Raw genomic sequence first — 40613 nt, 5'->3', positions numbered from 1 at the left:
AAGTTTTGATCTGTTCATCGGAATTCAGCATGTTTATCGCTCACTTTTGTTTAATATAAGAGAGTGGAAGATCCTTGCAGGCTTTTCAGGTTTTTCTTTATCTCATCTTTCTCTTTATATAATCCCTCATGAAAGGTGTTACAGTATTTCGTCGAATTACTGAAGCACCTATTTGCTAATTCTTCCACTTTTTTTTCTAATAAAATATAATGTCTCATGTTTTGAGATATATTAGCGAAATCACATTGACGACTGAATTTTTCTTCTAACTCTTTGATTTCATTTTCTAATTTGGATTTTATCTGTAGCATTTTTTGTTTTTTATCTTGCATGTCAGCGATTTTGTCTTGCGTTTCTTTTTCTGAGAACATACCTACTCCTAAAGTTAATGATTATATAATCCCACCTTCAGTTTATCACGGTGGTAAATTGCCTTAACTTAATTGTTTATTAAGATGTTTTTAGTGATCTATAAAAATATAAATCTTTAATTCTCAGCTTGTTAATAAATATGAATAAATAGAAATAGGTATGAAGATTTATTTCTATTATTCATTCAGGAGATAAAGCCACATAGTGAAATGACAGGTAAGCGTTGTACGCAAAAAAAGCGAAGGGGGCCTGGAAACGATAACTCAACGTACTTGTTTTGTGAGTATCACATCTGCCTGAGATGTTCTATCCTATACCCGTCATACTTCAGATTGCAGGTGGCGGCTGCGCCAGAATGACTTACTTATGTAAGTTCATAGGGATTCGCGTGCTTGCTGCCTTCCCGCATCTGGAAGTATTTTGGGTTGATACCTGGCATGGAAAGCCGCATATCGGCAGGGAACTGGCCGGAAGAAGAACATTGAAATCAGGAGTCAGGACTCATGGCTGTAGGGATCAGAAGCGGTGTATTGTCTCGCTGGCTGGCGCCGATTATCGCACTGCTGGTGGTGTTTCAGCTCACTGCATGCGGCGATAAAGAACCGGAACAACGCAAAGCCTTTATCGATTATTTGCAAAATACCGTCATGCGCAGCGGGCAAAATCTGCCGTCGCTGAGTGAAGATCAGAAACAACGTTTTGGTAATTACGCGAATGACTACGGCATCATTCTGTCATTCTCCCGCCAGATGAAAGGTGCCGTTGAAGGTAGCCTGGTACCGGTGGTCAGCGCGATTGGTCAGGTGCGTACGCCGCAGGATTACATGACGCAGCGCAGCGCGTTGCAACAGGCGGAAAGTACGCTGAGCATGCTCAATGCCCAGTTGCGTGATTCGAAAGTCAAAGCCGATACCGCGATGGCTGCACTGAAACAGCCGGATGATCTGAAAGCCGTTTATAGCCAGGTATACAACAGTGTGGTGACCCAGCCTGCTAACGTGTTGACCCCGCTGGTGCCTGCGCTGCAAAGCTTCACGCAGGATATCGTGTCAGTGGGTGATTTCCTGCAACAGCAAGGCACTCAGGTCGCCTTTGCTAACGGCGGCGTGCAGTTCCCGACGCAGCAACAGGCTACGCAGTACAACACCATGATGTCTAATCTGGTGGGCAAACAGCAGACATTGCTTCAGGCGCAAAAAGTCGCGCAGGGCGATTTCAGCCACTAAGCCACACTAAAATCTGCAAAAAAGCCACGTCATCTTGTACGTGGCTTTTTTATTGCCCCGGACCCTGCCCATAGATTTATAAAAAATGACAATTTTTAGCCTGCAAATCCGGCTGAATTCCTCTACTTTTGAAGGCAACTGTCCGATTTTCCCCGTATTTCACTTTAAGGATTTTTGATGAAACGTCAGACGATGACTCTGTTGGCTTCTCTGGTGCTGGCGCCGACGCTGGCTTTTGCTGCCGACAGCGCAACCGCAGATTTCACCCCGGCGCAGCAGGAAGCCATTGGTAAAATTGCGGCGGATTACATGTTGCAGCACCCGGAAATTCTGGTGCAGGTCAGCCAGAAATTGCAGGCACAGCAGGCTGATCAGCAACAACAGCAAACCCTGAGCGCCGTGCTTGAAAACGCCAAAACGCTGGTAAACGACCCGGCGACCCCAAGCTATGGTCCGAAAGATGCCAAAGTCGCGTTCGTAGAATTCTTCGATTATCAGTGCCTGTATTGTAGCCACATGGCGCCGGTGGTTGAGCAGACCGTGAAAGCGAACCCGAACGTGCGCTTCGTCTTCAAAGAATGGCCAATCTTCGGTGATCGCTGGAAAGCCTCCATCACGGCTGCGGAAACCGGTATGGCCATCTGGAAAGAAAAAGGCAGCCAGGCGTATTTCGATTATCACAACAGCATTTACCGCACGGGTCATGATGAAGGTAAGCTTACAGATGCTGATATCGCCGGTGCAGTGAAAGCTGCCAAAGCGACAGCGCCAACCGATGCACAGCGCAAAGCCACACACGAAGCGATCGCCGCTAACGATGAGCTGGCACGTACGCTGGGCTTCAGCGGCACCCCGGGTTTCGTGGTGATGCCAACCAGCGGTGCAACTGCTGAAAACACCAGTGTGCTGCCTGGTGCCGTTTCTGCTGAAGAACTGCAGGCCGCCATTGTGAAGGCGCAGGGCGGGAAGTAATTTTCTCTGTAAAACACGATTTCATCACGGCGGGCTGTCTGACAGTTCGCCGTTTTGTTTTTCCGCCCCCGCCTGTAATTTTCTTTCAGCATTTCCTCTGTAAACTCAGTTTTCCTTTCCTAAGACACGTCTGAATTTTTTTTAAGCGAAATACACAAGTCCGCCCAAAAATACTTTGTGATGAATATCACGTTTTAATGATAAAGACTCGTTAACAAAAAGTGACTTAAGTCACATTATGAGGGGTGTTGCGCTTAAATAATCGCCAGTGTAGCTCGGTTACAGACTGTTTTTGTGATCGAAGTCACCAAAATGCAGGGGGTAAGGGTCCCGTATGTGTGATCTGCGTCACGAGCTGTGGGGTGGCTACGCGAGGCCTATAATCACATGGTAGAGTCCGCCTCGCAGACAGCAATTCGACGGACGGATTTTTAAAGCAGTGGCACAAAAACCGAAATAACCGTCACCGATAATTAACTGATATCACGCGCTCTATTGTCAGCGCGTATCAATAGGGGTGCGTTTTATGTTTTCACCAGACGTTAAGATCAAAGTTCAAAACTTTGGTCGCTTCCTGAGTAACATGGTAATGCCCAACATCGGCGCATTTATCGCCTGGGGTATCATTACTGCTCTGTTCATTCCTACCGGCTGGATCCCTAATGAAACATTAGCGAAACTGGTTGGCCCGATGATCACGTATCTTCTGCCATTGCTCATCGGTTTTACCGGTGGTCGTCTGGTTGGTGGTGATCGTGGTGGTGTGGTCGGCGCAATCACCGTAATGGGGGTTATCGTTGGTGCGGATATGCCAATGTTCCTCGGCGCAATGATTGCAGGCCCGTTAGGCGGCTGGTGCATCAAGCGTTTTGACCGCTGGGTTGACGGTAAAATCAAAAGCGGCTTCGAGATGCTGGTTAACAACTTCTCGGCCGGTATTATTGGTATGCTGCTGGCAATCCTGGCTTTCCTGGCCATCGGCCCGCTGGTTGAAGCCCTGTCTAAATTGCTGGCTGCAGGCGTGCACATCATGGTTATCCATAACCTGTTGCCGCTCGCCTCTATCTTTGTTGAACCGGCGAAAATCCTGTTCCTCAATAACGCCATCAACCACGGTATCTTCTCTCCGCTGGGTATCCAGCAGGCGACTGAAACCGGTAAATCTATCTTCTTCCTGATCGAAGCGAACCCAGGTCCGGGTATGGGCGTCCTGATGGCGTACATGTTCTTCGGTCGTGGCAGCGCTAAGCAATCTGCGGGCGGCGCGGCAATCATCCACTTCCTGGGTGGTATCCACGAAATTTATTTCCCATACGTTCTGATGAACCCACGTCTGTTGCTGGCGGTAATCCTGGGTGGTATGACCGGCGTGTTCACCCTGACGCTGCTCAACGGTGGCCTGGTATCCCCGGCTTCTCCAGGTTCCATTCTTGCGGTTCTTGCGATGACGCCAAAAGGCACGTACTTCGCTAACATTGCGGCGATTGTGGCAGCATTTGCGGTGTCCTTCGTGATCTCCGCATTCCTGTTGAAAACCACCAAAGCGAAAGATGGCGACGATCTGGACGAAGCAACACGTCGCATGCAGGATATGAAAGCCCAGTCTAAAGGCGGCAAACCGGCTGTTGCAGGCGTAGCGGGTGACCTGTCTACCGTACGTAAAATCATCGTTGCCTGTGACGCCGGTATGGGGTCAAGCGCCATGGGTGCCGGTGTGCTGCGCAAAAAAGTGCAGGATGCAGGTCTGACCAACATCAGCGTCACCAACAGTGCAATCAACAATCTGCCTGATGACGTGGATCTGGTGATTACTCACCGTGACCTGACCGAACGTGCCATGCGTCAGGTGCCACATGCACAGCACATTTCGCTGACTAACTTCCTCGACAGCGGCTTGTACACGGACCTGACTTCCCGTCTGGTAGAAGTGAACAAAGCCAGCCAGTACAAAGAGAAAGTGACCACTACGCTGGGCGACAGCCTTGTGGCTGACAATGAAAACGAAAACCTGTTCCGCATCAGCGAAAGCAACATTTTCCTCGGCCTGAATGCGGGCACCAAAGAAGACGCGATTCGTTTTGCCGGTGAACAACTGGTGAAAGGCGGTTATGTTCAGGCAGAATATGTGGAGGCGATGCTGGCACGTGAGCAACTGACCTCAACGTATCTGGGGGAATCCATTGCTGTGCCGCACGGTACCATTGAAGCGAAAGATCGCGTACTGAAAACCGGTATCGTGTTCTGCCAGTATCCGGCGGGTATCCGCTGGGGCGATGATGAAGATGACCGTGCACGCCTGGTCGTCGGTATTGCAGCGCGTAACAATGAGCACATCAACGTGATCACCAAACTGACCACGGCGCTGGATGAAGACGGGGTGATTGACCGTCTGGCGAACACCACCAGCGTTGAAGAAGTTCTGACCATCCTTCGCGGCTAACGTTGAGCGGTTAATCAGTAGAGCGTCACTAAGCGGGTCTTGATAAAAGACCCGCTTGTTGATTCGGAGCCGGGCGGCTCCCGGCTTTACCCAAAGCTTTTTACCATAAAGTATGGCCCCCGATTTGAAGGAAATATTATGAAAGCATTACATTTTGGTGCAGGTAACATCGGTCGCGGTTTTATTGGCAAATTACTTGCTGATGCCGGGGCTGAACTGACGTTTGCGGATGTCAGCCCTGCGTTGCTGGACGCGCTGAACAGCCGTAAAGGTTATGACGTGCACGTTGTCGGTGAGCAGGCCACCATTGAGCCTGTCACGAATGTGAATGCCGTGAACAGCGCCGGTCAGGAGGCCATCAACCTGATCGCTGAAGTCGATCTGGTGACCACCGCCGTCGGCCCGACCGTGCTGGAAAAAATCGCGCCAAACGTCGCCAAAGGTCTGGTGCTGCGTCATCAGCAGGGCAATGAAAAGCCACTGAACATTATTGCCTGTGAAAACATGGTGCGCGGCACCAGCCAGTTTAAACAGCACGTATTCAATGCGCTGCCGGAAGATGAAAAAGCCTGGGTTGAAGCGCATATCGGCTTTGTCGATTCTGCGGTTGACCGTATCGTTCCGCCTGCCGCTGCTGGCACCACCGATCCGCTGGAGGTTACCGTTGAAACCTTCAGTGAATGGATCGTCGACAAAACCCAGTTCAAAGGCGAATTGCCGGAAATCGCCGGCATGGAACTGACCGATAACCTGATGGCGTTTGTCGAACGTAAACTGTTCACCCTCAATACCGGCCATGCCATCACCGCCTATCTGGGTCAGCAGGCAGGCCATGCGACAATTCGTGATGCAATTCTTGATGAGAAAGTGCGTCTGGTGGTTCGTGGTGCGATGGAGGAGAGCGGTGAAGTGCTGATCCGCCGTTACGGTTTTGACCCGGAAAAACATTTCGCGTACATCGAAAAAATTCTGACCCGTTTCGAAAATCCGTACCTGCATGACGATGTTGAACGCGTTGGCCGTCAGCCACTGCGTAAACTGAGCGCAGGCGATCGTTTGATCAAACCTTTGCTGGGTACGCAGGAATATCGCCTGCCGAACGACAACCTGGTGAGAGGAATTGCGGCCGCGATGCATTATCGCAGCGAGCAGGATCCGCAAGCGAAAGAACTGGTAGAATTGCTGGAGAAAGTGGGGCCAAAAGCAGCCCTCGCCCAGATTTCAGGTCTGCCAGAAGATGGCGAAGTCGTGGCGAAAGCCGTCGCTCTCTACGAATCGATGCGCTGATACTGCGTTTATTTTGATTTCGCCAACACCAGGCAAAGAAAGCCCTGTCGGGCAGGATGTCTCTGTCCGACATGCGCGCATCATGGATGACGCCAGGGGCGCTGTCGGCACCGGCTCTTTAATGCAAGTAAGCCCTATGGAAAAAGCTCAGGCGTTTGAAAACCGTGTCCTTGAAAAGCTCAATGCGGGTAAAACCGTGCGCAGCTTTTTAATGACCGCTGTGGAGTTACTGGCGGAAGCGCTGGATATTCTGGTCGTGCAGGTTTTCCGCAAAGACGATTACGCGGTGAAATATGCAGTCGAACCTTTACTGACCGGCACCGGCCCGCTTGGTGATTTGTCTGTTCGCTTAAAACTGATTTATGCGCTGGGTGTAATCAGCCGTCACGAGTATGAAGATGCGGAATTACTGATGGCGTTGCGTGAAGAGCTGAATTACGACGGCGAAGAGTATCGTTTTACCGATGATGAAATTCTCGGCCCGTTCGGTGAATTGCATTGTGTGACAGAACTGCCGCCGGCACCGACCTTCCTGAAACCCGGGGAAGCCGACGAATCGCTGATCGCCATGCAACGCCAGCGTTATCAGCAAATCGTCCGCTCCACCATGGTGCTTTCCGTGACCGGGCTGATTGCCCATATCAGTAATCAGCAGCCTTCCAGGCTTTCTCCGGTGCAAAAGTGAATCCCCGTCATACTTCGGGCCGCAGATGCGTTAGCTGCGTTCAGTCACCCGAATCACTTACTTGAGTAAGCTCATCAGGATTCCATCACTTGCCGCCTTTCTGCAACCCGAACTATTTTGGGGATTCGTTTTAGTGAATCGCATGACGCACTTCGCCCACCAGTAGCCAAAGCGCGGTTAACGCCATCATGCCGCCCATGATCGTGTTGAACATTTTCAGCTTCCATTCTACCCGTAATGCCTGACGTAACCTGTCACCCATCACTACCCACACCAGAATGCAGGGCAGATTGATCAGCGCGAAGCCGATACAAATCAGCAGTGTATGATGCAGCATGTTGCCATCAGGCGGGGTGAATAAGATCGCCACATTAGTCGCCATCAGCCAGGCTTTTGGGTTCACAGCCTGAAATAATGCACCATTAACCATGTTCATCGGTTGCTGTTTGGTCCCTTCTTTTGGCGAACCGGAACGGTAAATTTTCCACGACAACCAGAACAGATAGGCGCAGCCCACTGCCGCCATCGGCAGACGCACCACCGTCATCCAGCTAAGCAGAATCGCCAGCATGGAAGTCATCAGCGCGCATTGCACCACGCAGCCAAGTGTAATGCCCAGCATCATCGGCACGCTGCGGCGCAGCCCGAAATTCACCCCGGAAGCCGCCAGCAACAGATTATTCGGGCCGGGCGTAATTGACATCACAGTGACGTAACTGACAAAAGCGGTATCGATCATGTTGTTTTCCTGCATCCCCTGTTTTCCAGATAGCCAGAGTAAACGCTGAACAGAGAAGGTAACAGAACCAGAAATACGCTATTGTTATGGTTACAGATTGCGTAACCCAAAACTGTACCCATCACTTTTTACGGAACTGACACCATGACTGACACCGCGGATTTCAGCGACACCCGATATAACCAGCTGGCAGAACAACTGGCGGACGCTATCCGCCGTGGCACACTCGCGCCGGGCAGCCGTTTGCCGTCCGTGCGGCGCAGCGCACAAACCTGGTCAGTCAGCATCAACACTGTGGTAGCGGCTTACCGGCGGCTGGAAGATCGCGGCTTTATCGAGGCACGCCCGCAGTCGGGTTTTTATGTCCGTGCCGCGTTGCCTGCGCTGAACCATCAGCCACAGGAACAACCACAAACGCCAGCCGCAAAACCCGCAGATGAAGTGCTGGATCTGATCGACACAGTATTCGCCTCACAAATTGACCCCACCTATACCAACTTATCGCTGGCCTGCCCGCAGTCGAACGATTTTTACCCGACCGGCAAGCTGGGGCGAATTATGGCATCATTGCTGCGTCGTCAGCCCAATCTGATCGGGCAATACGCGCTGCCGCCGGGCAGCCCGGCGTTACGCCAGCAAATTGCCCGCCGTGCACTGGCGCTCGGTATGATTTTAGAACCCGCAGATATCACGATTACGCACGGTTGCATGGAAGCGTTACAGCTGGCGTTGCGCGTCACCACCAAACCCGGTGACAGCGTCGGGCTGGAAACGCCGACCTATTTTTACCTGCTGCCGATGCTGGCAAGTCTCGGGCTGAAAGCGGTGGAAATCCCCACGGATCCGCAAACTGGCCTGTCGCTGGATGTGCTGGAAATGCTGCTGACCGAGAAACGTCTGAATGCGGTGATCGCCATGCCGACGGCGCAAAATCCGCTGGGCTTTACTATGCCGCTGGCGGCAAAAAAACGGCTGGCGCGGCTGATGAACGATCACCATGTCCCGCTGATTGAAGACGGGTTGTACGCGGAAATTCAATTTGGCGCGACATTGTCTCCGGCGGTAAAAGCCTTTGACCGCGACGGCTGGATCCTGTTTTGCACCAGCTTTACCAAAACGCTGGCCCCCGATTTTCGCATCGGCTGGGTGGAAGGCGGACGCTTTGCCGATAAGCTGCATAAACTGAAAGCTGTATCGTCAATGGCAGAGTCCGCTTTGCTTTCCCAAACGCTGACGCTGTTTCTGGAGTCAGGCGGTTACGATCATCATCTGCGGGCTTTACGCAAGCGCTACGCGTCGCAGGTTGAGCAGGCACGCGCGCTAATCGCCCGCCACTTTCCACAAGGCACCCGTGCCACACAGCCGGCAGGCGGATTTGTGATTTGGGTGGATTTCCCGCCGGGTGTCGACTGCGTCACGCTGTTCCGCCAGTTGCTGAAAGATAAAATTTGTATGACGCCGGGAAAACTGTATTCACCCAGCGGCCGCTACACCAATGGCCTGCGTTTGTCGTGCTGCTATGTTTTTGATACACGCTATATTTCAGCAATGATCCGCATTGGTGAGCGGGCCTGTGAGATGTGCGGTTTGCCTCCGGGGCTGGCAGAAACGCAGGAGCAAGCTGAAGAATCCCGCACTTCCTGATACACTGACGGTTATTATTCCCCATTTACAATCGTGCCCGCTGCGGCATGAACGGATCTGAAATCATGAAAGAAGTTGAAAAAGCCGAGATCAAACGTCTCAGCGATATGCTGGATGCACTGAATCACAAAGATGCGACCGTGATTCAGGCGGGTAACGCCGAGTTAATCGCTAAGCACGAAGAAGAAAAAGAAAAGCTCGCGGCAGAAATCGCGCGTCTGAAAGCCGTGCGTGAGAAAAAACTCAGCACCGAAGCGCAGAAGCTGGAAAAGCTGTTCAGCCGTGAAATCACCAAGAAAGAACAGGCTGATATGGGCACGCTGAAGAAAACCGTACGCGGTATCGTGGTGGTTCACCCGATGACGGCGCTGGGCCGCGAAATGGGCCTGAAAGCGGTGACCGGTTTTTCTAAGAAAGAATTCTAAACTAATACTCCGGGGGTGAAGTTTTGCCCTGCTCCTCCCCCTGCGAAGGGGAGGGCGTTAACATTACTTCCCAAACAATCGTCGTCCAAAATCTTCGATCTTGCGGTTTACCAGCCGCATTTGCATGGTTTTACTCCAGCTGGCGGAGATCCCTGCGGCAGACATCAGACGGCGATACTGTTCCTCATCAAATGGCATGTTGAAGGCGATAGAAATCGCTTCTGCAACAGACACCTCGCTGTTGCGCGTCAGTAATTCCAGCGGCCGGTCGCCGCTGACATTTCCGGTACTGACGACCCGATATAACCAGCCACAACGTCCGCTTTGTTGTAACAACGGCGACAGGTTTTTGCAGTCGAGAAAATGATTCAGCTTGTAGCAGGGCGCGCGCGGCTGGGTGACCTGAATCAGCGCGTCGCCCCAGCGGAAAATATCGCCGATAAACACGTTATCTTCGGTCATGCCCAGCGTTGAAAGATTTTCGCCAAACGCAGGGGGATGAAAGCGGTCTTCTTCTTCGGGAAATTGCTGGCGCAGCCAGGCGTAATGTTCGCGGGGGAAATGGCACAGCGCGCGGTCAGCGCCACCGTGATAAGACTTTTCGGCTTGCTGATCATTTTCCAGCCCGAGCGGCGTTAAAGCGATGCTGCCATCAACCTGACGTTTGGCAATCGCACTGGATGAAAAATCGGGATAATGTTCGATGGTACCGATATATACGTCGGGATAATGCATAAGCTCTCCGCTGCTGAAAGGTCACTTGCTCAAGCATAACCTGCATTCGACAGCGGGAGTAGAAGGAATACCTGCACACAAACGGGTGCGCAGGTTAAATCGTTAATCAGAACGTTTCCCAGTTATCCTGACTGGTTTTGCTTTGTGCCGGCAGTGCCAGAGTCGGACGGCGCAGCGCGGCGGATGCTGGCGCATCCAGTCTGTCGCCATTATCAGCCAGACGGAATACCGAGACTGCCTGGGTCAGCGTCGCGGCCTGATCTTCGAGTGAATCAGCGGCGGCGGAAGACTGCTCAACCAGCGCGGCATTCTGCTGTGTCGTGCTGTCCATTTCGACAATCGCCTGCGAAATCTGACTGATGCCACGGCTTTGTTCGTCAGAAGCAGAGGCGATTTCACCCATAATATCGCGCACATGCGAGACCGATTTTACGATGTCCTGCATGGTTCGTCCGGTGTTTTCCACCAGCTTCGCACCGGTATTCACCCGCTCAACGGATTCGGCAATCAGTCCTTCAATTTCTTTCGCTGCCTGCGCACTGCGCTGTGCCAATGTGCGGACTTCCGAGGCGACGACGGAGAATCCGCGCCCCTGTTCACCGGCCCGGGCGGCTTCAACGGCGGCGTTCAGCGCCAGAATATTGGTCTGGAACGCGATGCCGTTGATGACGGAGGTAATTTCAGCAATACGTTTTGAGCTGCCGGAAATCTGCTGCATGGTGTCGACCACCTGGCCGACCTGTTTGCCACCGAGCGTCGCGGTACCTGAAGCTTCGCTGGCCAGTTTGCTGGCGTGATGGGCATTATCAGCGTTCTGTTTCACCGTTGCGCTCAGTTCTTCCATGCTGGCGGCGGTTTCTTCGACGGCCGCAGCCTGCTGTTCGGTGCGTGAGGAAAGATCGGTATTCCCGGCAGCGATTTCCGCCGCCGCGTGAGATACCTGTGAAACACCGGAGCGGATTTCATAAATCATGGTGCTGAGGTTCTGGCTCATTGCGGATACCGCGTTCATCAGCATGCCCAGTTCATCGCGACGTGTGGTCGGATGCGCCACAGTCAGGTCACCCTGCGCAATCGCCTCTGCTGTTTTCAGCGTATCACGCAGCGGCTGGGCAATCTGGCGGGTGATTCGCCATGCAATGATAATCCCGACCAGCAGTACGATCAGCGTAATCACCATCATGATGTTCTGCGCATCACGTATGTCTTTATGCGTGTTAATCAGTTCATTTTTAAAGATTTTCGCTACCAGAGCGTTCATCTCTGCGGCTTTTACTGACAGCAATTGTGAATTTCTTTGTTCATCTTCATAAGCCGGCATGAACGCCTGAACGTGATTTTTATAGGTTGCCAGTGCACTCATCAGCGGGGCAAGTGTGGCCTGCTGATCCGGCAACAATAATGCGTTGAGTTTTTTAGCATTCGCTTGCGTATCATCAATTGACTTCAACAGCTTGGCTTCAGTTTCTTTATTAATGTTCAGCAACAGGCCGCGCACGTTATAACGCACACTGATCAATTTCTGAATCACTTCAGCCAGTGAAAGCCGAATGGAAGGATCGGCATCTTCTACGCGTAACTGATCCTGCAAACGCGTCACCACGGCTTCCGTCTCGGAAAGATTCCAGCTGGCCCGCACCGCATCTTTGCGATCGACGGCTTCTTTGAATGCGGCCTGCGCCTGCTGGTACTCATGGATTTTCACCGGCACCTGATCGAGATTTGTTTGACTGGCGGTATCCCAGTCCAGCTTGTCTTTCGACTGGGTTATCAGTTGCGACAGTGCGTCAATGTTGTCCTGGTTTTGTTTGAGATACACCGGATTGTAATTGAGCTGATAAAGCGTACGGCTGAGGCGGGCATCATTGAGTAATGCATTCATCTGATTACTGAAATCGACTTTTTCCGCACGCTGACTGATGTCGTTAAATTTAATCATTCCCGCAGTGGTAATGACGGCCGCGATCAAAAGCACCAGGCCGAAACCCAGACCCAGTTTGGTGCCGACCTTAAGATTGTTCATCCACTGCGAAAGACCCGATCCGTTACTCATAATCATTCTCCGTCAAACATCCCTTTTAAATAGACATGCGGTTTTGTGACGCCTTTGTGAACAATCTATCGGTAGGCTTTTTCATAAACTTTATAGGATGTGTGGCGTATTTTTGATTAATGCGAGCGGGGTCTAATAATGGTGGGAAACAGAAGAATAATTCGCTGTGAAACAGTGAGCATGCGTACAAATTCAGGACATAAAAAAGCGGGTCACAGACCCGCCATTGGCTAAGACATCTTGCCCGTGCTGGGCGGCAGTGCGAAATTACTTCGCTTCAGCCAGACGTTTTGCAGCTTCGTCCCAGTTTACAACAGCCCAGAAGGCTTTGATGTAATCAGGGCGTTTGTTCTGATATTTCAAGTAGTAAGCGTGTTCCCACACATCCAGACCCAGCAGCGGGTAACCGGAAGCGCCGGAAATGGCTTCGCCCATCAGCGGGCTGTCCTGGTTAGCTGTAGAAACGACGGCCAGTTTGCCATCTTTCAGTACCAGCCATGCCCAACCTGAACCGAAACGGGTTGCCGCTGCTTTCTCGAAAGTTTCTTTGAAAGCGTCAACGCTGCCGAAATCGCGTTCGATGGCAGATTTCAGTTCGCCTTGCAGTGTGGTGCCGGTTTTCAGGCCTTTCCAGAACAGGCTGTGGTTAGCGTGGCCACCTGCGTTGTTACGCAGAACGACTTTCTTGTCTGCAGGAACCTGATCCAGCTTGGTGATCAGTTCTTCAACCGGCAGTGCAGCCAGTTCCGGCAGGCTTTCCAGCGCAGCGTTAGCGTTGTTAACGTAAGTCTGGTGATGTTTAGTGTGATGGATTTCCATCGTTTCTTTGTCGAAATGCGGTTCGAGTGCGTCGTATGCGTAAGGCAGTGATGGCAGTGAATAACTCATGTTCATCGTCTCCGTAGTGTAGGGCGGCACCGTCATTGTGAGCACCGCGTAATCAGTCGGATCATTATAGTTAATTAAATGATATTGAAAATGATTATCTCTGTCCCCGCCAGCGGATAGATACGCGTAAGCGCCTGTTATTCGGGGCTTAGAACCAGATAACCGCAAACAATCCTAAATTGTCTAAAGGCACGCGGTGCTTAAAGGGGCCTTTAGCTGTTCTTGATGAAATAGCGATAACTGAAGTCATCTAAGAGTTCTGTTTCCGGATTTCTGCGCTGAAATATTTGCGCTTCCCGTTTACGACGCGCAGTACGGATATCCAGATTTAATCCATATAGCTCAAGAGTAACACATGCTCTGTGACAGTTTTCCGTGCTGGCGAGCGGAGATACTTCAATTTCACCTGTCAGGTAATTTGCCACGAAGTAATCATCAAAATGATATTCGAGATCATCAGGGTTGAGCAGTGCGGGATCATATCGGTTACCTTTTTCACTCTGACAGCGGTCACAGCAGGGATAAAGATTTTGCCAGTGGAAAGCCAGTTCCGGAAAGGCGTGGCGTTTCTTGGGCTTAAAATGTTCGATGGTCTGGCGGCTTTCAGCACCGGTCAGTCCGTCGCAAAATGCACAATGTTGAAGGCTTGCGTCGAATAACTTTTGGCGGACATTTTCATAGCATTTGGGTGAATACCAGCGGAAACGTTTTCGACATCAAACTGTTCCTTCACTTCAAAAATCTCTTCCAGAATCAAGGAATGCTTTTGCAGATTGATGGTATTCATAAATAATTTCTGAATAGCTTGAATCAGAATAACCAAGGCTGTCACCGCCTTGAGCCAGAAACTTATACCCGCTATATGACCCGTTTTGATGGTCAAACATGTAATGAACACGGTTGTCTTTTGTCGCCAGCCGCGAATTAATTAAAGACATGTCCCCCGTTGCTTCATCAAACACCGCCGCCAGCGCATACAGCAGAGTACTTTTCCCGCAGCCGTTCGGGCCGGTGAAGATATGGATCTCTGCCTTTTCAGCATCAGCTTCTGCACTTTTAATCGGTGGGAAATCAAAATGCGTATTCTCGAATACGCCCACATTGATGGATAACTGTTCAAATTCTGCTCTGAGTTTACCTCAGCCGCTGCGGATGCGTATACACCGTTGCCCGTCCCGGTTTGCTGAAACCGACCAGCGTCAGATTGCATTTTTCGGCGACGTCGACCGCGAGCGTGGTGGCGGCGGAGACGGCGAACAGAATTTCGATGCCGCACATGGCGGCTTTTTGCACCATTTCATAACTGGCGCGGCTTGATACCAGCGCGGCACCGGATTTCCAGTCGCTCTGTCTGGCACGGATACCCAGCATTTTATCCAGCGCCACGTGACGGCCCACATCTTCGCATCCACCCAGTAGCTGACCTTCCGGCGTGATCCAGGCAGCGGCGTGGGTGCAACCGGTAAGCTGGCCGATTTCCTGTACGGATTTCAGCTGATGCAGCGCATTATCCAGATTCGCCAGCTCAAACGTTTGGGTAAACGGCAGTGGCGCGAGCGGGCGGAACAGATCGTCTAACTGTTCGATGCCGCAGACTCCGCAACCGGTGCGGCCCGCCATAGCCCGGCGGCGTTCTTTCAGCCCGGCAAAACGGCGGCTCGACAGTTCGATATTAACTTCTATACCGTGGCAGTTTGGCGTCACCTCCATCCCGTAAATCTCACCGGTGGATTCAATAATCCCTTCTGACAATGAAAAGCCCAGCGCAAAGGCTTGTAAATCTTTTGGCGACGCCATCATCACCACATGTGAAATGCCGTTATAGACCAGAGCGACGGGCACTTCCTGAGCAATCCAGTCATCTTCAGGTTCATTGAGATGTGTGCGTTGCATCACCGGTTTTTGGCTCGCTCCGATGATCTGAGTCACTTTTTTGTCATCTTTTTCGCCCAGTTCGTTTACGTGATGGACATCCATTAGCAATAACCTTATAAACATTCCGGCTACATAAGCCGTACAAAAAATCAGGACTTTATACCTTAATTTTACCGCTTTCGACGTTGTTCATGAAAGCGCCAATTTGAAAAGCAATGTGTGCCTAAATGATGGGAAGGAGTCTTTCATGCAAGTCAGCAGAAGACAATTATTCAAAATATGTGCGGGTGGTATGGCCGGCACCACAGCAGCATTATTAGGATTCACGCCGACTCTGGCGCTGGCGGAAACCCGCCAATACAAACTGCTTCGCTCACGTGAAACCCGCAACAACTGCACTTACTGTTCCGTAGGTTGCGGCATGCTGATTTACAGCCAGGGCGACGGCGCAAAAAATGTCACTGAAAATATCTTTCATGTAGAGGGTGACGCCGATCATCCGGTCAGTCGTGGCTCGTTGTGCCCGAAAGGTGCAGGTGTGCTGGATTACATCCACAGTGAAGGCCGCCTGACACATCCGCAGTACCGTGCACCCGGCTCCGATAAGTGGCAGCGCATCTCCTGGGATGAGGCGATTTCCCGTATCGCCCGCCTGATGAAAGATGACCGCGACGCCAACTTTGTCGAGAAAAATGACAATAACGTCACGGTCAACCGCTGGCTGACCACCGGTATGCTGTGTTCTTCAGCGGCCAGTAACGAAACCGGTCTGCTTGATCAGAAATTCACCCGCGCACTGGGTATGGTGGCGATCGACTGCCAGGCACGGCTGTGTCACGGCCCGACCGTTGCAGCATTAGCGCCTACGTTCGGTCGTGGCGCGATGACCAACAACTGGGTCGACATCAAAAATGCCAACGTGATTTTGATTATGGGCGGAAATGCGGCAGAAGCGCATCCGGTCGGATTCAAATGGGTGATTGAGGCCAAAACCAAAAACAACGCTAAAGTCATCGTGGTCGACCCGCGCTTTAACCGCAGTGCTGCCGTGGCCGATATTTACGCGCCTATCCGCGCCGGTTCCGACACGGTTTTCCTGCTGGGCATGATCAACTACCTGATCACCCACAATAAAATCCAGACCGAATACGTCCGGGAATATACCAACGCCAGCCTGCTGGTGCGTGAAGACTATGAATTTAACGACGGGCTGTTCAGCGGTTTTGACGCAGCGAAAAAAGCCTATAACAAGGAAAGCTGGCACTATCAGCTTGATGAAAAAGGCTTCGCGAAACAGGATAAAACGTTGCAGGACCCGCGCTGTGTGTGGAATCTGCTGAAAGCGCACGTATCCCGTTACACGCCGGAACTGGTGGAGCGCCTGTGCGGCACCCCGAAAGAAGATTTCCTGCTGATCAGTTCCATTCTGGCGGAAACCTGTGCGCGCGACAAAACGTCGACCATTTTGTATGCACTGGGCTGGACGCACCATACCGGCGGCGCACAAATCATCCGCTGTGCGGCGATGATCCAGTTGCTGCTCGGCAATATCGGTATGCCCGGCGGTGGCGTGAATGCCCTGCGCGGTCACTCTAATATTCAGGGCTATACCGACCTCGGTTTGTTGTCTCTGAACCTGCCCGGCTACATGCCTTTGCCGTCTGAAAAACAGACCCGTTTTACTGATTATCTGCAACAAATCACCCCCGTGCCGCTGGTGGACGGACAGGTCAATTTCTGGAAAAACACGCCGAATTTTTTCGTCAGCATGATGAAAAGCTTCTGGGGCGAACATGCCACGGCGGAAAATGACTGGGGCTTTGACTGGTTGCCGAAATGGGACAAAAGCTACGATGTGTTGCAACAGGCCGAGCTGATGACCGAAGGCAAACTCAACGGCTATATCGTGCAGGGCTTCAATCCGCTGGCGGCATTCCCGGATAAAAACAAATCTTCGCGCGCGCTCTCGAAACTCAAATACATGGTGGTGATCGACCCGCTGGTCACCGAATCCTCGAATTTCTGGCAGAATCACGGCGCGATGAACGACGTACAAACCGCCGATATTCAGACCGAAGTGTTCCGCCTGCCGTCTTCCTGTTTCGCCGAAGAAAACGGATCAATAGTCAACTCCGGTCGCTGGCTGCAATGGCACTTTCAGGCCTCTGAGCCACCGGGTGAAGCGCTGCATGACGGCAAAATTATCGCCCGTCTGTTTATGAAACTGCGCGAACTGTATCAGAAAGAAGGCGGTGCGAACCCGCTGCCGGTGCTGAATATGGCGTGGGATTATCAGGATCCACTCGACCCGTTGCCGGAAGAGATCGCCCGCGAAGCCAACGGCAAAGCGCTGGCCGATATTCATGACGATCAGGGCAATCTGTTGGCGAAAAAAGGCCAGCAACTTTCAACATTTGCCCATCTGAAAAATGACGGCAGCACGGCCAGTTTCTGCTGGATTTATACGGGAAGCTGGACGGAAGCCGGTAATCAGATGGCGCGCCGCGATAACGCCGATCCGTCCGGTCTGGGCTGCACGTCCGGCTGGGCATGGTGCTGGCCGCTCAACCGCCGCATTCTGTATAACCGCGCCTCCGCCGACCCGCAGGGACAGCCGTGGGATCCGAAACGCGAAATCATCCGCTGGGATGGTGCGAAGTGGACCGGTTTTGACGTCCCGGATTACAGCGCCGCTGCGCCGGGTTCGGGTGTCGGGCCGTTCATCATGCAACAGGAAGGCGTCGGGCGTTTATTTGCGACCGACAAAATGGCCGACGGTCCGTTCCCCGAGCATTACGAACCTATCGAATCACCGATTGGCACCAACCCGCTGCATCCGGACGTTATCTCGAACCCGGTTACGCGTATTTTTGCCAGTGATTTGCCGAATATGGGCACCGCCCGAGACTTCCCGTATGTGGCGACCACCTATTCAATTACCGAATTGTTCCGCCACTGGACCAAACACGCGTTGCTCAACGCCATTGCGCAGCCTGAGCAGTTTATCGAGATCGGCGAAAGTCTGGCCGCCTCGAAGGGCATTGCGCAGGGTGATGAAGTGAAAGTGTCTTCGAAGCGCGGATTCATCGTGGCCAAAGCCGTGGTGACCAGGCGCATCCGGCCGCTGACCATCGACGGTAAGCACGTCGATACCATTGGCATCCCATGCCACTGGGGATTTGAAGGTGCGACGCGTAAAGGTTATTTAGCCAATACGCTGACGCCGTCAGTCGGTGACGCTAACTCGCAAACGCCGGAATTCAAGGCGTTCCTGGTTAACGTGGAAAAGGTCTAACGGAGGCGAATTATGGCAATGCAATCTCAGGACATACTGCGTAAGTCCGCAACCAACGGGTTGACGCCAGCGCCGCGCGCCCGTGACCATCAGCAGGAAGTGGCGAAACTTATCGACGTCACCACCTGCATTGGCTGTAAAGGCTGTCAGGTCGCCTGTTCCGAATGGAACGACCTGCGCGATGAGGTCGGTATCAACACCGGCGTTTACGATAACCCGATGGATCTCAGTGCGAAATCCTGGACGGTGATGCGTTTCTCTGAAGTGGAACAAAACGGCAAGCTGGAATGGCTGATCCGCAAAGACGGCTGTATGCACTGCGCCGATCCGGGCTGCCTGAAGGCTTGTCCGGCGGAAGGGGCGATTTTGCAGTACGCCAACGGCATCGTCGATTTCCAGTCGGAACATTGCATCGGCTGCGGTTACTGCATCGCCGGTTGCCCGTTCAACATTCCGCGCATCAACCAACAGGATAACCGTGCCTATAAATGCACGCTGTGCGTTGACCGTGTGAGTGTGGGCCAGGAACCGGCGTGTGTGAAAACCTGCCCGACCGGCGCGATTCATTTCGGTACGAAAACCGCCATGCAGGATTTAGCCGCAGAACGGGTCAGCGAGCTGAAAGGTCGCGGGTTTGATCATGCCGGTTTATACGATCCGCAGGGTGTTGGCGGTACGCACGTGATGTACGTGCTGCATCACGCCGACAATCCTGAGTTGTATCACGGCCTGCCAAAAGATCCGGCCATCAGCGCGGCGGTCACCTTGTGGAAAGGGGTTTGGAAACCACTGGCTGCTGTCGGCTTCGCAGTAACTTTCGCCGCCGCAGCATTCCATTTCCTGGGCGTGGGGCCGAACTACGTGAAAGAGGATGAGCACAGAGAAGAGGAAGAAAAACATGATGATGAGGAGAAACGACCATGAAAAAAGAGAAGTTAATCCAGCGCTATAATCTGGCGGAACGTCTCAATCACTGGATTGTTGCCTTTTGTTTTGTGACGCTCGCCCTCAGCGGCATCGGCTTCTTTTTCCCGTCGTTTAACTGGCTGATGAACATTTACGGCACACCCCAGATGGCGCGTATCCTGCATCCGTTTTTCGGCGTGGTGATGTTCATCTCTTTCCTCGGCATGTTCTTGCGCTACTGGAAGCACAACCTGCCGGAAAAAGACGACATTGTGTGGGTGAAAAATATCGGTAAAGTGCTGACCAACCATGAGGTCGGCGATACCGGGCGCTACAACTTCGGTCAGAAATGCGTGTTCTGGGCGGCGATCAGTTGTCTTGTGCTTCTGATGGCCAGTGGCGTCATTATCTGGCGTCCGTGGTTTGCCGGTTATTTCCCGATCCCGCTGATCCGTCTGGCGCTGCTGGTGCATTCGCTGGCCGGCATCGGCCTGATTCTGGTGATTATCATGCATGTCTACGCTGCGACCTGGGCGAAAGGCTCTATCCCGGCGATGACCGGCGGTAAAGTGCCTGCGTCATGGGCGAAGTATCACCACCCACGCTGGTACCGTCAGGTGCGTGCTGAAGCGTTGAAAAAAGAACAAGATAAAGATGAGAGGAAAGCCGGATGAGCATCCAGATTGTCCCCCGGGACGCGCTGGCAGACGGTAAAACCACGGCGGGGAATATCCCGCCGGTACTGTTCGCCAATCTGAAAACGCTGTATCAGCGCCGTGCCGATCGCCTGCGTAAACTGGCCGAAGACAGCCCGCTCGACGGATATCTGAATTTTGCTGCGGCGATTTGCGATGCCCAGCAGCGCGTGCTGAAAGATTTCCCGCTCACTGTCGACCTGCGTGATGAATTAGCGAAAGCGGCGGGTAAACCGCCGCTCGATTGCCGGTTGTTTCCACGAACGCCGCACTGGCTTACATTGCTGGATGCGCTGATCAGGGTGCTCAAACACGGCGCGTCAGAGCCGGTGCTCGGTGTGCTTGAGCGCCTTGAACACTCCCCGAATCTTCAGCGCGAAATGATGGCGACAGAGCTGCTTTGCCAGGATTTCAAACACGTTCCGGCTGACAAAGCCCCGTTTATCTGGGCTGCGTTGTCGCTGTACTGGGCACAGATGGCGGCGCAACTGCGCGGTGTCGGGCGGGCAGATTATGGCGAAAATCGTCTGTTCTGTCCGGTGTGCGGCAGCGTTCCCGTTTCTGCGGTGATCGCGTTTGGTGCCCACAGCGGCCTGCGCTATCTGCACTGTAATCTTTGCGAAAGTGAATGGCATGTCGTGCGCGCAAAATGCAGCAACTGCGATGCAATGGAACATGTAAACCTCTGGTCCATCGGCGATGAACAGGCCACGGTGAAAGCCGAAGCCTGCGACGATTGCAATGCTTACCTGAAAGTGATTTATCAGGATAAAGACCCGCAGGCAGACGCGGTAGCGGACGACCTTGCGACGCTGTTACTTGATGACCGTCTGGAGGACAAAGGTTTTTCCGGCAGCGGCATCAATCCGTTCCTGTTTCCCGCTGAATAACCGGTAAAACCGGCAGCCGTGACTGGTAAACCCCTGCATGGCTGCTAGTTTTAATAGAGGTTCCGGCGAAAACGAGGAGGGTCTGATGAAATTGATCGGCAGTTATACCAGCCCGTATGTGCGCAAAATTTCGGTGATGTTGCTGGAAAAAGGCATCCCGTTTGATTTCATTAACGACACGCCCCACGAACCGGGCTGCAAAATCACACAGTACAATCCTCTCGGAAAAGTCCCCGCGCTGGTGGCCGATGATGGCGAAGTTTTTTATGATTCGCCGATTATTGTGCAGTTCATCGAACTGATGAATGTCGCACCCACGCTGTTGCCGTGGCAACCGCTGGACGCGTTACGTGTGAGGCAAATTGAATCGCTGGCCGACGGTGTCACTGATGCCGCCGTGGCGCTGGTGCTGGAAGGTCGCCGCGATGCTGATAAACGTAACGAAGCCTGGATTTTGCGCCAGAGGGAAAAACTGTTGCGCGGGCTGGATGCGCTGGAAAAGCATGCGGCAAGCCGTACATTGCTCAATTCTGAAAGCCTCAATGTGGCCGACATTGCCGTCGCCTGTTGTCTGGGCTATCTCAATTTCCGGCGTATCGCGCCGGGCTGGTGTGTTGAGCGTCCTGAACTGGTAAAACTGGCAGAACGCCTGTTCCAGCGCGAGAGTTTCGCGCGCACCACCCCACCCGGGAGTGGTAACGCCAGCTTTGCAGCTAAAAAGGTGTGAAGCCGCTCGAAGAGTTCTCTTTACATCCCACCGGTTCGATTTTCACTGCCTAGACTTTATGCAGCGCTCTGCTAATCCCTGCTGCATAAAGGAGTTCCATCATGGCTTATGATAAAAATCCTCATGCCGTCAAACCGGAAGAATACGGTTTCCCGCTTAAACTCAAAAAACAATACGACAACTTCATTGGCGGTGAATGGGTCGCGCCGGTGAAAAAACAGTATTACGACAATCTGACACCGGTGACCGGTGAGGTACTGTGTCAAGTGGCCAGCTCCGGCACCGATGACGTCGATCTGGCGCTGGACGCCGCCCATAAGGCCAAAGACGCATGGGGAAAAATGCCGGTGCAGCAGCGTGCAAATTTACTGCTGAAAGTCGCCGATCGCATGGAACAAAACATTGAACTGCTGGCAAACGCCGAAACCTGGGATAACGGTAAACCGATCCGCGAAACCAGCGGCGCCGACGTGCCGTTAGCCATCGACCATTTCCGCTATTTCGCCTCTTGCGTGCGTGCGCAGGAAGGCGGGATCAGCGAAATCGACAGTGAAACCGTTGCGTATCATTTCCACGAACCGCTCGGCGTGGTGGCGCAGATTATCCCGTGGAACTTCCCGCTGTTGATGGCGTGCTGGAAAATGGCACCGGCGCTGGCGGCAGGTAACTGCATTGTGCTCAAACCCGCCAAACTGACGCCGCTGTCCGTTCTGTTGTTGATGGAGCTGGTGCAGGACATTTTGCCTGCGGGCGTCATTAATGTGGTTAACGGCGCGGGTGGTGAGATCGGCGAATATCTGGCGACGTCTAAACGTATCGCGAAAGTGGCGTTTACCGGCTCGACGGAGGTCGGCCAGCAAATCGCCGGCTATGCCGCACAAAACCTGATCCCGGCCACGCTGGAACTGGGCGGTAAATCACCCAATATTTTCTTTGCCGATGTGATGGATAAAGAGGATGAATTCTTCGACAAAGCGCTGGAAGGGTTTGCGCTGTTTGCCTTCAATCAGGGTGAAGTCTGTACCTGTCCGAGCCGTGCGCTGGTTCAGGAATCTATCTACGAACGTTTTATGGAACGTGCGATCAAACGTGTTGAGGCTATTAAAACCGGTAACCCGTTGGATATTGAAACCCAGATGGGCGCGCAGGTTTCTGCCGGACAGATGAAAACCATTCTGGATTATATCGAAATCGGTAAAAAAGAGGGCGCAGAGGTACTGACCGGCGGCGCGAAGAAAAAACTCGAAGGTTCGCTGAACGAGGGATATTACCTGCAACCCACTATTTTGCTGGGTAAAAACAACATGCGTGTTTTCCAGGAAGAAATCTTCGGACCGGTGCTGGCCGTCACCACGTTTAAAGATATGGACGATGCGCTGCGAATTGCCAATGATACCGCTTACGGATTAGGCGCAGGTGTCTGGAGTCGTGACGGCAATGTGGCCTATCACATGGGCCGCAATATTCAGGCCGGACGCGTATGGACCAACTGTTATCACGCTTATCCGGCGCATGCCGCATTTGGAGGTTACAAACAGTCCGGTATCGGGCGCGAGACTCATAAAATGATGTTGGATCACTATCAGCAAACGAAATGTTTACTCGTTTCTTATTCGAGTAAACCGATGGGGCTTTTCTGAGGAATGATCGCGCATTCTGACCGTAATTGATTTTTCCGGCTGACGATGGCATATAAAAACGCCATCGTCAGTGAGTTTACTTAATACATCATTAATCTATTGTGCATTGCGCTCATTTAGCGGTTAACTTAAAGTGCCTATATAAATATTTTATATGTTAATTAAATAATAAAACATTATGAATGCGTTAATTGTAATGTTTTATTGTGTTCTTAACGTGACCGTGGACGGATGTTCATATCTAAGGATAGAGAGTCATGTTTAAACGGTTTTTATATATTGTGATATATACGATTTTCATTTGTGCTGTTTCAATAGGTTGCACCGTTGCCTATTATCAATATATTGTTCTCAATTCCGATGCGGCGCCTTTGGTCAGAGTGGAAGATAAGAAGGTGGCACGGAGTCCGTTAAAGAACAGTGATGTTTTCGTTGAGATCATGTCCTATGGTTGTCATTTCTGTGCCATCAATGATAAAGCCGTTGATGAATTAGAAAAGCGTCTTCCTGAGGGAGTTCGCGTTGTGCGACTGCATATCAATAATGCCGGTCAGAGTGGTTTAGCCCGTTACGCACCGTTATTTGCAACACTTGAGGTTATGGGGCTGGAATCTCAATATCGGGAAAAAATCTATACAGCTGTGATCAAAGATAACATTGATTTAGCTGACGACACTGTTTTAAATAACTGGCTGGAACATAACGGTATTGACGTCGGGAAATATCACGAAATCAACGCATCTCCGGCGGTCAAAGCGTTACTTCAATATATGTCAGCTGTCAGTAACTATTATGACGTCTCTGCAACGCCGGCATTTATTGTAAACAAGCAATGGCTTGCCTATCAGGATCGCGACTTTAAAGCTTTTGGTGATCAACTTATCTCCCTGCTTACCAGGCATAAACCACTGGAGATATAATGCGCTTTGTTCCGGTATGGATCTATTTGCACAGCATGTCTTTGGGGGCGGCTATAAACTATAAAATTTTCTTATTTTATAGCCGGATAATAAAAGTTGGACTGTCTCTTTATAAGTTATTGCCATTAGAAATTATTTTTGGAATGTTGCATGTGATGCGTTTTCTGCGATGTATAGGGAAACATCAAAAAGCACTGACGCTGGTCGCCAATGAAAATAAACGGTGTTTGTTAAACGACACCGGCATCGTCGATTTCACCTGGATTGCGCAACGCCGGAAAGCCCTGGATTACGCGGCAACTTATGGCAAAAATCAGCGTGTCGTCAGCCAGCTGGAAAATTGTGCATATCAGTTAGATCAATTCGTTAAACCGCTGCATCAGAGCAGGAAACCCGTCATCCTTGCGCCGCTGCATATGGTTTCGGATATCCTGGCAGGTATTGTTGCCAGTAAAACCTATCCAGGCAAAGGCACCGTGATTGTTTCTGCCAATGCAGAGCAATATAAAGAGCAGGACAGAATGAGAGGCGGTGTAAATCTGACGTATTGTTCCATCCACGAACAACGTCAGGGCGTGGCAAAAAATATGATTTCTGCCTGTATGGATGCCGCTGAGAATAAAAGTAACATCATTATATTTCCTGATATCACCCCTGATTATACTTTGGGCACTCATAGTGCAACCTCATCAAAGTTGACCTGCCGGTTATTTGGCCGCCCGGCCAGATTACATAATGGGATAGTCCGGTTAGCAAAGATGCTCTCGGCAGAAGTGGTGTTTTATTATCTTTATTATGACCATGGGGTAAAAATTCATATATACCCTGCTGTTGGTGCGGAAAGTGTTGAAGAGATGATGCCCGAGATTATTGAACGATCAATCAGGTCAAAGCCGCAGGACTGGCTGTTATGGCATCTTCACTCACTTTACTTTATCAATGAATAAGAATCAGAAGATATAATCATGAGTTGTATTATTCCAGGGATGGTTGCACAAAGCGAAATTAACGAGTGCGGGCTAGCTTGTGTTGCTATGTTGGCCGAAACGCAAGGTATAAATATTACGCTTGCTCAATTGCGTGATGCCTATCCTATTTCGGTTCACGGAACCTCGCTCAGTACACTGGGAGATATTCTGTCAGAACAGGGTATTTCGGTTTATCCGGTTTTATTTTCATCCGACGAAATTCAGGATTTACCGTTGCCTGCCATTCTTCATTATGGTGCCGGCCATTATGTTTTGCTGGCTTACCGGAAAGGAAGGCGGGTTTGTATAATGAACCCCGCCATTGGTCAGCAATTTCTGACTTTCGATGCGCTTAAAAAAGAAATAAGCGGATATGCGCTTGTCGTCGATCCTGATATCGGGCCGGAAGAAAAAAAAACGGTAAAATCATCAGGGGAAAAACAATCTTTTCTTTCCTGTCTGAGCCTGAAACAAACTGCGCAAGTGTCAGGCATCTACTTTCTCATGAGTCTGGCCTTTCTTGTCTCCCTGACCTTATTCATTATGCCAGCAATGGTTGGGCAGGCAATTAACGAGGTATTATCGGCTGCCGGAAAAGTTGATTTTCCTTATTTTCTTTTTTTACTGGCGTTTGTGATTTCGACTGCGCTGGCCCTCTGGGTGCGCGCGGTGACGGAAAGGTGCATAAAACGATTTGTGGTGCTCAACAGCACGGCGGGCTTTTCGCGACTTTTGAGCAATTCACTGCGCTTTTTTGAACGTCGTGCACCAGGCGAAATCTTCAGCCGTTTTTCTGCCTGGGAAACCGCGGCGATGCAAAAAATCGAGCTGGATAATGGTCTGCGTACCGACTGGATCATTGGCCTGCTGGCTTTCATCGTCATGGCATACATGAGTTTTTCTCTGGCGCTGGTTTCTCTGGCGGGTGTCACCCTGCTGGGGATGGTGAGTGTCTGGGCTATCTATCGCGATCGTTTCTACGCCCAGCAAATGCAGGAACGTATTGCCGAACAAAACGAATACATCCTTGAATCCATTAACGGGTTTACCACCATAAAATCCGCCGGTTTAAGTGAACAACGCAAGGGGATGTTTGCGCGTTATACACTGGCGCTATTTACCTGCATGCAAAGAAAACAAATCTATGAGCAGATAAAAAACAGCATTTACCAGTTAGTCGGCAGTCTTGAAATGGTGCTCTTCATGTTTCTGGCGCTGCCATTACTGAAAGCGGGGGCGCTGTCATTGGGGAGCTTTTTCGCCTACAGCTTTATCCGGCAGATCTTCTCCTCGTATATCACCCGGATTTTCTTTGCGATTTTGCAGAAAAACCAACTGCACGTTATTGATCAGCGGGCAGCGGATCTCTTTCCCGCGGCCGCGCAGAAAGAGTCTGGATTAACAGCAGGCGTTTCTGAACCGCTTTCCTTCAGCCGCAATCTGCGATTCGAGGATATCGCCTTCCGTTATGACAGTGCGAAACCTACCCTGCATAAAATGTCTCTGTCGGTGAAATATGGTGCGAAGCTGGCGATTGTCGGGGAATCAGGGGCAGGAAAAAGTACGCTCATCAAAATTATTGCCGGATTGCTTTTACCGGATGAAGGCCAGATTTTCCTCGATGAGAACCTCATGACGTCGCATCAGATCAGCAGCTTATGTTTTCTGCAAAGTCAGGACGATATTCTTTTTAATGCCAGTGTGCTTGAAAATATAACCTTATTTGACCCTCGTTATGATGATAGTCAGGAACCGCGTATCCATGCATTACTCACCGGATTAAACCTTGCGGAGGTTGTGGCGCAACTTCCGGGAGGCGTTCATGCCCGGATCCGTGAAAGCCATACCGGCCTTTCTCTGGGACAACGTCAGCGACTCTTACTTGCCAGAGCGATGTATTGCGACCGGCCGGTATTAGTGCTTGATGAACCGACGGCCAATCTGGACGACGAGACGGCATTGCAGGTCATGATGTCAGTCGTTGCGCATTGCCATGAGCAGGGCAAAACCCTGATTGTCGTCACGCACAGCAAACCTATTCTCAGCCAGTTCGATGATGTTTACATGATCGTGCAGGGACAATTACAGCCTCATGACGGCATGGTGATGCAGGAGTGTGTGGCATGAAATCTTCCCGTCGCCGTTTGCTGATTATTTGCGTGAGTCTGATGCTGGGGATGCTGATTATGGTGGCCGTCGCGGTGATGAGTTATCAGGCAAACCAGGCAGAAGCCCGGGATAATTTTGAGGTGATCGGACGCGGGGATATACAAACCACGGTCATGACTACAGGCGTACTTCAGCCGCTGAAAAAAATCAGTGTTGGTGCTCAGGTTAATGGGCAGTTGAAGAAATTATATGTAAAACAAGGTGATAAAGTTGATAAAGGGCAGCTTCTGGCGGAAATTGATCCGGTTATCCAAAAGAATGAATTACGTAACGCGGAAGCTGAACTGAACAGCAACCGGGCCCAGGTGCAAGCCTCAAAGGTTCTGCTCCGTCAATATGCATTAACGTTAAAGCGCCAGAAGAAAATGGCTCTGGATGGCGCTGGCATACCAAGCGATCTTGAATCTGCCCAAGCAGACTATGACATGCAGTCTGAACAGCTACAGATGGATAAATCGCGTTTAGTGCAGGCGGAGATTTCCGTTGAAACCGCCCGAGCTAATCTGGGATATACCCGCATTCTTGCCCCTATTGATGGCGAGGTGTTGGGCATTATTATCCAGGAAGGCCAAACCATTGTGTCCTCCCAAACGGCACCGACCCTTATGGTGCTTGCCGATATGAGCGTCATGCGCGTTCAGACCCGCATTTCTGAAACCGATATTCTAAAAACGCATCCCGGGCAACCTTTGTGGTTTTACGTCATGGCAGATCCTCACCGCCGCTATGAAAGCATCATGGGAATTATCCAGGATGCCCCTGACGAAGCTCTCCGCGAGTCCAACGACAATTCCGGCATCCCCAAGCAATCTGCTGCGGTTTATTACAATGGTGAATTTAATATTGCTAATGATCAGCGCCGGCTGAAAACGTCAATGACCGCAGAGGTTTTCATCATTGTTGACCAGGCCAAAAACGTCTTACGCATCCCGTTATCTGTTGTGGGCGACCGCGATGCACAAGGGCGTTATCAGGTACAGGTATGGGAGAACGGAAAAATTACCGATCGCCTGCTTGAGCTTGGGATCAGAGATAACCATTACGCTGAGGTGAAATCGGGTCTTGCGCAGGGGGATCAGGTGCTCAGTGCGCTGCCCTATCAGGGAGACGCCGATGCCAGCCAATGATCCCCTGATTTCATTACAGAATGTCTCCCGTATTTTCCGTTCTGGGGAAGAGCAAGTCAGGGTTCTGGACGGTGTAACGCTGTCGGTCCGGCAAGGGGAAATGATTGCTATCGTTGGTCCTTCTGGTTCAGGAAAATCCACCCTGATGAACCTGTTAGGCGGACTGGATATCCCTGACAGTGGCGAGATCTGCATCGCAGGCATTGATACCACCCGGGCTTCTCATGAACACCTTGCCGCGCTGCGAAGCAGCCATATTGGCTTTATTTTCCAACGCTATCACCTGATGCCTTATCTGACCGCTGCGGAAAATGTTGCTGTACCGGCGCAGTACACCGCCATGCGGGAAAACGTTCAGCGTCAGCGTGCCGCCTATCTGTTGGCACATCTGGGATTGGAAGACAGGATGAGCCATAAGCCATCCCAGCTCTCAGGAGGACAGCAGCAGCGGGTCAGTATTGCCCGCGCCCTGATGAACGGTGCCTCGGTTATTCTGGCAGATGAACCGACCGGGGCTCTGGATGCGCAGAGTGGTCAGGAAATGATGGCGATCCTTCACGGCCTTCATCAGTCTGGGCATACCATTATTCTGGTGACACACGATCGTGATGTGGCTTCGCAGGCTGAGCGGATCATTGAAATCAGTGACGGTAAGATCACCGCTGACTTGCCTAATCGTCATGTTCAGCCGGCCAGCGGTCCGGTGGTGTTGCTTCCGGCAGCGAATACCGGGCGATCTTCGTGGCGGGAAAGCTTCCATGATGCGGTAAAAATGGCCTGGCGGGCGCTGAACGGGCATCGTATCAGGGCATTGCTCTCCATGCTGGGGATCATCATTGGCGTGGCCTCGGTGATTACCTCAATGGCGGTTGGCGAAGGCGCGAAACAAAAAATAATCCGCGATATCAGCGCGCTGGGTACCAGTACGCTCTCGATTCATCCCGGGCTGGGCTGGGATAACCCCCGTCCTGACTTTGGCAATGCCCTCTCTGATGAAGATGTTCGCCTGCTGTCTGAACTGCCTTATGTGGCCAATATTTCTCCTGTCTTCAACCGTATCATGGAAGCTCAGGTTGAAGGACGGCAGATGTTTATCAATATCACCGGGGTTAACGCCCGATACTTTGCGGTGCGCGATCTGTCTCTTGAAGCCGGGCGAAAATTCAATGAACACGATGTGGAGACCCGCGAGCCCGTATTGCTGGTGGATGCAGCCACGGCGAACACCCTATTTCACAATGATAAAAATCCAACCGGGAAGAGCCTCTATTTCAACAATGTACCCTTCCGTCTTGTCGGTATTACGGCATCTAAAGGCTTAAAGATAGCGGGGGGTGGGCTGAATGCGTGGATGGCTTATACCGCCTTGCAGGAACGCTTAACCGGCAGCATGCCTGTCGCGGCCATTGAGGTACAGGTCGCCAAAGGGATGTCACTGAAAGAAGCGCAGCGGCATATTGAGTATGTCCTGGATAAAGCCCACGGACGGCGTGATTTCTTCATTGAAACCGACAGTATGATGTTGGAAACCATCCAAAAAACCTCCGACTCTTTGACGTTACTGATTGCCGCGATTGCGGGTATTTCCCTGATAGTTGGCGGTGTGGGCGTCATGAATATCATGCTGGTTTCGGTCGCTGAACGTACCCACGAAATTGGCATCCGGCTGGCTGTTGGAGCACGCGCCGCAGACATCATGCGTCAGTTTTTGATTGAGTCGATGGTGGTCTGCCTTTTTGGCTGCGCAATTGGGGTCGTGGTGACTTTTGTTGCGGGGACGTTCTTCTCCCTGCTGACCACACAGTTTGAGATGGTCTTTACGCCGCTGCCGATACTTTATTCGTGTGGTTTCTCTGCCCTCATCGGCCTGGGGTTTGGGTATTTCCCGGCACGTTTCGCCGCCCGGATGAAACCGACGGAGGCACTGGCCAGAGAATGAAAATTATCCTTACCGTGACATTGGCTCTGTGTCTGGCCGGATGCGGTTCTTTAGTAAAAACGCCTTATCAGCAGCCCGGCCTCAATCTGCCGCAGGATTGGCAAAACAAGCAAACGGGTTCTGCCTGGCTCAGGAATACGCCGCAGTGGTGGCGTATTTTCAACGACCCGCAGTTTTCGCAAATGATCACCGATGTACTGAGCCATAACGACGATCTGGCCATTGCAGGTTACCGGCTCCGTCAGGCGGTGCTGGATGCCGGATTGACTGATACCAACCTGACACCGGATGTCAGTGTTGGCGGTGAGGCCAGCAACAGCAAAAACACCCGGCGCAACACTGCCTCCGCCGAAAATTACAATGCCTCTGTCTCGATGAGTTATGAGCTGGATCTCTGGGGCAAACTGGCACGAACGCGTGAACAGGCTCAATGGCAGATAAACGCCACCGCTCTTGACCGGCAGAATACGGCACTGATGCTTATCGGGACGACCGGGGAGCTTTACTGGCAAATCGCCGCACTCAATCAAAAAATCGACAATACCGGCCAAAGCATCCGCCTCGCGACGGAAACCGAACGGATTACACGCTCGGGTTATGACGCGGGTGCCATCAGTCAGCTGGATGTCCTTCAGGCCCGCCAGTCTGTGCTTGATCAGAACAATAGCTTGCGGGATCTGGAACAGCAAAGAGAAGACGCGCGTAACGCACTGGCTATCCTTTTCGGTCGATCCCCGTCAGTGCGTGCACCGGAGAAAGCCTCTCTCGATCCCCGCCAGAATATTGCTCTGGAGCCTGATCTCCCTCTCTCAGTGATTAGCCGCCGGCCAGATGTGCAATCTGCCGAATGGCAACTGCGCGCATCGCTTGCGGCGAACGAGGTAGCAAAGCTGAATTTTTATCCTTCTTTGTCATTAGGGGCGACGCTGGGAGCGGGAAATGCGGTATTCAGCGAGTGGTTTTCTAATCCTGTGCGGACACTCAGCAGCAGCCTGACATTGCCCTTTGTGCAATGGAATACGGTTCAGCTGACGGTGGAACGCTCCGGGCTGGATGTAAAACAAGCCGCCGCAAATTTCAGAAATAAGGTCTACAGCGCTTTAGCCGATGTCGAAAAAGCATTGTCGCAGAGGGCGACGTATCTGGCTCAGCGTGAAGATCTTCTGAGGTCTCTGGCATTGAGTCAGCAACGACTCGGGCTGGCCAAAAGTCAGTATCTGGCCGGAGCGGTCTCTGTACAAACCTGGCTTGATGCACAAAGCAGCCTGCTGGGTGCTGAAAATCAGCTGGCAGATGCCCAGTCTTACTATCTCAATGCGACATTGCAGTTATGGCTGGCGCTCGGCGGAGAAGTGATCCCCGAGACACTCATGGTCATGACAGACGTTAACAACGTTCCAGGGAAGAACAGTAATGGATAACTCACATTCTTTAAAAAGGGTCGTCGTGACCGGATACGGGGCCATCACGCCATTGGGAGGTAATGCGCATCAAAGCTGGGACGCCATCATGGCGTATCAGACAGGATACCGGTATATGGACCGACGCGCCGGTGGCATTAAATCCCGATTTTTTGGCCTGATAGACGATGAACTTTATCTTAAGTTCCTGCCTGCAGGGATCCGACGCCGGTTACCGCGATTTGCCCACTTAGCGTTGATTGCGGCACGGGAAGCCATGGAAATGGCTTTCGGCAATACATCGCCGGCGCAATACCATGCCGAACTTGATCGCGGCGCCATTATTGGCACCGGCTGGGGCGGGCTGGATGAAACGGTCTGTAACCACGATAAATATCGGTCAAGCGGCCTGGGCTCAACCTTCGGGTGTTTTTACTCAATGCCCAGTATTGCGACGGCAGCCTGCAGCCAGCTTTGGGCGTTGCGCGGCTATCAGAATACGCCCGCTGCTGCCTGCGCTACGGGGACCATCGCGATCGGCGATGCGTTCGATGCTATCCGTCACGGCCGGGCAACCATGATGCTGGCGGGTGGTGCAGAATCACTGCGTACTGATACTGCAGTCTGGAATATTGATGTGCTGAGCGCATTAACCCGTGAAGAACAGGATATTACTAAAGCCAGTTGCCCTTTCAGCCTTGAGCGAAACGGATTTGTGCTGTCTGAAGGTGCTGCTGTTTTATGTCTGGAGGACCGCGAGATTGCGCTGGCGCGTGGTGCAACCCTGTTGGGTGAAATCACCGGCTACGGCAATTTTTCTGATGCGGTGGATTTTACCGTGCCTGCCGGGGACAAACTTGCGCGGGTTAAAACGATCCGTACTGCGCTGAGCCAGGCAGGTCTGAGCGCGGGTGAAATTGATTATATCAACGCGCATGGTACCTCCACACAGCTTAATGACCGCAATGAAACGGAGTCCATCAAGCTTGCGCTGGGCGAAAAGGCGTATAGCGTTCCGGTTTCCAGCACCAAGGGATACAGCGGGCACCTTATTGCCGCTGCCGGCAGCTTTGAAAGCATCATCTGCTTGCAGGCTCTGCATCATCAAATCATGCCCGCAACACACCATTTAAAACAACCTGATCCCGCCTGTGATCTGGATTTCATCAGCGAGGGGCATCGCCCTGCATCCCTTAAGCATACCCTTAACCTGAGTTTTGGTTTCGGCGGGGCCAATGCTGCATTAGTCATCAGCAAGGGGGCATTATGATGTTTTCCTACGATGTCCGGGATGCCGAGGCATGGGCAAAATTTTCAGGGGACTACAATCCGATTCATTTTGACTTACAGCAGGCCAGAGCTATGGGGCTGGAGACGCTGACAGTGCATGGCATGCGCGCACTGCTGGATATGAAAAATCATCTGAGCCATAACGTTATGGCCGCGAAGTCTGAGTTCTATCAGTTTAATGCCCGTTTGCGGCAGGCGGTGAAATGCCAGACCCCCTATCAGCTGGTATCCACCTTAATTCTGGCCGGCTCCGGCGTCAGCAGTCTCCTTACCGAACCGGTCTCGGGGACGTGCTGTTTCAGCAGTAAGCTGACCGGAAAATCTGCTTTCCCGGCGGCATGTGCCACGTTGGATCACATGCTGACGGGGGCGCAGCTGGCGGCATTAAGTGAAGCCTATCCGTCAGACAAACCGGATGTCATGTCGTGGGAATTGCTGGATGCGGTGCTGTTTGCGCAGATCGTGAATATGCCGGAAACGCTTGAGTGCGTCCGGGAATCGATACCGCATCTTTCTGCTTTGTCGCTGGCAGACGTTTTTAAGCAGATCCCTGTAGTACAAACACACCATGATGTGCATTTCAGCCGCCAGCATATGGTTTCCCGGCATCAGGAAGCTTTTAACAAACCTTTCTATTACGGCCTGTTGCCTGCGATGGTTATCGGAGATTCAGAGCAGGGTTTTGTTATCCGTATGACCATTCAGGGAGGGTATGACGCGCATCCTTCCATTATGACTGCCATAACGCTAAAAACCTGGCCAGTTCAAACACATTGAGATTAAGGGAATATAAAAATGAGTGAAATGACGAAAAATGAAATCTATGCCATTGTCTGCGAAATGTTATGTGATGCAAAAGATCTCGAACCAGATTCCTTAAATGAAGACCTGCCGGTTAAAAGCCTGAAACTTGACAGTCTGGATTATGTAGAACTGATGGTGCTGGTAAAACGCGAGTTTGATATTTCGCTGAGTGCCGATATGTTTATTCAACACCCTGATATTACATTGGGTGAAATGTGCCAGGCTTTGGAAGAGTTACGCAAATGATGAATACCCGCAAATGGGTACTGGTTACCGGCGGGAGTCGGGGGATCGGCAAAGCCCTGGTTATTCATCTGGCGAAAACCTATGACGTAATATTTACCTGGAAGAATCATGCCAGCCAGGCCGCTTTCGTTGAATCATCCTGTGCTCAGGCTTATGGTAATGTCAAAGGTTATCGTTGCGACGGAGGCGATGAAGAGCAGGTCGCGCAGCTTGCTGAATTATTAGTATCGGTACGGGGTGCGCCTTTCGGTATTATCCATAATGCGGGGATCACATGTGACGCTTTACATATTAAGCAGGCTTCTGCCGACTGGCATGAGATAATAAATACCAATCTTAATGCTCTGTTTCACTGGAACCAGCATCTGTTACCGGGAATGCTTGCGCGTGGTGAAGGAAGCCTGATCCTGATGTCATCAGTTTCCGCAGTGAAAGGAAACATCGGGCAGGTAGCCTACAGTGCCACAAAGGCGGCAATGACGGGTGTGACACGTTCTCTGGCACTGGAGGTTGCCCGTTTTGGCATCAGAGTAAACAGCCTTTTACCCGGTGTCATTGAAACGGAAATGTCGTCAGCTCTCAGTACGGAAGAATATAAGAAGATACGTTCCGTTATTCCGGTCCGGCGATTAGGGAAACCGGACGAAATTGCCCAGGTTGCTGATTTTTTGTTAAGTGATGCCAGCAGTTATATTACCGGACAAAGCATTATTGTCGACGGAGGCTTGAGCGCATGAATGAAATAATTTCTTAGCGCGGTTTTTATATTATGATTTTTTAAGTGAGTTATGCGCCGGGTTTGTAATATATCAATAGAGAATTTGGAATCATTTTTAGGTATAAGTTGATATCGGAAGTTCATTTGCTTATTATGACTTCTATCTGTAAGGAGATTCAGATTAGCGTTAATAGATATATAATTTATTTATATAAAAGGAATTTTCCATGGATAAACTTGATAAAAAATCAGTAGAAAATATCATGGGTGGCGGTTGCAGCACCCGTAATGAGTTTCAGCTTAAATCTGTCACAGGCTCCAAAGATAAAATTTGGATCTGTGTGCCTACCACCACGTGTTCTGATAAACATGGGACGACGAGGGACTGGGATCCAGCCAAAGAAGTTCCAAACGTCAACTGCCTTTAATATTCATTGATCTGGTGAATTTAAATGCGGTAAGTCGTTTTGTTGTACTGAAGTGAGTGTTATTTAAATCTATTTAAATTTTAATAAGGAAGTTAATCAATGAAAAAAATTACATCAGAAGTCGCGAAAAAAATCATCGGCGGCAGTGACTGCACCCTCTCTACCCGCTGGAATGGCAACCGTTGTGAACTCGTTAGCCGATGTACTGATAAACATGGAACGACGACTTCCGTGACTGAAGCTGGCACCACCTATTACTGCGATCCATCCAAGAAATAAACAAGAATAGAAAGACGTAAACGAAAGACATGGGAGAGCGATCTTCCATGTCTTGTTCTGAAACAGAGCGGTGAAACGAACGAAATTACACCACGCTGTTTGGCGGCAGAACCACCTGTCGGCTGCGCAGAAATACCACCACCAGCGCCAGCCAGGCGAGACCGCTTAACAGATTGAATGTATTAAACATCCCCGCACCGCCTTCGACATAAGCCACTTTTGCCAGTTCAATGCCCAGTGTGAAAATCAACATACTGATGACGCCCATGGCGGCGGAAACCGTACCTTTGCTCATGTCACTGGAGAACAGCGTCAGACGGTACAGACCGGCATTCGCCACACCAATCCCGAAGGCGTACAGGCTCAGACCGGCAGTCATCCACAGATACGCATGCGCGGAAAACAGCGTGGCCGCGGCTGCGATCAGCAAACCAACCACCATCGGGCCTGCGCCCAGTTTAATCAGATATTCGACGGTACGTTTGCCGGACAGGCGCGCCAGTGTGATGTTACCGATAATCAGTGCGCCGAAAATCGGTACCTGCAACAAGCCATAATCATAGGCCGCTAACCCTTCACCGCTGATTAAAATCACCGGCGACTGTGCAATCCACGTCAGCAATGGCAGGCTGGCAAAACCTATCGCCAGCGCACCACACAGGAACTGGCGGTTCTTCAGCACATGCTTGTAATCACGCAGCAGGCTTGGCATGGAGAACGGTTCGCCCAGGCGGGAAGCGGTCTCCGGCATCGATTTCCACAATCCCCACAGCGCAATGGCGGCGAGCAGGGCGAAGATCACAAACATTGACTGCCATGGCGCAACGTGGATTAGCGCCGCACCAGCCAGAGGCCCGAGCAGCGGCGCAATCAGCGCGACGTTAGCCATCATGGCGGTGATTTTAATACACACCGATTCTTCGAAAGATTCCTGTATAGCGGCATAGCCGACCGCGCCGATAAAGCACAGGCTGATGCCCTGCAGGAATCGCATCACCATAAATTGTTCTATATTTTGCGCAAACAGAATCGCCAGACAGGTGATGATGAAAAAACTCACGCCCGCGAGCATGACCGGACGACGGCCGCGCCTGTCGGACAGCGGACCGAGCAGCCATTGCAGGAACATGCCGCCAGCGAGATAAGCGGTCATGGATGTCGGCACCCACTCTTCGCCGGCATTAAAATTAGCCACGACGGCCAGCATGCCCGGTTGGATCATATCGTTGCCGATATAAGTCGCGAACTCGAACAGCACCAGGCACAGAGGGAACAAAAGCGCCTGCCGGCCCAGAAGGGAAGCAGTATTTGGAGAATTATGCATTGTAGTTATTTCACAGACGTAAGGCTAATTCTTTGAAAATTAGCAGAAAATAAGAGACTGTCCGGGCGGGTTTCGCAAGCGAGGCAGTAATAGGGACTATTTTGCCGATTATTTGAGCGCAACGCAATGTTCAGATTCACGTTCAGCACAATCTGAGATCGGCACTTTTGCCTTGTTAGCCGTCCAAAAGCTGGCTAGGCTGCAAACAGCCCATCGATAAGAAGGAAATTACCGGGAATGAGCCAAAAAATCAGCTGGATAGATAATCTGCGCGCACTCGCCTGCATGATGGTGGTGATGATCCACGCCAGCACGTCGCTGGTCGTCAATTTCGCTGCGGTAAATACCCCTGAATGGACGGCGGCAAACGTGCTCAATTCCGCTTCGCGCGTCTGCGTACCCCTGTTTTTTATGATTTCCGGTGCGCTGTTCTTGGGGGAAAGGAGCGCGCAAAAACGCCATTTTCTGCGAGTCACATTATGTTTGCTGTTCTACAGCGCCGTCTCGCTGATTTATATCCTCACGATGACAAAAATCGGGTTTTGGCCGTCTCTGCGTCTTATCATGGAAAAACCGGTGTTTTACCATCTTTGGTTCTTCTACGCGATTATCCTGATTTACCTGCTTTCCCCGCTGATTAATGTTAAAGCCGTATCCGGCAGATACCTGCTGATTGTCGCAATGCTGTTCGGCGTACTGGCAAATCCGCAGCTTCCTGCCGTGACGTGGCACAAAATCCATCTTTTGCCGCTGGATTTATACATTAGCGGTGACACTTTCTATTACGTGCTATATGCCCTGTTGGGCCGCGCCATCAGCCAGCTCAGGACTGAAAAAGCGGCGATCACGCTCGTCGCCAGCGCCATGTTCATTCTCAGCACGCTGGCGATTGCCACCGGCACATACCGGCAAATGCAGATTAATCAGAGTTTCGCCGATACCTTTTATATCTACAGTGGTCCGCTGGTATTTATCTCTGCGATGTCTTTATTTGTGGTTTTCAAGAACACACTGGCACAACGTCTCCTGCCAGGATTTTCGTTAATCTCCCGCCACTCTCTGGCTATCTACGGCTTTCATGCGCTGATCATCACCGGCCTGCGCGGCCGGCATCTCGACTTTCCGCAATACCCGCTGCTGAACCTGGTCTTTTTGTTTATCTGCGGACTCGGCGGCGGATTATTTCTGGCGATGGGGCTGGGGAAAATAGACCGCCGGAACTGGGTGAGCTGAATACTTTTAACGCCACCGTTCCTGCGCCCGGCGTAATTGCCGTGCGGATGAGAAGCCCGCAGCGAGTGCGGCTTTTTCGATGCCGGATCCCTGCTGAAGGCGTTGTTGCGCCACGGCGATACGCAATTGCTCGTGGTAGTCACGCACGCTGATGCCCAGATGTTGTCGGAACAAACGGGTGAGGTGGCGTGCGCTGATGTGCGCTCTGGCGGCAACATCTTCCACCTGCCAGGCCGATTCCGGCTCGGCAGCAATCAGGTTTTGCGCACGGTGCACCGCGGGGTGCAGATGATTACGGTAACGCAGCCACGGAGAGAGTTGCGGATCATCACCGCCACGGCGGAAATAGACCACCATTTCGCGGGCAACATCCAGCGCGGCCTGCGGCCCAAGATGTGTGGCGATCAGATGTAGTGCCAGATCGATACCGGCGCTGATGCCTGCGCTGGTCAGTACCGAACGGTCTTCGACAAATATCCGGTTATCTTTCACCTGGGCAGCAGGTACCTGCTCGCGCAACCGTCCGATTACATCGTGATGCGTGGTGCACTGATAGCCGTCGAGCAGACCGGCTTGCCCGGCCAGCAGGCTGCCGGAACAGATGCATACCAGTCTTAAATTTCCTGCTTCAATGGCGCTTTTTTGCTGATGCAGCCACTCACAGGCGGTCTGTGCGACCGGTGAGGAGAAGTTTTCGTCGGATTCTGCCACACCCGGTATGATCACAATACTGCCCGGGGGCAGGCTTTGCGGCAGTGGCTGCAAATGGCTGACCATCAGGCCGGTTGACATCATCACTTCCGGCTGCGGCCCGATATAATGAAGCGAAAATTGCCCGCTCAGGCGCAACGCTTCCGCCGGGCCGGTAAGATCTAACGACATCACGCCGGGGAGCGTCACAAAGTAGACATTGCGCTGCATAGTGCTTCATCCGTCTGTGGGGAAAAACGCTATCTTCACACAGTGCGGTCGAGTTGCGCCAGCGCACCGGTCACGTCAGTGACAGCGGCAAAGCGGTCGGCGAGTACCAGTTCGGTCCGCAATTTGATCTCCTGTGCGCTCAGCGTGATACCACTGGCGTGCGTCATCGGAAACGTCAGTGTCGCATCGGTGACAAAGGTCACTGAATAGCCAAGGTCTGACGCCACCCGGGCCGTGGTTTCACAGCACTGCTCGGTGCGCATACCGGCGATAATCAGATGCGTGATGCCTTTTTCGCGCAACCAGCCATCGAGGCCGGATTCGGTCAGGGCATTGTGGACATGTTTATGCACAACATGCTGCGGCCGGTGTGTGAGAAAAGTCATTGGTGTGACCAGACCGGAGGTCAGCGAAAAGTCGCCATCAGGGTTGACGTGAAATACATCGATAACCGGTACATTGCGGGTCTGACAGCCATCGATCAGGCCGTTGAGGGCTTCGCTGAAAGCCGGTAAATCATCCTGTTGCCAGAAGTCTTTTTGTTCAAATGAACGCTGAACGTCGATATTTAACAGGGCGCTTTGGGTCATTTACGGACTCCATCTGGTGAGTGTGAAATCAGTGTGCGCCTGAATTGGAAAGGGAAGAATGCCAAAAACGGACAGGATACTGACCGGGGCGGACGACCTGCGCCATCTGCCCCGGTTCAACTTTTTGATCAACGCTTCTGGCCGGCGCGCCAGTGGTGATAATCGATGTGATCAGCCTGGAAATTGGTGGTTTCAGCATCGCCGGTCAGGCGGTACGCCAGCTGGAAGGCGAAGTCAAACGCCAGCCCTAATCCTTTTCCGCTGAGCAAGTTACCGTCTTCCACAAAGGACTGATTGACGTAAACGCCGTCTTTCACGTCCTGGTATAAATCGCCGGAACAGACGTAACGACGGCCTTTCAGCAGACCGTTCCCGCCCAGCACACGCGCGGCAGCGGAGCACAGCGGGCAGATCAGTTTACCGGCGTCGTCGTGACGTCGGACAAATTCCACCACCTCTTTACTGGCCGCCAGCGCCACTGAGCCTTCCGGTCCGCCGGGCATTACCACAGCATCAAATAAGCGGTCGCCCTGCGCGGACAGCAGTTCGTTGGCCTGCATCTGAATGCCGTGATACGTGCGTAGCGCCAGGCTTTCCTGGCAGGCCAGCGTGGTGACCTGAATCTCCAGCCGCTCAAGAATATCGAGCACAATCACCGCTTCGCCTTCTTCAAATCCGTTAGCCAGCAGCAGCGCGACCTGCTTTTTCGCCTTGTCCTTTACCATAATGCAAATGTCCTCTGAGGATAAAAATCAGAGGACAT

At 51.8% G+C, this 40613-nt stretch carries 36 protein-coding genes and 1 pseudogene; 26 read left to right on the top strand and 11 right to left on the bottom strand.

Annotated elements, in window-relative coordinates; translation table 11 throughout:
- Positions 1–50 precede the first annotated feature (50 nt).
- Positions 51–371, bottom strand: a complete 321-nt coding sequence (locus tag J1781_RS21690; protein ID WP_217234173.1) for a hypothetical protein — start codon at positions 369–371, stop codon at positions 51–53.
- 504 nt (positions 372–875) lie between these two features.
- On the opposite strand from J1781_RS21690, the gene J1781_RS21685 reads away from it, so the two are divergent.
- The 5 genes from J1781_RS21685 to J1781_RS21665 all read left to right on the top strand — a co-directional run bounded on the left by J1781_RS21685 (position 876) and on the right by J1781_RS21665 (position 6982).
- Positions 876–1598, top strand: coding sequence for a DUF3053 domain-containing protein (locus J1781_RS21685; RefSeq protein WP_129954041.1), 723 nt, complete (start codon positions 876–878; stop codon positions 1596–1598).
- 177 nt (positions 1599–1775) lie between these two features.
- Positions 1776–2570: a DsbA family protein gene (locus J1781_RS21680; protein WP_129954039.1), complete on the top strand. Its 795-nt coding sequence runs from the start codon at positions 1776–1778 to the stop codon at positions 2568–2570.
- 526 nt (positions 2571–3096) lie between these two features.
- Positions 3097–5010 (top strand): PTS mannitol transporter subunit IICBA, encoded by a 1914-nt coding sequence (locus tag J1781_RS21675; protein WP_129954037.1) that lies wholly within the window; start codon positions 3097–3099, stop codon positions 5008–5010.
- Between the two features lie 138 nt (positions 5011–5148).
- Positions 5149–6297: a mannitol-1-phosphate 5-dehydrogenase gene (locus tag J1781_RS21670; RefSeq protein WP_129954035.1), complete on the top strand. Its 1149-nt coding sequence runs from the start codon at positions 5149–5151 to the stop codon at positions 6295–6297.
- Positions 6298–6433: 136 nt separating this feature from the next.
- On the top strand, positions 6434–6982 hold the full coding sequence (locus J1781_RS21665) for an MltR family transcriptional regulator (RefSeq protein WP_014411435.1): 549 nt from the start codon (positions 6434–6436) through the stop codon (positions 6980–6982).
- A gap of 130 nt (positions 6983–7112) precedes the next feature.
- Here J1781_RS21665 and J1781_RS21660 read toward each other — a convergent pair whose 3' ends face one another.
- Positions 7113–7721, bottom strand: coding sequence for a LysE family translocator (locus tag J1781_RS21660; protein WP_217219899.1), 609 nt, complete (start codon positions 7719–7721; stop codon positions 7113–7115).
- 144 nt (positions 7722–7865) lie between these two features.
- Here J1781_RS21660 and J1781_RS21655 point away from each other — a divergent pair, with 144 nt between their 5' ends.
- The gene (locus J1781_RS21655; protein WP_217234172.1) at positions 7866–9365 is read left to right on the top strand and encodes an aminotransferase-like domain-containing protein; all 1500 of its coding nucleotides are present in this window, start codon (positions 7866–7868) and stop codon (positions 9363–9365) included.
- A gap of 65 nt (positions 9366–9430) precedes the next feature.
- Positions 9431–9790, top strand: coding sequence for a YibL family ribosome-associated protein (locus J1781_RS21650; RefSeq protein WP_129954030.1), 360 nt, complete (start codon positions 9431–9433; stop codon positions 9788–9790).
- Positions 9791–9853: 63 nt separating this feature from the next.
- Here J1781_RS21650 and yiiM read toward each other — a convergent pair whose 3' ends face one another.
- The 5 genes from yiiM to fdhD form a co-directional block, all read right to left on the bottom strand.
- The gene (yiiM, locus tag J1781_RS21645) at positions 9854–10525 is read right to left on the bottom strand and encodes a 6-hydroxyaminopurine reductase (protein ID WP_129991535.1); all 672 of its coding nucleotides are present in this window, start codon (positions 10523–10525) and stop codon (positions 9854–9856) included.
- Between the two features lie 106 nt (positions 10526–10631).
- Positions 10632–12578 (bottom strand): methyl-accepting chemotaxis protein, encoded by a 1947-nt coding sequence (locus J1781_RS21640; RefSeq protein ID WP_129954026.1) that lies wholly within the window; start codon positions 12576–12578, stop codon positions 10632–10634.
- A gap of 267 nt (positions 12579–12845) precedes the next feature.
- Positions 12846–13466 (bottom strand): superoxide dismutase [Mn], encoded by a 621-nt coding sequence (gene sodA, locus J1781_RS21635; protein ID WP_129954025.1) that lies wholly within the window; start codon positions 13464–13466, stop codon positions 12846–12848.
- A 734-nt stretch (positions 13467–14200) separates the two neighbouring features.
- On the bottom strand, positions 14201–14566 hold the full coding sequence (locus tag J1781_RS21630; RefSeq protein WP_217234171.1) for an AAA family ATPase: 366 nt from the start codon (positions 14564–14566) through the stop codon (positions 14201–14203).
- 34 nt (positions 14567–14600) lie between these two features.
- Positions 14601–15443, bottom strand: coding sequence for a formate dehydrogenase accessory sulfurtransferase FdhD (fdhD, locus tag J1781_RS21625; protein ID WP_129954021.1), 843 nt, complete (start codon positions 15441–15443; stop codon positions 14601–14603).
- 145 nt (positions 15444–15588) lie between these two features.
- Between fdhD and fdnG the strand changes: the two genes are divergently transcribed.
- From fdnG to J1781_RS21535, 18 genes are all read left to right on the top strand, one after another.
- Positions 15589–18636, top strand: a complete 3048-nt coding sequence (fdnG, locus tag J1781_RS21620; protein ID WP_217138529.1) for a formate dehydrogenase-N subunit alpha — start codon at positions 15589–15591, stop codon at positions 18634–18636.
- A 12-nt stretch (positions 18637–18648) separates the two neighbouring features.
- Entirely contained in the window at positions 18649–19560 is a 912-nt protein-coding gene (gene fdxH / locus J1781_RS21615; RefSeq protein WP_129954017.1) for a formate dehydrogenase subunit beta, read from the top strand.
- A complete protein-coding gene (gene fdoI, locus J1781_RS21610) occupies positions 19557–20216 on the top strand; it encodes a formate dehydrogenase cytochrome b556 subunit (protein ID WP_129954015.1) in 660 nt (219 codons plus the stop codon). Before fdxH ends, fdoI begins: the two co-directional genes overlap by 4 nt.
- A complete protein-coding gene (gene fdhE / locus J1781_RS21605) occupies positions 20213–21127 on the top strand; it encodes a formate dehydrogenase accessory protein FdhE (RefSeq protein ID WP_129954014.1) in 915 nt (304 codons plus the stop codon). Before fdoI ends, fdhE begins: the two co-directional genes overlap by 4 nt.
- An 85-nt stretch (positions 21128–21212) precedes the next feature.
- Positions 21213–21854 (top strand): glutathione S-transferase, encoded by a 642-nt coding sequence (locus tag J1781_RS21600; protein WP_217219914.1) that lies wholly within the window; start codon positions 21213–21215, stop codon positions 21852–21854.
- A gap of 101 nt (positions 21855–21955) precedes the next feature.
- Positions 21956–23494, top strand: a complete 1539-nt coding sequence (gene exaC, locus J1781_RS21595) for an acetaldehyde dehydrogenase ExaC (RefSeq protein WP_217219915.1) — start codon at positions 21956–21958, stop codon at positions 23492–23494.
- A 257-nt stretch (positions 23495–23751) separates the two neighbouring features.
- Positions 23752–24414, top strand: coding sequence for a DsbA family protein (locus tag J1781_RS21590; protein WP_217218557.1), 663 nt, complete (start codon positions 23752–23754; stop codon positions 24412–24414).
- A complete protein-coding gene (locus tag J1781_RS21585) occupies positions 24414–25361 on the top strand; it encodes an LpxL/LpxP family acyltransferase (protein WP_217234170.1) in 948 nt (315 codons plus the stop codon). Before J1781_RS21590 ends, J1781_RS21585 begins: the two co-directional genes overlap by 1 nt.
- 18 nt (positions 25362–25379) lie before the next feature.
- Entirely contained in the window at positions 25380–27509 is a 2130-nt protein-coding gene (locus tag J1781_RS21580) for a peptidase domain-containing ABC transporter (RefSeq protein ID WP_217234169.1), read from the top strand.
- Positions 27506–28678 (top strand): efflux RND transporter periplasmic adaptor subunit, encoded by a 1173-nt coding sequence (locus J1781_RS21575; RefSeq protein WP_217138520.1) that lies wholly within the window; start codon positions 27506–27508, stop codon positions 28676–28678. The genes J1781_RS21580 and J1781_RS21575 overlap by 4 nt, the downstream gene beginning before the upstream one ends.
- Positions 28665–30617 (top strand): ABC transporter permease, encoded by a 1953-nt coding sequence (locus tag J1781_RS21570; RefSeq protein ID WP_217219202.1) that lies wholly within the window; start codon positions 28665–28667, stop codon positions 30615–30617. The genes J1781_RS21575 and J1781_RS21570 overlap by 14 nt, the downstream gene beginning before the upstream one ends.
- On the top strand, positions 30614–32038 hold the full coding sequence (locus J1781_RS21565) for an efflux transporter outer membrane subunit (protein WP_217219203.1): 1425 nt from the start codon (positions 30614–30616) through the stop codon (positions 32036–32038). The genes J1781_RS21570 and J1781_RS21565 overlap by 4 nt, the downstream gene beginning before the upstream one ends.
- Positions 32031–33287, top strand: coding sequence for a beta-ketoacyl-[acyl-carrier-protein] synthase family protein (locus J1781_RS21560; RefSeq protein WP_217219204.1), 1257 nt, complete (start codon positions 32031–32033; stop codon positions 33285–33287). Before J1781_RS21565 ends, J1781_RS21560 begins: the two co-directional genes overlap by 8 nt.
- Complete coding sequence (locus tag J1781_RS21555) at positions 33284–34084, top strand: MaoC/PaaZ C-terminal domain-containing protein (protein ID WP_217234168.1); 801 nt, start codon at positions 33284–33286, stop codon at positions 34082–34084. The genes J1781_RS21560 and J1781_RS21555 overlap by 4 nt, the downstream gene beginning before the upstream one ends.
- Before the next feature lie 18 nt (positions 34085–34102).
- Entirely contained in the window at positions 34103–34357 is a 255-nt protein-coding gene (locus J1781_RS21550) for an acyl carrier protein (protein WP_377425767.1), read from the top strand.
- Positions 34357–35094 (top strand): SDR family oxidoreductase, encoded by a 738-nt coding sequence (locus J1781_RS21545; protein ID WP_217219206.1) that lies wholly within the window; start codon positions 34357–34359, stop codon positions 35092–35094. The genes J1781_RS21550 and J1781_RS21545 overlap by 1 nt, the downstream gene beginning before the upstream one ends.
- 208 nt (positions 35095–35302) lie before the next feature.
- Positions 35303–35503 (top strand): DUF4762 domain-containing protein, encoded by a 201-nt coding sequence (locus J1781_RS21540; RefSeq protein ID WP_217138515.1) that lies wholly within the window; start codon positions 35303–35305, stop codon positions 35501–35503.
- Positions 35504–35602: 99 nt separating this feature from the next.
- Positions 35603–35782: a DUF4762 family protein gene (locus tag J1781_RS21535; protein ID WP_217158877.1), complete on the top strand. Its 180-nt coding sequence runs from the start codon at positions 35603–35605 to the stop codon at positions 35780–35782.
- Between the two features lie 85 nt (positions 35783–35867).
- Here the strand turns inward: J1781_RS21535 and J1781_RS21530 are convergent, their stop codons facing one another.
- Positions 35868–37106 carry an MFS transporter gene (locus J1781_RS21530; RefSeq protein WP_129954005.1) on the bottom strand — a complete coding sequence of 413 codons (1239 nt, stop codon included), beginning with the start codon at positions 37104–37106 and terminating at the stop codon, positions 35868–35870.
- A 237-nt stretch (positions 37107–37343) separates the two neighbouring features.
- Between J1781_RS21530 and J1781_RS21525 the strand changes: the two genes are divergently transcribed.
- On the top strand, positions 37344–38339 hold the full coding sequence (locus tag J1781_RS21525) for an acyltransferase (RefSeq protein WP_217234167.1): 996 nt from the start codon (positions 37344–37346) through the stop codon (positions 38337–38339).
- 6 nt (positions 38340–38345) lie between these two features.
- On the opposite strand, the gene J1781_RS21520 is transcribed toward J1781_RS21525, so the two are convergent.
- From J1781_RS21520 to J1781_RS21510, 3 genes and pseudogenes are all read right to left on the bottom strand, one after another.
- Positions 38346–39260, bottom strand: coding sequence for a GlxA family transcriptional regulator (locus J1781_RS21520; RefSeq protein WP_217219190.1), 915 nt, complete (start codon positions 39258–39260; stop codon positions 38346–38348).
- Positions 39261–39307: 47 nt separating this feature from the next.
- Positions 39308–39850: pseudogene (locus J1781_RS21515) on the bottom strand (isochorismatase family protein); the annotation flags it as partial.
- 128 nt (positions 39851–39978) lie between these two features.
- Positions 39979–40575, bottom strand: coding sequence for a DJ-1/PfpI family protein (locus tag J1781_RS21510; RefSeq protein ID WP_217219192.1), 597 nt, complete (start codon positions 40573–40575; stop codon positions 39979–39981).
- Positions 40576–40613: the final 38 nt, after the last annotated feature.

The sequence above is a fragment of the Rahnella perminowiae genome (assembly GCF_019049695.1).
In the GTDB taxonomy this organism is placed as follows: domain Bacteria; phylum Pseudomonadota; class Gammaproteobacteria; order Enterobacterales; family Enterobacteriaceae; genus Rahnella; species Rahnella perminowiae.
Note: the sequence above shows the minus strand (reverse complement) of the source record. Positions and strands in the feature narration are given on the sequence as shown.

What these genes read in the sequence shown, in the direction of transcription:
- J1781_RS21510 (WP_217219192.1), bottom strand. Translation starts at nt 40,575, where the DNA reads ATGGTAAAGGACAAGGCGAAAAAGCAGGTCGCGCTGCTGCTGGCTAAC.
- J1781_RS21655 (WP_217234172.1), top strand. Translation starts at nt 7,866, where the DNA reads ATGACTGACACCGCGGATTTCAGCGACACCCGATATAACCAGCTGGCA.
- fdxH (WP_129954017.1), top strand. Translation starts at nt 18,649, where the DNA reads ATGGCAATGCAATCTCAGGACATACTGCGTAAGTCCGCAACCAACGGG.
- J1781_RS21530 (WP_129954005.1), bottom strand. Translation starts at nt 37,106, where the DNA reads ATGCATAATTCTCCAAATACTGCTTCCCTTCTGGGCCGGCAGGCGCTT.
- J1781_RS21525 (WP_217234167.1), top strand. Translation starts at nt 37,344, where the DNA reads ATGAGCCAAAAAATCAGCTGGATAGATAATCTGCGCGCACTCGCCTGC.
- J1781_RS21540 (WP_217138515.1), top strand. Translation starts at nt 35,303, where the DNA reads ATGGATAAACTTGATAAAAAATCAGTAGAAAATATCATGGGTGGCGGT.
- J1781_RS21545 (WP_217219206.1), top strand. Translation starts at nt 34,357, where the DNA reads ATGAATACCCGCAAATGGGTACTGGTTACCGGCGGGAGTCGGGGGATC.
- fdoI (WP_129954015.1), top strand. Translation starts at nt 19,557, where the DNA reads ATGAAAAAAGAGAAGTTAATCCAGCGCTATAATCTGGCGGAACGTCTC.
- J1781_RS21600 (WP_217219914.1), top strand. Translation starts at nt 21,213, where the DNA reads ATGAAATTGATCGGCAGTTATACCAGCCCGTATGTGCGCAAAATTTCG.
- J1781_RS21550 (WP_377425767.1), top strand. Translation starts at nt 34,103, where the DNA reads ATGAGTGAAATGACGAAAAATGAAATCTATGCCATTGTCTGCGAAATG.
- J1781_RS21665 (WP_014411435.1), top strand. Translation starts at nt 6,434, where the DNA reads ATGGAAAAAGCTCAGGCGTTTGAAAACCGTGTCCTTGAAAAGCTCAAT.
- J1781_RS21575 (WP_217138520.1), top strand. Translation starts at nt 27,506, where the DNA reads ATGAAATCTTCCCGTCGCCGTTTGCTGATTATTTGCGTGAGTCTGATG.
- exaC (WP_217219915.1), top strand. Translation starts at nt 21,956, where the DNA reads ATGGCTTATGATAAAAATCCTCATGCCGTCAAACCGGAAGAATACGGT.
- yiiM (WP_129991535.1), bottom strand. Translation starts at nt 10,525, where the DNA reads ATGCATTATCCCGACGTATATATCGGTACCATCGAACATTATCCCGAT.
- J1781_RS21580 (WP_217234169.1), top strand. Translation starts at nt 25,380, where the DNA reads ATGAGTTGTATTATTCCAGGGATGGTTGCACAAAGCGAAATTAACGAG.
- J1781_RS21685 (WP_129954041.1), top strand. Translation starts at nt 876, where the DNA reads ATGGCTGTAGGGATCAGAAGCGGTGTATTGTCTCGCTGGCTGGCGCCG.
- J1781_RS21565 (WP_217219203.1), top strand. Translation starts at nt 30,614, where the DNA reads ATGAAAATTATCCTTACCGTGACATTGGCTCTGTGTCTGGCCGGATGC.
- J1781_RS21660 (WP_217219899.1), bottom strand. Translation starts at nt 7,721, where the DNA reads ATGATCGATACCGCTTTTGTCAGTTACGTCACTGTGATGTCAATTACG.
- J1781_RS21650 (WP_129954030.1), top strand. Translation starts at nt 9,431, where the DNA reads ATGAAAGAAGTTGAAAAAGCCGAGATCAAACGTCTCAGCGATATGCTG.
- J1781_RS21640 (WP_129954026.1), bottom strand. Translation starts at nt 12,578, where the DNA reads ATGAGTAACGGATCGGGTCTTTCGCAGTGGATGAACAATCTTAAGGTC.
- J1781_RS21680 (WP_129954039.1), top strand. Translation starts at nt 1,776, where the DNA reads ATGAAACGTCAGACGATGACTCTGTTGGCTTCTCTGGTGCTGGCGCCG.
- J1781_RS21570 (WP_217219202.1), top strand. Translation starts at nt 28,665, where the DNA reads ATGCCAGCCAATGATCCCCTGATTTCATTACAGAATGTCTCCCGTATT.
- sodA (WP_129954025.1), bottom strand. Translation starts at nt 13,466, where the DNA reads ATGAGTTATTCACTGCCATCACTGCCTTACGCATACGACGCACTCGAA.
- J1781_RS21690 (WP_217234173.1), bottom strand. Translation starts at nt 371, where the DNA reads ATGTTCTCAGAAAAAGAAACGCAAGACAAAATCGCTGACATGCAAGAT.
- J1781_RS21560 (WP_217219204.1), top strand. Translation starts at nt 32,031, where the DNA reads ATGGATAACTCACATTCTTTAAAAAGGGTCGTCGTGACCGGATACGGG.
- J1781_RS21555 (WP_217234168.1), top strand. Translation starts at nt 33,284, where the DNA reads ATGATGTTTTCCTACGATGTCCGGGATGCCGAGGCATGGGCAAAATTT.
- J1781_RS21585 (WP_217234170.1), top strand. Translation starts at nt 24,414, where the DNA reads ATGCGCTTTGTTCCGGTATGGATCTATTTGCACAGCATGTCTTTGGGG.
- fdhD (WP_129954021.1), bottom strand. Translation starts at nt 15,443, where the DNA reads ATGGATGTCCATCACGTAAACGAACTGGGCGAAAAAGATGACAAAAAA.
- J1781_RS21670 (WP_129954035.1), top strand. Translation starts at nt 5,149, where the DNA reads ATGAAAGCATTACATTTTGGTGCAGGTAACATCGGTCGCGGTTTTATT.
- J1781_RS21535 (WP_217158877.1), top strand. Translation starts at nt 35,603, where the DNA reads ATGAAAAAAATTACATCAGAAGTCGCGAAAAAAATCATCGGCGGCAGT.
- J1781_RS21590 (WP_217218557.1), top strand. Translation starts at nt 23,752, where the DNA reads ATGTTTAAACGGTTTTTATATATTGTGATATATACGATTTTCATTTGT.
- fdnG (WP_217138529.1), top strand. Translation starts at nt 15,589, where the DNA reads ATGCAAGTCAGCAGAAGACAATTATTCAAAATATGTGCGGGTGGTATG.
- J1781_RS21675 (WP_129954037.1), top strand. Translation starts at nt 3,097, where the DNA reads ATGTTTTCACCAGACGTTAAGATCAAAGTTCAAAACTTTGGTCGCTTC.
- fdhE (WP_129954014.1), top strand. Translation starts at nt 20,213, where the DNA reads ATGAGCATCCAGATTGTCCCCCGGGACGCGCTGGCAGACGGTAAAACC.
- J1781_RS21520 (WP_217219190.1), bottom strand. Translation starts at nt 39,260, where the DNA reads ATGCAGCGCAATGTCTACTTTGTGACGCTCCCCGGCGTGATGTCGTTA.